Genomic DNA, 55,914 nt, shown 5'->3' on the forward strand with positions numbered 1-55,914 from the left:
GCTCCGGTGGCGATGCGGACCGCCTCGCCGTCGGTGAGGGGTTCGGGCTGCGCGTGCCCGGCGAGCACGCCCTCCTCGCGCACCTGCCAGGGGCCGGGCCCGGCGACCGCCCAGCCGTCCATGGCCGAGGTGTCGAAGGAGGGCAGGTCGGTGAGCGCGTCGAGGGGCGCGGCCAGGGTCAGTCCGAGGGCGTCGCCGAGAGGAACGGAGACGGGGGCCCGGCGGGCACGGGAACGCGCGGCGCGCGCGGCACGCGCGGCGGCCTCCCGGGCCTGGGGCCAGGGGGTGGCCCGGTGCGGTTCCGCGGACCGCGCGCCGGACGACCGGGCGGCCGGGGCGGACGCCTGGCCGGCGCCGTCGTCCGTGCTGCCGTCCCGGGGCTCCCTGTGGGCATCCCTCACGAGCGCCAGCGCCTCCTCGACGTCGAGGTCGTCGGTGTCTTCGGCGGACGCCTCGGCCCGGGTGCCGGGGGCGGTCATCCGGCGTCCGGGGCGCTGGGGCCCCCGCTCCTCGCGTCGGTGGTGCCCCCACCGTTCTCTTCCTCCCAGCGCAGCGCCAGCGCGGCGGCCTTGCGCGCGGCCTCGGCGACGGCCTCGGGGCCGCCCTTGCCCTGGGCGGCGGCGTAACCGACGAGGAAGGTGGTCAGCGGGGCGGCGGGCCGCGCCACGCCGTGCGCGGCGTCCCGGGCCAGATCGAGCAGGACGCCGGTGTCGACGTCCAGTTCGATGCCCAACTCGTCCTTGACTGCGGAGATCCATTCATCCAACACGGACCCATGCTCCCTGATGCGTGCCCTGGCCGTCGCGATGTCGTCCCAGGTGTCGCAGTCGAAGGAGGCGCGCGGGTCCGTGACGCGGGTGAGGCGCAGGGCACCGGTCAGCCGGCGCAGGGGCAGCCCCCCGAGGCCGCCGTGCGCGGCGGCGAGGGCGGTCAGCTCACGACGCAGGGCGGCGGTGCGGTAGGCGGCCACCAGCGGCTGGTCGCGGCCGTCGGCGTCGGTGAGCAGCGCGCCGTCGGCCCCGCTCTCCTGAAGGGAGTTCAGAAGCCGCCGCAGCACCGGCTTCTCGAGAAAGGGCAGGTCGGCGGAGAGGACGACGGTGTGCCCCGCGGTGGTGAGCCGCAGGCCGGCCTCCAGCGCGGCGACCGGTCCGCCGCCGGGCGGCTCCTCGCGTGCCCAGCGCACCGGGCGTGCGGTGGGCCGGGGCGCGGCCACGACGACGGTCGTACCGGCGTCCGCGCAGGCCGCGAGCACGCGGTCGAGCAGCGCGCGGCCACCGACCCGGAGCCCCGGCTTGTCGGCCCCGCCGAGCCGCCGGGCGGCACCGCCGGCCAGCACGACGGCGTCGTACGGCAGGGGGGTCCCGGGAGCGGGTGTCCCGGGAGCGGCGGGGGCGGTGTCGGTCACCCTCCGAGTATGTCCTGCCGGTTCCTCCTTCCGGACCCCCGTCTCACCGGAGGCCGTGGCTCACAGGGTGCGCAGCAGTACCGCCGGCTGTTCCACGCAGTCCGCCACGAACCGCAGGAAGCCGCCCGCCGTGCCGCCGTCGCAGACCCGGTGGTCGAAGGTGAGCGAGAGCTGGACGACCTGGCGCACGGCCAGTTCGCCCTCGTGCACCCACGGCTTGGGGACGATGCGGCCGACGCCGAGCATGGCCGCCTCGGGGTGGTTGATGATCGGGGTGGAGCCGTCGACGCCGAAGACGCCGTAGTTGTTCAGCGTGAACGTCCCGCCGGTGAGTTCCCCGGGGGTCAGCGTCCCGGTGCGGGCCGCCTCGGTGAGCCGGGCGAACTCGGCGGTCAGCGACTCGGCGTCGCGCGCGTGGGCGTCCCGGACGACCGGCACGACCAGGCCGCGCTCCGTCTGCGCGGCGAACCCGAGGTGGACCTGGTCGAGCCGGACGACCTCGCGGGCCTCGGTGTCGACGAAGGAGTTCAGCTCGGGGAACCGGGCGAGGCCGGCCGTGCAGATGCGGGCGAGCAGAGCGAGCAGGGAGATCTTCGGACCTCCGGCCGCGTTCATCGCGGTGCGGGCGCGCATGAGTTCCGTCGCGTCGGCGTCGACCCAGCAGGTCGCGTCCGGGATCTCCCGGCGGCTGCGGGAGAGCTTGTCGGCGACGGCGCCGCGCACGCCCTTGAGCGGGATGCGGGTCCCGCCGCCCTGCGCGAGGGGCGCCGCGGGGGCCCGCACGGCCGGCTCCTCGGCGGCAGGCTCCCCGGCCGTACGGACCGGTGCCGCCTCGGCGCGCAGCGCGTTCTCCACGTCCGCGCGCAGGATGAGCCCGTCCGGCCCCGACCCGTTCAGCCGCCGCAGGTCCACGCCGTTGTCGCGGGCGAGCTTGCGCACGAGGGGGGAGATCACGGGGACCGGGCCCTCGACTGGAGCGGCGGGGGTGGTGCTCGCGGAGGCGGGAGACGCCGGGGTGTCGGCCGTGAAGGCGTGTGCCTGCGCCACCGCCGGCGCGGCCACGCGCGCGGGAGCCTGGGCGTCCGCGCGGGCGGTCCCACGCCGGACGGCCCGCCCGTCCGCCGGGGCCCCGCTCGCCGTCGCCCGCCCGCCGCCGTCGGCCGCGCGCCGGACGCCCTGTCCGTCGACCGTGCCCGTGGTGGCCCGCACCCGGCGCCGGCGGGCCGCCGGGGCCTGGGTGCCGTAGCCCACCAGGACGTTGCCTGAGCCCTCCGGCTCCGGTTCCCGCTCGCCCACGGCCACCGTCAGCAGCGGGGCGCCGACGGGCAGCTCGGTGCCCTCCTCGCCGAACCGGGCGGTGACCACGCCGCCGTACGGGCAGGGCACCTCGACCATCGCCTTGGCCGTCTCGACCTCGACCACCGGCTGGTCCACGGCGACCACGTCACCGACCTGGACCAGCCAGCGGACGATCTCCGCCTCGGTGAGCCCTTCACCGAGGTCGGGCAGCTTGAACTCCAGCACCTGAGCCATCAGCCCTCGGCCTCCCACTGCAGCCGGGCCACGGCGTCCAGGATGCGGTCGACGCCGGGCAGGTGGTGCCGCTCCAGCATGGGCGGCGGATAGGGGAGGTCGAACCCGGCCACGCGCAGCACCGGCGCCTCCAGGTGGTGGAAGCAGCGCTCGGTGACGCGGGCCGCGATCTCGCCGCCCGGCCCGCCGAACCCGGTGGATTCGTGGACGACGACGGCGCGGCCGGTGCGCCGGACGGACGCGCAGACCGTGTCGTCGTCGAACGGCACCAGGGAGCGCAGGTCGACGACCTCCAGGTCCCAGCCCTCGGCCTGGGCGGCCTCGGCGGCCTCCAGGCAGACCGGCAGCGAGGGGCCGTAGGTGATGAGCGTGGCGCTGCGGCCGGTCCGGCGGACCACGGCGCGGCTGATGGGCTCGACCTGCGTCGGCTGCTCGGGGTTCCAGCTGTCCTTCGACCAGTACAGCCGCTTGGGCTCCAGGAAGACGACCGGGTCGTCGGAGGCGATGGCCTGGCGCAGCAGCCCGTAGGCGTCGGCGACGGTGGCGGGGGTGACGACGTGGAGCCCCGGGGTCGCCATGTAGTAGGCCTCGGAGGAGTCGCTGTGGTGCTCGACACCGCCGATGCCGCCGCCGTAGGGGATGCGGACGGTGATGGGCAGGGGCATCCTGCCACGCGTGCGGTTGCGCATCCGGGAGACGTGGCTGACCAGCTGCTCGAACGCCGGGTAGGCGAAGGCGTCGAACTGCATCTCCACCACGGGCCGGAGGCCGTACATGGCCATGCCGACGGCGGTGCCGAGGATGCCGGCCTCGGCGAGGGGAGTGTCGGTGCAGCGGTCCTCGCCGAACTCCTTGGCGAGCCCGTCGGTGACCCGGAAGACCCCGCCGAGGGTGCCGACGTCCTCGCCCATGACGTGCACGGTGGGGTCGGCGGCCATCGCGTCGCGCATCGCGCGCGTGAGGGCCTGCGCCATGGTGGCGGGCTTGACGGCGACGGTGGTCATCGGGCGCCGCCTTCCGGGCCGCCGGGCTCGCCGTACTGCTCCTGCTCGGCCTCCAGCTCGGCCCGCAGCAGGGCGCGCTGCTCGCGCAGCTGGGAGGTGGTCTCGGCGTAGACGTGGTCGAAGAGGTCCATGGGGTTCAGCTCGGGGTCCCGGTTCATGCGTTCCCGCAGGGCCGCGGCCATGGTCTCGGCGTCCTGACGGGCCGCCTCGACGCCGGCGTCGTCCAGCAGCCCGCGCGCGGTCAGTTCGCGTTCCAGCAGCTCGATCGGGTCGTGTGCGCGCCAGGCGGCGATCTCGTCCTCGCCGCGGTAGCGGGTGGCGTCGTCGGCGTTGGTGTGGGCGTCGACGCGGTACGTCACGGCTTCCACCAGGGTCGGGCCGCCGCCCGCGCGCGCGTGCCGCACGGCGTCGCTGAGCACCTCGTGCACGGCCGCGGCGTCGTTGCCGTCGACCAGCCGGCCCGGCATGCCGTACCCGACGGCCTTGTGGGCCAGGGAGGGCGCGGCGGTCTGCTTGGCGAGCGGCACGGAGATGGCGAAGCCGTTGTTCTGCACCAGGAAGACGACCGGTGCCTGCCAGACGGCGGCGAAGTTCAGCGCCTCGTGGAAGTCGCCCTCGCTGGTGCCGCCGTCGCCGACCATGGCCAGCGCGACCACGTCGTCGCCCTTGAGCCGGGCGGCGTGGGCGAGGCCGACGGCGTGCGGCAGTTGGGTGGCGAGCGGGGTGCTCAGCGGGGCCACCCGGTGGGCGTAGGGGTCGTAGCCGCTGTGCCAGTCGCCGCGCAGCAGGGTGAGCGCCTCGGCGGGGTCCACGCCCCGGGCGACGACGGCGAGCGTGTCGCGGTAGCTGGGGAAGAGCCAGTCGCGCTCCTCCAGCGCCAGGGCGGCGGCGATCTCGCAGGCCTCCTGGCCGGTGCTGGACGGGTAGACGGCGAGCCTGCCCTGCTTGGTGAGGGCGGTGGCCTGCGTGTTGTACCGGCGCCCGCGGACCAGCTCGGCGTACAGCCGCCGCAGCAGTCCGGGGTCGGCCTTGCCGGCCGCCTCGGTGCCGAGGACGCGGTAGGGCTCGGCGTCGGGCAGCAGCGGCGCGGCGTCCATACGGGGCTGCCAGGCGGGCGGCGGCGATGGCCGGTACGCGCCCCGCTGCTCCAGAACCGTCATGACGGCACCTCCTCGTGGGAGTGGCTACGGGAGGCGCGTCGCCTGTGACCCGCCTCACCAACCGATTGTTCGGTCGCCGACACATTTTGGCTACAGGTGCCCCCAGGCTGTGGACAAACGGTTCTCCACAACCTGGAATGACCGCAGGACGTCCACGGCGAGGAAGCGGGGGGACATGCGAGCTGAACAAATGGCCGCCGGGCCGCAGGACGGCGCGGCGCCGCCGCCGCGCCCGCTGGACGCCATCGACCAGGACATCCTGAAGATCCTCCAGGCGGACGGCCGGGCCTCGATACGGTCGGTCGCCGAGCGCGTCCACGTCTCGCGCGCCAACGCCTACGCGCGCATCAACCGGCTCGTCGAGGACGGGGTGATCCGGGGCTTCAGCGCCCGCGTGGACCACGAACGCGCGGGCCACGGCACCTCGGCGTACATCACGCTGAAGATCGTCCAGAACAGCTGGCGCACGGTCCGCGAGCAGCTCAGGCAGCTGCCCGGCGCCTCCCACATCGCTCTGGTGGGCGGCGACTTCGACGTGCTGCTGCTGGTGCACACGCCCGACAACCGGGCGCTGCGCGAGCTGGTGCTGACCCGGCTCCAGGCGATCCCCGAGGTGCTCAGCACCCGCACCCTGCTGGTGTTCGAGGAGGAGGACCTGGAGCCGGAGGACTGAGGTCAGTCCTGGCGCAGCCCCGAGAAGACCAGCCTGACGACGGCGTCGGCCACCTCCTGGCCGCTCGCGCCCCGCGCGTCCGGCCGGTACCACTCCACGATGGAGTTGATCATCCCGAAGACCAGCCGGGTGGCCAGGCGGACCTCCACGTCGCCGCGCACGTCCCCCTCGGCCGCCGCCGCCTTCAGCAGCTCGGCGACCCGGTGGTCGAAGTCGCGGCGCCGCTCCAGCGCCCAGCGCTCGGTCTCGGTGTTGCCGCGCACGCGCAGCAGCAGCGTCACATAGGGCAGCTCGGCTATGAGCACCTCGACCATGCGGCGCACGACGTGCTCCAGCCGTGCGGCCGGGGGGCCCACGCGCGCGTGCTCCTCGTCCAGGATGGCGAACAGACCGTCCAGGGCCCGGCTGACGGCCCGGCGCAGCAGCTCCTCCTTGCCGCTGACGTGGTGGTATATCGACGACTTGGAGATGCCGGCCGCCTGGGACAGGTGCTCCATGGAGGTGCCGTCGTAGCCGCGCTCGTTGAAGACGCGGACGGCGACGGTAAGCAGCGTCTCGGGGGTGTAGGTGTCGCGCCTGGCCGTGGTCATGAGGTGCCCTCCCGTTTGTCCTGGGCGTACGAGTGGCGGTACAGCGCCAGGGAAGGCGCGTAGCGGCCGGAGGGCTCGCGTTCGTGCAGCTCGTCCAGCAGTTCGTGGGCCCAGGCACGGGGCAGGCCGCGGCTCCACTCGAAGGGGCCGAGCGGGTAGTTGACGCCGAGGCGCATCGCGGTGTCGATGTCCTCCTCGGTGGCGACGCCCTTGGCGACGGCGTCGTGCGCGAGGTCGATGATGCGGGCGACCGTGCGGGCGACGATCATGCCGGGGACGTCGCCGATGACGCTGACGTCCTTGCCGAGCGCTTGGAAGAGGCCGGTGGCCTCGGCGAGGGTCTGCGGCAGGGTGTCCTGGGCGGTGGACAGGGCGATGCGGGTGGCCTCGCGGTAGTCCAGGGCGAGGTCGAAGAAGACGACGTCGCGGAACTCCACGGAGGTCTGGCCGTCGGCGAGGGCCAGCTGGCCGCCGCTGGGCAGCACCAGGCGGGTGCCGTTGTCCTCGTCCTCCTCGCGGACCGGGATGCCGGCCTCGCGGATCATCGCCAGCAGGCCGGCGGCCGGGCCCAGGTCGCCCTCCGCGACGACGTAGGCGGGCGGCTGTTCCTTGTCGGCGGTGTGCGGCTCGGGCCGCTCGGCGCCGTCCGCGTAGTCGTACCAGCCGCGCCCGCTCTTGCGGCCGAGCCGTCCGGACTCCACCAGCCGGCGCTGCGCGAGCGAGGGCGTGAAGCGCGCGTCCTGGAAGAAGGACTGCCACACCGAGTGGGTGACGGACTCGTTGACGTCCTGGCCGATCAGGTCGGTCAGCTCGAACGCGCCCATCTTGAAGCCGCCGCACTCCCGCAGCACCGCGTCGATGGTGGCGGGGTCGGCGGCCTGGGCCTCCAGGACGGCGAACGCCTCCGCGTAGAACGGCCGGGCGATGCGGTTGACGATGAAGCCGGGGGTGTCCGCACAGGCCACCGGGGTCTTGCCCCAGGCGCGGGCGGTCTCGTACGCGCGCGTGGCCGACGTGACGTCGGTGGCGAACCCGGAGACCACCTCGACCAGCGGCAGCAGCGGCGCCGGATTGAAGAAGTGCAGGCCGACGAAGCGGCCGGGGTGGCGCAGGACGCCGCCGACGGCCGTCACCGACAGCGAGGAGGTGTTGGTGGCGAGCAGGCAGTCCTCGGCGACTATCTCCTCCAGCTCGCCGAAGATCCGCTGCTTGACGTCCAGCCGTTCCAGGACGGCCTCCACGACCAGCCCGCAGTCGGCCAGCTCCTCGAGGCTGTCCACGGGCTCCAGGCGGGCGAGGGCGGCGTCGCGGCCGGCTGCGGTGAGCCGGTCCTTGGCCACGAGCCGGTCGAGCCGGGCGCCGATCGCTTCGGCCGCCTCCCGGGCCCGCCCGGGTGCGGCGTCGTAGAGCCGCACGGGGTGCCCGGCGACCAGCGCGACCTGGGCGATGCCCTGGCCCATGGTGCCGGTGCCGACGACGGCCACGGGGCTGCTGAGGTCGAGTCCTGTCATGTGCGCGATCCTCCCGCACGGGGTTTTCCACAGATGCGGCGGACCCCCTTGTACCGACCGATCGTTCGGTTACTCTAGCTCTGACCGTCCCATCCCGCTGCTCTTTCTGCCAGGTCCGAACTCGACGACGAGTTCTCCAGACGAGGAGTTGGTCCCGCATGGCCGCCGAACTGACCGCGCCCGAGCTGATCGAGAAACACCGGCCGACGCTCGACCAGGCCCTGGAGGCCATCCGCACCCGCGCCTACTGGTCCCCGCACCCCGAGCACCCCAAGGCCTACGGCGAGGGCGGAAGCCTGGACGCCGCCGCGGGCAAGGCCGCCTTCGACGCCGTGCTGGGCACCCGCCTCGACCTGGGCCAGCCCGGCACGGACGACTGGGTGGGCGGCGAGGTCTCGCCGTACGGCGTCGAGCTGGGCGTGACGTACCCGCACGCGGACCTCGACGTGCTGCTCCCGGCCATGCGGGCCGGGCAGCGGGCCTGGCGGGACGCGGGCCCGGAGGTCCGGGCGGTGGTCTGTCTGGAGATCCTCAAGCGGATCAGCGACCGGACGCACGAGTTCGCGCACGCCGTCATGCACACCAGCGGGCAGGCGTTCATGATGGCGTTCCAGGCGGGCGGCCCGCACGCCCAGGACCGCGGCCTCGAGGCCGTGGCGTACGCGTACGCGGAGCAGGTCCGCACCCCGCGGACGGCGGAGTGGACCAAGCCGCAGGGCAAGCGCGACCCGCTGGTCCTCACCAAGCGGTTCACCGCGGTCCCGCGCGGCATCGGCCTGGTCATCGGGTGCAACACCTTCCCGACCTGGAACGGCTACCCGGGCCTGTTCGCCTCGCTGGCCACCGGCAACGCGGTCCTGGTCAAGCCGCACCCGCGCGCGATGCTGCCGCTGGCGCTGACCGTCCAGGCCGCCCGGGAGGTGCTGGCCGCAGCGGGCTTCGACCCGAACCTGGTGGCGCTGGCCGCCGAGCGCCCCGGCGAGGGCATCGCGAAGACACTCGCCACCCGCCCCGAGATCAAGATCATCGACTACACCGGGTCGACGTCCTTCGGCGACTGGCTGGAGGCCAACGCCCGCCAGGCGCAGGTCTACACGGAGAAGGCCGGCGTCAACACGGTGCTCGTGCACTCGACGGACGACTACAAGGGCATGCTGTCCAACCTGGCGTTCTCGCTGTCCCTGTACAGCGGCCAGATGTGCACTACCCCGCAGAACCTGCTCATCCCCCGCGACGGCATCACCACCGACCAGGGCCCCAAGTCGTTCGACGAGGTCACCGCCGACCTCGCCCGCGCGGTCGACGGTCTGCTCGGTGACGACGCGCGGGCCAACGCGCTGCTGGGCGCGATCGTCAACCCGGACGTCAAGGCCCGTCTGGAGGCCGCGGCCGGTCTCGGCGAGGTCGCCCTCGCCTCCCGCGAGGTCACCAACCCGGAGTTCCCGGGCGCGGTGGTCCGCACCCCGGTCATCGTGAAGCTGGACGGCGCCAAGCCGGACGACGAGGCCGCGTACATGAGCGAGTGCTTCGGCCCGGTCTCCTTCGCCGTCGCCGTCGACTCGGTGACGGACGCGGTCGAGCTGCTGCGCCGCACGGTCCGCGAGAAGGGTGCGATGACGGTCGGCGCCTACACCACGGACGCCGGGACCGAACGCGCCGTCGAGGAGGTCTGCCTGGAGGAGGCGGCCCAGCTCTCCCTCAACCTGACGGGCGGGGTCTACGTCAACCAGACGGCCGCGTTCTCCGACTTCCACGGCTCGGGCGGCAACCCGGCGGCCAACGCGGCCCTCACCGACGGCGCGTTCGTCGCCAACCGCTTCCGCGTGGTGGAGGTGCGCCGGGAGGCCTAGGTCTTCCGTTGGGATCAGGCCGGATCGGGGAGCGGGGCCCGGTGCCGTGCGTCGCACGGCGCAGGAGGACGCCATCGCGGCGCCAAGGCGACCGACGACAACGCGGCGAGGCGCGGTGCCAGACCCCGCCGGCCCGGCATGATCCGGACGAGAGACCCCTAGGCGCCGCGCACGGTGCCGGTCGCGCTCCAGTGGTACAGCGTCATCGCCACGCTGGTGGCCAGGTTGTAGCTGGAGACCTGGGGGCGCATCGGGAGGCGCAGCAGATGGTCGGCCCGGGAGCGCAGTTCCGGTGACAGTCCGGAGCGTTCCGAGCCGAAGGCCAGCACGGCGTCGTCGGGCAGCCTCGTGCCGCGGATGTCCTCGCCCTCCGGGTCGAGGGCGAACAGCGGCCCGGCGGGCAGTTCGTCCGTGCCGAGGCGCTCGACGGCGGTGGCGAAGTGCAGGCCCGCGCCGCCGCGCACCACGGTGGGGTGCCAGGGGTCGAGCGTGCCCGTGGTGACCACACCGGTCGCCCCGAAACCGGCGGCCAGCCGGATCACGGCACCGGCGTTGCCCAGGTTGCGGGGGTTGTCCAGGACGACGACGGGCGCGGTGCGGGGCGTGCGCGCGAGCGCGCGCAGGTTGGCCTCGCGGGACGGCCGTACCGCGAGGGCGGCCACACCGGTCGGATGGGGGCGCGGGACGAGCGAGGCGTACTCCTGGCCGGACACCTCCACGAGGAGGGCGTCCAGGGTGTCGCGCACGTCCCCGGCCAGCTCCTCGGCGAGGGCCAGGGCGGCGCGCCGGTCCGTGGTGACCGCGACCGGCACCTCGGCCCCGAAGCGCAGCGCGTGCTTCAGGGCGTGGAAGCCGTCGAGCAGCACGGCGGTGTCCGCGTGCGCGCGCCAGCGGCTCAGCGGGTCGCTCATGCGGTGAACCCTACGTGGTCCGCCGCGCTCTCCTCCGAGGAGCGCGGAGCGGGCACCGTACGGCCTCCGTGCCGGGCGAACCGCCCCCGCGCGCGGGCCGCCAGATCGCCCAGCCGGCGCAGGAAGGACGTCGGCAGGAAGACCGCGTCGGCGGTGATCATCGCCAGTGAGAAGAACGGCAGTCCGAGGACGACCGCGATCACGGCGTGCTCGGTCATCATCAGCACCAGCAGGACGTTCTTGACCCGTCGGTTGAACAGGGTGAACGGGAAGGCGACCTGCACCATGACGGTCCCGTAGGCCACGATCATCATGATCGTGCCGCTGGACGACATCAGGTCGGCGAGGCCGGGCCAGGGCGAGAAGTAGTCCAGGTGGAGCGGGTAGTACACGGCGGTGCCGTCCTGCCAGCGCGAGCCCTGGATCTTGTACCAGCCGGCCGTGGCGTAGATCAGACAGGCCTCGGCCATGATCACGACGAGGGCACCGTTGTGCAGGACGTTCGCGATGACGTCCAGCAGCATCCGTGGCTGCCGCCATGCCTCCCGGCGCCCGGTGACCCACCACAGGCCGAGCCCGGCCCAGGCCGTCCACAGCAGCGCCTGGATCAGCCACCCGTTGTCGAACCGGCCGGTCACCGTCGCCGTGCCCAGCGCCAGTCCGAGCACCGCCCACAGCACCGGCCCCACCCGGTCGGCGGGCGACCGCTCGCCCCCCGCGCGCGCCGCCGCGGCGTCGGCCGCGCGCCGCGCGTCGAGGGACCAGACCTGGCCGCAGCGCGTGAACACCAGGTAGATGGCCATCAGGTGCAGGACGTTGTCGCCGCCGTCGCCGACGAACACGCTGCGGTTCTGCAGCGACAGCACGCCCACCATGAACAGCACGGACGCGGTCCGGGTGCGCCAGCCGAGCAGGAGGGCCGCGCTGGCGAGGACGGCCAGCGCGTAGCAGCACTCGAACCAGAGCCGCCCGTCGGACCAGAGCAGCGCCGTGAAGGCGTGGTTGTCGGCGGTCAGCTGCCTGGCGAGGTTGAAGCCCCACGGCCCGGAGGGGCCGTACAGCTCCTGGCGGTGGGGGAACTCACGCAGCAGGAACAGCAGCCAGGTCCCGGCGAAGCCGATCCGGATCACGGCGCTCTGGTAGGGCCCGAGGGCCGCCCCGGTGACCCGGGCGATGCCGCGCGACAGCGTCAGGGAGGGACGGTTCACCGCACACCTCCGGCGGCCTCGTCGGCGGTCACGGACCACCAGGGCAGCAGGCGCAGGACGGGCTTGTCGGAGACCCGCTCACGGCTCCACGACGGCGGCTGCACATTGGTGGTGCTGGAACGGATCTGCACGCGCTGTATCACGCCTTCCCGGCTCGTCGGATCGTCCCGGTACAGGCGCATCACCGCGATCCGGCGCAGGTACTGCTCGGACAGCGACCCGCGCAGGCCGACGGGACGGTTGTCGGCGGCGTGGGTGGCGGTGAAGAAGTCCCAGGCCCGGCGCAGCTCGTTCTGCTGGGTGTGGCTGGGCGCCAGGTTGCCGTCGATGGCGGCGCCGTCCTGGGCGGACAGGTCGGTCCACCCGGTGGTGCGCAGGTCCCCGTCCCGCATCCGCACCTCGGCGCGGACCTGGACGGCGATGTTCTGCTGCAGCGGGTTCGGGGCGAACAGCTTCCAGTTCTGCTCGAACTCCGGGTAGACCCACTCCTCTATCGCCTTGCCGTGCTGTTTGGTCACGGTGTTCGCGGGCGCGAGGCTGAGGAAGACCATCAGCAGGTGCACACAGGCGGCCACGGCGACGACGGCGAGCGCCAGCGCGGCACCGGCCTGGTAGCCGGGGGAGAGCGCGGCGAGGCCGGTGCGGGGTCCGGGCACGTCGGTGGGCGGCGCGGGCGGCGGCTGCGCGGGTCCGTCCGGGAGACGCGTCCCGGGCGGCCCGTCCGGGCCCTGCGGACCCCGCGAGTCCTCGTCGTACGCGTCCATCGCGTCCCGTCCCCCGTTTCGGCTCGTGTGGCTGGTCGGTCGTGCGGCCCGGCGGCCCGGCCCAGTCGGTCGGCTGAGCGGGGTGCGCGGGAGCGCGACGCGGTCTCAGGCGTCGCACGGTGCACGAGCGCCACGTCTGGGCGCTCGCACGGAACGGTACTCAGCCCCGGGCCCCGGGCGCAGCCCCGGGTACGGGCCGACCGTGGTGGTCCTCGCCACGGACACGGCCCCGGCCCGGGGCCGCGGGTACGGCCTGCCGCACCACGCCCGCCTCGTCCACAGGCTGTGGGCGGGGTTTTCCACAGCGGTTGACACCCACAGCGGCCCGGCACACCATGGACTACGCACGAACCGAACGATCGGTCGGGACTTCGGCCGGGACGTACGGACCGGACAGAGTTCACCGCAGAGCCCGAGGTCAGGGGGACCGCATGGCCACAGCAGCCGCGCAGCGCACGGCCGGCACCGAGGCGGACGGCACGCCGGACACCGCCGGCACGACGGACCACCAGCGCGCCTTCGACGCGGCCGTGGCCGCCGACGAACGCATCGAACCACGCGACTGGATGCCCGATGCCTACCGCGCCACCCTGGTCAGGCAGATCGCCCAGCACGCGCACTCCGAGATCATCGGCATGCAGCCGGAGGCCAACTGGATCACCCGCGCGCCCTCCCTGCGCCGCAAGGCGATCCTGATGGCCAAGGTCCAGGACGAGGCCGGCCACGGCCTGTACCTGTACAGCGCGGCCGAGACCCTCGGCACCAGCCGCGACGAGCTGCTCGACAAGCTGCACAGCGGCCGCCAGAAGTACTCCTCGATCTTCAACTACCCCACCCTGACCTGGGCCGACGTCGGTGCGATCGGCTGGCTGGTGGACGGCGCCGCGATCACCAACCAGGTCCCCCTGTGCCGCTGCTCCTACGGGCCGTACGCCCGCGCGATGGTGCGGATCTGCAAGGAGGAGTCCTTCCACCAGCGCCAGGGCTACGAGCTGCTGCTGGCGCTCGGCAAGGGCACCCCCGAGCAGCACGCCATGGCGCAGGACGCCGTGAACCGCTGGTGGTGGCCGTCGCTGATGATGTTCGGCCCGCCCGACGACGAGTCCCAGCACTCCGCGCAGTCGATGGAGTGGAAGATCAAGCGCCACTCCAACGACGAGCTGCGCCAGCGCTTCGTGGACATCTGCGTCCCGCAGGCCGAGTCCCTGGGCCTCACCCTCCCCGACCCGGAGCTGCGGTGGAACGAGGAGCGGGGGCACTACGACTTCGGTCCGATCGACTGGACGGAGTTCTGGGAGGTCCTCAAGGGCAACGGACCCTGCAACGAACAGCGGATCACCCAGCGCAGGCGCGCCCACGACGAGGGCGCGTGGGTACGGGAAGCGGCCGCGGCCCACGCGGCCAAGCACACCGGCGGTGCCGGTGGGACGGGAGCGACGCGAGCATGAGCACCACCGACTGGCCCCTGTGGGAGGTCTTCGTGCGCTCCCGGCGCGGCCTCTCCCACACCCACGCCGGCAGCCTGCACGCGCCCGACGCCGAAATGGCCCTGCGCAACGCCCGCGACCTGTACACCCGGCGCGGCGAGGGCGTCTCGATCTGGGTCGTCCCGGCCGCATCGATCACCGCGTCCTCGCCGGACGAGAAGGACCCGTTCTTCGAGCCGGCCGCCGACAAGCCCTACCGGCACCCGACCTTCTACGAGATCCCGGAAGGGGTGAAGCACCTGTGACCGCCACCGGCCCCGCGGCCCGCCCCGCCACCGGCCCCGCCCCCGTCCCGGTGACCGCCGCGCTCGCCCTCGGCGACGACGCCCTGGTGCTCTCCCACCGCCTGGGGGAGTGGGCCGGGCACGCCCCCGTGCTGGAGGAGGAGGTCGCCCTCGCCAACATCGCGCTGGACCTGCTCGGCCAGGCCCGGGTGCTGCTGTCCCTGGCCGGCGACGAGGACGAGCTGGCCTATCTGCGCGAGGAACGCGCCTTCCGCAACCTTCAGCTGGTCGAGCAGCCGAACGGCGACTTCGCGCACACCATCGCCCGCCAGCTGTACTTCTCCACCTACCAGCAGCTGCTCTACGCCGAACTGGCCACGGGCGACGGCGCCTTCGCGCCGCTGGCCGCGAAGGCGGTGAAGGAGGTCGCCTACCACCGCGACCACGCCGAGCAGTGGACGCTGCGGCTCGGCGACGGCACCGACACCAGCCATGAGCGGATGCGCCGGGCCTGTGACGCGCTGTGGCGGTTCACCGGCGAGATGTTCCAGCCGGTGGAGGGCCTGACCGCCGACTGGGCCCGCCTGGAGGAGAGCTGGCTGGAGTCCGTCACCGACGTGCTCGGCCGGGCCACCCTTCCGGTCCCGCAGGGGCCGCGCACCGGAGCATGGTCGGCGGGCGCCGGCCGGCAGGGCGTGCACACCGAGCCGTTCGGCCGGATGCTCGCCGAGATGCAGCACCTGCACCGCAGCCATCCGGGGGCGTCATGGTGACCGCCACCGCCCTGGAGGAACGGCTGCTGGAGCTGGCCGGCGCGGTGCCCGACCCCGAGCTGCCCGTCCTCACCCTGCGCGAACTGGGCGTGCTCCGCGCGGTGCGTGTCCACGGCGGCGACGGCGACACGGTGGAGGTCGACCTGACCCCCACCTACACCGGCTGCCCGGCCATCGAGGCGATGAGCCTCGACATCGAACGGGTGCTGCGCGCCCACGGCATGCGCGAGGTCACCGTCCGCACGGTGCTCAGCCCCGCCTGGTCCACCGACGACATCACTGCCGAAGGGCGCGAGAAGCTGAGGGAGTTCGGCATCGCGCCCCCGCGCGTACGCCACGGCGACGGCCCGGTGCCGCTGGCCCTCGGCCCGACCCGCACGCGCGCCCCGCACACCGCACACGCCCTATCGGCCGCCCAGGACGCACACGCCACGGACACCGCGGCCGAACCCCTGCGCTGCCCGCACTGCGGATCGGCCGACACCGAGCTGCTGAGCCGGTTCTCCTCCACCGCGTGCAAGGCGCTGCGTCGCTGCCTGGCCTGCCGGGAACCGTTCGACCACTTCAAGGAGCTGTGAATGGCCCGCTTTCACCTGCTCCCGGTGGCCGCGGTCGACCGGATCACCGACGACTCCGTCGCCCTCACCTTCTCCGTCCCGCCCGGGCTGCGCGAGGAGTACCGCCACGCGCCCGGCCAGCATCTCGCGCTGCGCCGCCGGGTCGACGGCACGGACATCCGCCGCACCTACTCGATCTGCTCCCCCGCCCCCGGCCCGGACGGCGAGGGCCCGGACAGCCTGCGGGTGGGGGTACGGCTGGTCGAGGGCGGGGCCTTCTCCGCGTACGCGCTGAAGGAGATCAACGTCGGGGACGAGCTGGAGGTGATGACCCCGGCGGGCCGCTTCACGCTGGAGCCGGCGCCGGGCCTGTACGCGGCGGTCGTCGGCGGCAGCGGCATCACCCCGGTGCTGTCCATCGTCGCCACACTGCTGGCGCGCGAGCCGGCGGCCCGGTTCTGCCTGGTACGCAGCGACCGTACGGCCGCCTCGACGATGTTCCTTGAGGAGGTCGCCGACCTCAAGGACCGCTACCCGGAGCGGTTCCAGCTGGTGACCGTGCTCTCCCGGGAGGAACAGCAGGCGGGACTGCCGTCCGGCCGGCTCGACCGGGAGCGGCTCACCGGGCTGCTGCCCGCGCTGCTGCCGGTGGACGAGGTGGCGGGCTGGTTCCTGTGCGGGCCGTACGGGCTGGTGCGGGGCGCGGAGCAGGCGCTGCGCGAGCTGGGCGTGGCCCGGGACCGGATCCACCAGGAGATCTTCCACGTGGACGCGGGTTCGGCCCCGGCGGCCGCGGCTCCGGCGCCCGCGCACAGCACCGTCACCGCGCGGCTCGACGGCCGCGGCGGCACCTGGCCGGTGCGGGAGGGCGAGTCGCTGCTGGAGACGGTGCTGCGCAACCGGCCGGACGCGCCCTACGCCTGCAAGGGCGGGGTGTGCGGTACCTGCCGGGCCTTCCTGGTCACGGGCGAGGTGCGCATGGACCGCAACTTCGCGCTGGAGACGGAGGAGACGGAGGCCGGGTACGTGCTGGCCTGCCAGTCGCATCCGCTGACGGAGAGGGTGGAGCTGGACTTCGACCGCTGAGGTCCGCGGGACCGTTCCCCGGTTCCTGGAGCCGGACGCCGTCGCTCGGCCCGGCGGCGTGCGCGGAGGGGCCGAGCGGCGCCCTAGAGGACGAAGCCCGGCTTGCCGTCGTCCGTGACGACCGGGCGGCCGGCGGCCTGCCAGTGCTGCATGCCGCCGTCGACGTTCACCGCGTCGACGCCCTGCTGGACCAGGTACATGGTGACCTGGGCGGAGCGACCGCCCGAGCGGCAGATGACGTGGACGCGGCCGTCCTGCGGAGCGGCCTCGGTCAGCTCGCCGTAGCGGGCCACGAACTCGCTGAGGGGGATGTGCAGCGCTCCCCCGGCATGGCCCGCCTGCCACTCGTCGTCCTCGCGGACGTCCAGCAGGAAGTCGCCGTCCTTGAGGTCCGTGACCTGGACCGTGGGCACACCAGCTCCGAAGTTCATGGCTCCGACGCTACCCGAAGCCGGGGGCGGGTCAGTCCTCGGCCAGCAGGGCGGCCAGTTCCGCCTCCCGCCGGGCGATGTCGCCGCGCAGCCGGTCGGCGATCTCTTCGAGCAGCCCGTCGGGGTCGTCCGGTGCGAGGCGGAGCATGCCGGCGATCGCGCCTTCCTCCAGTTCCCGGGCGACGAGCGTGAGCAGCTCCTTGCGCTGGGTGAGCCATTCGAGGCGGGCGTACAGCTCCTCGGCGGGGCTCGGGCGGCGCTCGGGCGGTACCGGCCCGGCGGCCCACTCCTCGGCCAGCTCCCTCAGCAGGCCCTCGTCGCCACGGGCGTAGGCGGCGTTGACCCGGCTGAGGAACTCCTCGCGCCGCTTCTGCTCCGCCTCCTCCTGGGCCAGGTCGGGGTGGGCCTTGCGGGCCAGCTCGCGGTACAGCTTGCGGGCCTCCTCGCTGGGCCGCACCCGCTGCGGGGGCCGTACCGGCTGGTCGGTGAGCATGGCGACGGCCTCCGGGAACAGGCCGTCACCGTCCATCCAGCCGTGCAGCAGCTCCTCCACGCCCGGGATCGGCATCACCTGGGCGCGGGCCTCCGCGGCGCGGCGGATGTCCTCGGGGTCGCCGGTGCGGGCGGCCTTCGCCTCGGCGATCTCCGCGTCCAGCTCCTCGATGCGGCTGTAGAGCGGACCGAGCCGCTGTTCGTGCAGGCGGGCGAAGTTCTCGACCTCGACGCGGAAGGTCTCCACGGCGATCTCGTACTCGATCAACGCCTGCTCGGCGGCCCGTACGGCCTGTTCCAGCCGTTCCTCGGGGCGGGGGGCCTGGGACTGGCCGGCTTCCGGGGTTGTCACCCGCCCAGCCTAGCCGTTGCCCGCAACCGCCCTCAGCCCCCCAGCTCCGCCTCGATCCGGCCCGCCTTGATCCCCGCGACCAGTTCGCCGTGGTCCGCCTCCGTGCGGTCGGCGTAGGCGACGGCGAACGCGGCGATCGCCTCGTCCAGCTCCTCGTTCTTGCCGCAGTAGCCGGCGATCAGCCGCGGGTCGGCGCTGTGGGAGTGGGCGCGGGCCAGCAGGGCGCCGGTCATGCGGCCGTAGTCGTCGATCTGGTCGGCGGCGAGCGCGGCCGGGTCGACGCTGCCCTTGCGGTTGCGGAACTGCCGCACCTGGTACGGGCGCCCCTCGACGGTGGTCCAGCCCAGCAGGATGTCGCTGACGATCTGCATCCGCTTCTGCCCGAGGACCACCCGGCGTCCCTCGTGCGGCACCGCGGGCGCCTCGAAACCGGCCGCGGCCAGGTGCGGGACGAGCGCGGAGGGGCGGGCCTCCTTCACCTGGAGGACCAGGGGCTCGCCGCGGTGGTCGAGGAGCAGGACGACGTAGGACCGGGTGCCGACACTGCCGGTGCCGACCACCCGGAAGGCGACGTCGTGCACGGCGTGCCGGGCGAGCAGCGGGTGGCGGTCCTCGCCGAGGGTGCCGACGTACGACTCCAGGGACGCGGCGACCGCGGCGGCCTCCGCGTCCGGTACGCGGCGCAGCACGGGCGGCGCGGGCACGAACCGGCGTCCGCCGTCCGGTGCCGGCTCGGTGGACTTCGCGGCGAACCGGCCGCTGGTGTTGGCCCGGGCCTTCTCCGAGACCCGCTGGAGGGTGCCGAGCAGGTCGTGGGCGTCGGTGTGGGAGACCAGCTCCTCGTCCGCGATGGCGTTCCAGGCGTCGAGCACGGGCAGCCTGGCGAGCAGCCGCATGGTGCGGCGGTAGGCGCCGGCCGCGTCCCGGGCCGCGGCGCGGCAGGTGTCCTCGTCGGCGCCCGCCTCGCGTCCGGCCAGCACCAGGGAGGCCGCGAGCCGCTTGAGATCCCACTCCCAGGGCCCGTGCACGGTCTCGTCGAAGTCGTTGAGGTCGATCACGAGGCCGCCGCGGGCGTCGCCGTACAGCCCGAAGTTCGCCGCGTGGGCGTCGCCGCAGATCTGGGTGCCGATCCCGGTGGTGGGGGTGCGGGCGAGGTCGTACGCCATGAGTCCGGCGGAGCCGCGCAGGAAGGCGAAGGGGGTGGCCGCCATCCGGCCCACGCGCAGCGGGGTCAGCGCGGCGATGCGCCCGGCGTTGGACCCGGCCACCGCGCTCACCGCGTCGGGACGGGCGGCGTCCACCTCCAGCGTGCGGTGGGCGGAGCGCGGCACGCCCTCCCGGAGCGCCTTGCCCTCCTGCTTCGGCGAGCCCTGCGGCGGCCAGGCGGCGAACCCGCGCACCCTCGGCAGGCGGCGCGCGCCCCGGTCCACCACGTCCGTCACTCCCCCATCGGTTCCGGTCACCGCGACCGCCTCCCCCGCACGACCCGCCCGCCTTCGCACAGGCGACGGTACGAACATCGACTCGGCAGACCGTACCGCCGGTGGCCGGAACACGTCAGACCCTGGGTCCGCTTCGAGGCGGGGGCCGCCGCGCGGACGGGGCCGGTGGTCAGGGCGCCGCGACCGGCCAGCGGTCCAGGGCCGTGCGCAGCGCGGCGCCGGTGGGGTCGTCGGCCGCCCAGGCGATGTGCGCGTCCGGGCGCACCAGCAGGGTGGTGCGCAACGAACCGGCGGGCGCGGCCAGCCGCAGCCACGGCGTCTCCGGGACCGGACGGCCGTGGGTGACCAGCACGAACGTGCCGCCGCGCAGCACCTCGTACAGCCGCCGGCCGCCGGCGAGCCGCAGGTCGGGCACGCGGCGGCCGGTGAGCGGGTGGCTGCCGCGCGGGGCCGGGTAGGCGATGCCGATGCCGGAGAGCAGGCGCTCGCCCAGCGCGGTGACCGAGCTGAAACGGGAGACCACGGGCAGCGCGGTGTCGCGCAGCCGGCGTGCCGGACCGCTGCGGGGAGCGTTCAGCACCCCCCGCGTGATCGCCCCGGAGACCCGCAGGGCCTGCCTGCCGACCGGGTGACGCTCCCGCTCGTAGGAGTCGAGCAACGGCTGCCCGGCCCGTCCCCGCACCACGGCGGCCAGCTTCCAGCCCAGGTTGGCGGCGTCCTGGAGGCCCGTGTTCATGCCCATGCCGCCGGCCGGCGAGTGCACGTGGGCGGCGTCGCCCGCCAGCAGCACGCGTCCCTGGCGGTAGCGCACGGCCTGGCGTTCGTCGCTGTGGAAGCGTGAGATCCAGCGAGGGTCGTGCATGCCGTAGTCGGAGCCGAGCACCCGGCGCAGCAGGACGGCCAGCTCCTCGGCCGCCACGGGCGCGTCGTCGGGCCGCTCGTCCCCGGCGATCCGGCCGATCGCCCGGTACCAGCCGTCGCCGAAGGGCACCAGGGAGGCGAAGCCGTACGCGTTGGAGTTGGTGGTCACCGCGTCGGCCGGCACTTCCTTGAGCCGGACGTCGGCCAGCATCACCGAACGCACCACCGACCGGCCGGGAAAGCCGATCCCGGTCAGCCGCCGCACCGTACTGCGCACCCCGTCGCAGCCGACCGCGTACGCGGCCTCGTGGACGCCGGCGCCGGCCGTCTCCACCTCGACGCGGTCCGGCCGCTGCCGCAGCGCCACGACGTCCGCGCCGCGCACGATGCGCACTCCCGCGGCCAGCGCGCGCCGCTCCAGCAGCGCCTCGACGTGGTACTGCGGGGTGATCAGCACGAAGGGGTAGCGGGTGCGCAGCCGGTGCAGGTGCAGTTCGAGCTTGCCGAACACGCCGACCACCGGAGCCGTCCGGCCGAGGCCGACCAGTTCGTCGGCGAGGCCGCGGGCGTCCAGCACCTCCAGGGTCCGGGCGTGCACCGCGAAGGAGCGGGTCATGTGGGCGTCGGCGTCCGCGCGCCGTTCCAGCAGGGTGACCCGTACCCCGGCCGTGGCCAGGTCCCCGGCCAGCAGCAGGCCCGTCGGCCCGGCTCCCACCACCACGACGTCGGCGGCCACTGTCATGGCCGGGTTCCCTGCGCTCACCGCGCCGGCCGCGCGGGCGTCGTGGCCACGATCATGTGCTGGTACGAGTCGACCGGCCGCACGTCCGTGACGACGAGGCCCGCGCGCTCCACGAGGGAGAGCAGCCCCCGCCGGGTGTGCTTGCGGCCGCCCACGGTGAGCAGCATCCGCAGGTCCATGGCGGTGCTGAACCTCTGGCCCGGACCGTCGTCGACGAGGTTCTCGACGATGATCACCCGGGCGCCGCCGCGGGCCGTCGCGACCACGTTGCGGAGCACGACGACGGCGTCCTCGTCGTTCATTCCCAGGACGTTCTTGAAGACGTAGGCGTCGGCGTCGGCCGGGACCGTCTCCCGGCAGTCGCCGGCCACCAGGCGCGCCCGCTCGGCGAGCGCCCCGCCCTCGCGCAGCCGGGCGTCGGCTCCGGCCACCACGTCGGGCCGGTCGAACAGGATGCCCCGCACGCCGGGGTGGCGCTCCAGCAGGGAAGCCAGCAGGAAGCCCTGCCCGCCGCCGATGTCGGCCACCGTCCGGGCCCCGGACAGCGGCAGCACACCGGCGACCGCGGCGGCGGACTGCCTGCTCGCCTGGGTCATCGCCAGGTCGAACACCTCCGCCGACTGCGGCCAGGCGGCGTGCAGCTGGTCGAAGAACTCCCGGCCGTGCAGATCGACGAAGACGTCCTTGCCGGTGCGTACGGCCTCGTCGAGACGGCCCCACAGCTCCCAGGACCACGGCTCGGTCAGCCACAGCACGAGGTGGTGCACGCTGTCCGGGGTGCCGGTGCGCAGCAGCAGGGAGAGCCCGGTGTGGACGAACCGGCCGTCGGGGTCCTCGGCGAACACCTCGTGGCAGGTCAGCGAGCGCAGCAGGCGCCGCAGGGCGTCCGGGTCGGCGCCGATCGCGACGGCGAGCTCCTCCGCCGTGGCCGGGGTGTCGCCGAGGGCGTCGGCGACACCGAGTTTCGCGGCCGCGCGCACGGAGGCCGCGCAACCGGCGCTCAGCGCGCGCTCCAGCATGCCCAGCAGCTGCGGTTCGGTGGACGTGTCACTGGTCATGGGTCGGGACCTCTCTGTCGGGGCCGGCCTGCACGCTGCCGGGGAAGTGGGCTTCCAGGGCCCGGCGGACCCCTTCGCGCCAGGGCGTCCGGCAGTCGCCGGCGAGGCGCTCGCGCAGGGTGGGGTCGAAGGCGACGACCGCGCGGGTGACGTCGCTCTCCACGAAGTCCACCGGGACTCGGGTCAGGCGCGAGACGTGGGTCATCAGGTCGGTCACGCCGACGACCTCGTCGCCTCCCCAGTTCACGACGGTCGCGGGGGACTTCGCCGCGGCCCACAGCCGTGGCACGTGCCGGGCGATGTCGTCGGTGTGGATGGGCGAGCAGTGGTGCTGTCCCGCGCGGGGGACGGCGATCGGCTGCCCGGCGAGCATCTGCCGGAAGAAGATGACCGGCAGCCCGCCGTGTCCGTGGGGCCCGTAGGCCACGTTGAGCCGGGCGATGGTGGTGGGCAGGCCGAGTGTCACGGCGAGCGCGCGCACGGCGCCCTCGGTGGCCAGCTTGCCCACCGGATACGTCGGCAGCCACGCCGACTCGGCCCTCAGCGGATCGGACTCGGTGTACCGGTGGTCCAGGGAGACGGGCGCGTAGAGGGCGCTGGTGGAGACGAACAGGAAGGCGTCGGCGGCCCGGCAGTGGGTCATCAGGCGGCCGGTGGCGACGGAGTTGACCGCCACCACCTCCTCGAAGTCGCCGTCGCCGCGCTCGACGGCGGCGTGCAGCACATGCGTGAAGTCGTCCGGTACTCCGTCGAGCGCGTCCGTGGCCATGTCCCAGCGCCGGGTGCGTATCCCCCGCTCCCGCAGCCGCGCGTGCGCCTGCCGGTCCTGGAAACGGCCCAGGCACCACACCTCGTTGTCCGCGGCGAGCTTCTCGGCGGCGGTACGGGCCACCAGGCCGGTGGCCCCGGTGATCAGGATCTTCTTGCCGGTCAGCATGCGGACCGCTCCGCCGCTCCCCGCTCGTCACCCGGCGCGGGCGGCGGCCCGGACAGGGCCCGGTCCAGCTCGGCGCGCAGGACCGACTGGAAGACGGCCACGTGCCTCGGGCCCATGAGCGTGTAGTGCTCGCCGGGCACCTCCAGGTACCGGGGCGCCTCCCGGGTGAAGTCCGCCCAGCGGCTCAGCTCGTTGTCCAGCCAGTCCTGCTTGGTGCCGCGCAGCGGGACGGCGTAGAAGACGCTCATCCGGGCGACGCTGCCGCCGGGCCGGTAGCTGCGACCGAGGCCGGTCAGGCCGTCGGCGAGCCGTGCCCACGCGGTGAACCGCTCCAGGTCCAGGTCGAGTTCGGCGAGCCGGTCCGGGGGCGCGAGGGCCAGCAGCCGCCCGAGCTGCTCGGGCCGGCCGAGCGGGCGCAGCTCGCCGGGCAGGGTCCGCGCCTGCTGCGGTGTGATCAGCTCCAGGAACATCGCCAGGTTGACCGCCGTCTCGACGAAGTCGAGTTCGTCCATGCGGTACTTGATGTGCGGGGGCAGGTTGAAACTGCCGAGGAAGTCCACCCGCTCGCCGTCCGCCTCCAGCAGCTTGGCCACCTCGAAGGCCACCGCGGCACCGAAGGAGTACCCGGCGATCGCGTACGGGCCGTGCGGCTGCCGGGCGCGGATCGCGTCCGCGTAGGTGCGCGCCATCTCCTCGAAGCTCTCGAACGGCTCCTCGCCCGGGTTGAACCCGCGGGCCCGCAGGGCGTAGAAGGGCCGCTCGTGGACGAAGTACTTGGCCAGGTTGACGAAGACCAGCACCTCGCCGACCCCGGGGTGGACGCAGAAGAGCGGTGTTCCCTCACCGCTGGTCTGCAACGGGACGACCGGGTCGTACGGGACCGGCCGGGCGTCGTGAGCGGACTCGATCCGTGCGGCGAGTCCGCGGACGCTGGGTGAGGTGAGGATCGCCAGCACCGGCAGGTCGGCGCCGGGGAACCGCCGGGCGATCAGGCTGCGCAGGCGCAGGATGTCCAGCGAGGTCCCGCCGAGGTCGAAGAAGCCGGCCGTGGCGCTGATCGCGGACGGATCCGTCTCGAAGAGTTCGGCGTACAGCTCCGCGAGCGCCTCCTCCACCGGCCCGGCGGGGGCGACGTGACCACCGAGCTGCCGGGTCACCACCTCTTCGACCCGCGCCACGTGCCCGGCGAAGTCCCCGGCCTCCAGGCGGCGCCGCATCAGCGCGCGGGGTATCTTCCCCAGGCTCGTCTTCGGGAAGGCGTCCTTGGGCAGCGGCAGCAGCAGCGCCGGGCGGAACCCCCAGTGCAGGACGACGCTGTTCCTGATGGCGACGATCAGGCGGTGCAGGGCCGCCTCGTCCCCGGCCACCCGGTCGGTGACCGCGAACGCGACCGCGAGCTGCTCGGTGTCGCCGCCCCGGGGACGGGTCGGGAACGCGGCGACGAACGACCGCTCCACCCCCTCGAGTTCCTCGAGGACGGATTCGAGATCGTGGCTGTAGTAGTTGACGCCGTTGACGATGATGCTGTCCTTGCTCCGGCCCACCAGGGTCAGGCGCCCGTCGGCCAGCCGGCCGAGGTCGCCGGTCCGGAACCAGCCGTCGTCCGTGAACGCGGCCTGGGTCGCCTCCTTGTTGTTGTGGTAGCCGGTCGTGATCATCGGTCCGGCCAGCTGCACCTCCCCGACCTCGCCCTCGGCGAGCGGGGTGGTGCCGTCCTCGGCCGTGATCCTGATCCGCAGGCCGCTGACCGGCCGCCCGACCGCGGCGAACTCGGCTTCGAGGTCGGCGTCGGGGAAGTCGCGGTTGTAGATGCTGCCGGCGCAGGTCTCGGTCATGCCGAAGGCGGGCCACAGCGCCCCTCGGCGCAGGCCGTACGGGGCGAGCCGTTCGAGGAATCCGGTGCCCGTGGCCACCGGGTTCGCCTCCCCGCCGGAGACGATGTGCCGTACGCAGCCCAGATCGACCGGCAGGGGCGTCGGCAGCCGGTCGACGGCCTTGTTGATCAGGCCCAGCAGGAAGTTGGGGGTGAACGTCATCGTCACCCGGTGGGCGTCGATCAGCCGGAGGAAGTGCAGCGGGTCCGCCAGCACCGGCTCCGGGGACACGTGCACCTGGACGGCACCCACCGACAGCGGCAGCAGGTGGGCCTCGAGCAGCGCGGCGACGTGGTCGTACGAGATCCAGTTCAGGGTGACGTCGGCGGCGGTCAGCGACTGCGCCCGGGCCTTGGCGGCCATCGAGGCCAGCAGGTTGCCGTGGGTGAGCCGGACCGCCTTGGCGGCGCCGGTGGAGCCGGAGGTGAGCACCAGCAGTGCGACGTCGTCCGGCCCGGGGGTGGCGGGCGCGACGGTGTCCGGGTCGGTGCCGGCCGCGACCGCGGCCAGGTCCTCCAGCGTCGCCACGGCGAGGCCGTCGACCGCGGGGAGCTCTTCGCGCGTGCGCCGGTCCGTCACCACGAGCGGCCCCTCGAGCAGGGTGCCGGCGTGCGTCAGCTGGGCCGCCCAGCGCTGCGGGTCGTCACGGACCGGGACCAGCGGGCAGACGGTGAACCCGCCGAGCAGACACGCCCAGAAGGCGGGAAGGAAGTCCTCCGGCCGCTCCAGCAGCAGTGCCACGGTCCGCCCCGGGCGGGCTCCCGCCTGCCGCAGGGCGCCGGCCAGGCGCAGCGCGTCGTCGAGGAGTCGCGGGTAGGTGTGCAGCGCGGGGCGCGGCGACTGCTCCGCCAGGCCGTAGCGCAGGCCGTGCCCGGGGAACTCGGCCGCCGCGCGCACCAGCAGTCCGCCCAGGCCGGGGCTGTCTCCGCCGCGGGATGCGGCGGGGTGTCCCATCGATGTGCGGCCCTTCGTCATGAGCCTTTCTCCCCCTGTGAAGTCGCGTGGGATCGCGAGACGTCGCGTGGAAACCGCGTCGGGCGCGCCGTGAGGCGCGTGAGTGGCGAGTCCCGCGTGAGTGGTGAGTCGCTTGTGAGTGAACGAGTCGCGCGTGAAGGTGAGTCGCGCGTGAAGATGAGTCGCGTGAGTGGTGGGTAGCGTCGTGGACGGGGGACGCGTCGGGTCGCTCCGGGACGTGCCGGAGCCGTTCGGTGTGAGAGAGCCGGCGTCAGGACGGCCGGACGTGGGTGAGCACCCAGTCGGTGACCTCGCGGGTGGGCGTACCGGGCGTGAAGAGCGCGGCCACCCCCATCTCCCGCAGCGCGCCGGTGTCGGCGGCGGGGATGATGCCGCCGCCGAACACGGTGATGTCGGTGGCGTCAGCCTGCCGGAGCAGTGCGATGACCTCGGCGAAGAGGGTCATGTGGGCTCCGGAGAGGATGGACAGCCCGATGCCGTCGGCGTCCTCCTGGAGCGCGGTGTCGACGATCTGCCGGGGCGTCTGGTGCAGGCCCGTGTAGACGACCTCGACCCCGGCGTCGCGCAGGGCGCGGGCGATGACCTTGGCGCCACGGTCGTGGCCGTCGAGGCCGGGCTTGGCGATGACGACGCGCAAGGGCGCGGACATGAGGGTCTCCGTCTTCCTGTTCGGGTGGCTCACCACGTCTCGCCGGGGCTGTAGGTGCCCCAGACCTCGCGCAGGGCGTCGCAGACCTCCCCGATGGTCGCGCGGGCCTTGAGGGCGTCCTTGAGCGGGTAGAGCAGGTTGCCGTCGCCCCGGGCCGCCTCGCGCACCCCGGCCAGGGCCGCGTCCACGGCCCGCCGGTCGCGTTCGGCGCGGAGCACGGCCAGGCGTTCGGCCTGCCGGGCCTCGATCGCGGGGTCGACGCGGAGCGGCTCGTAGGGTTCCTCCTCCGCGAGCTGGAAGCGGTTGACGCCGACCACGACCCGTTCGCCGCTGTCGGTCTCCTGGGCGATGCGGTAGGCGTTGCGTTCGATCTCGGTCTTCTGGAAGCCGCGCTCGATCGCGCCGACCGCGCCGCCGAGGTCCTCGACCTTGCCCATCAGCTCCAGCGCGGCCGCCTCGACCTCGTCGGTCATCCGCTCGACGACGTACGAGCCGGCGAACGGGTCGACCGTCGCCGTGACGTCCGTCTCGTGGGCGAGGACCTGCTGCGTCCGCAGGGCCAGGCGCGCGCTCTTGTCCGTGGGCAGCGCGATCGCCTCGTCGAACGAGTTCGTGTGCAGCGACTGCGTGCCGCCGAGGACCGCCGCCAGCCCCTGCACCGCCACCCGGACCAGGTTCACCTCCGGCTGCTGCGCGGTCAGCTGCACCCCGGCCGTCTGGGTGTGGAAGCGCAGCATCAGCGACTTGGGGTTGCGCGCGCCGAACTCCTCCCTCATCACCCGCGCCCAGATCCGGCGCGCGGCACGGAACTTGGCGACCTCCTCCAGGATCGTCGTCCGCGCGACGAAGAAGAACGACAGCCGGGGCGCGAAGTCGTCCACGTCCATCCCCGCCGCCACGGCCGTGCGCACGTACTCGATGCCGTCGGCGAGGGTGAACGCGATCTCCTGGGCGGGGGAGGCGCCGGCCTCCGCCATGTGGTAGCCGGAGATCGAGATCGTGTTCCACCTGGGGATCTCGGCGATGCAGTACCGGAAGATGTCCGCCGTCAGCCGCAGGGAGGGCTTGGGCGGGAAGATGTACGTGCCCCGGGCGATGTACTCCTTGAGCACGTCGTTCTGGATCGTGCCCGTCAGCCTGTGCGCCGGGACGCCCTGCTCCTCCGCGACCAGTTGGTACAGCAGGAGCAGCAGGGCCGCCGGGGCGTTGATCGTCATCGAGGTGGAGACCTGGTCCAGCGGGATGCCGTCGAACAGCACCCGCATGTCCTCGATCGAGTCGACGGCCACGCCCACCTTGCCGACCTCGCCGTGCGCGAGGGGCGCGTCGGAGTCGTGGCCCATCTGGGTGGGCAGGTCGAAGGCGACCGACAGGCCCGTGGTGCCGTGGGCGATGAGCTGCCGGTAGCGGGCGTTGGACTCCACGGCCGTGCCGAAACCGGCGTACTGGCGCATCGTCCACGGCCGGCCGGTGTACATGGTCGGGTACACGCCCCGCGTGAAGGGGTACGCCCCCGGCTCACCCAGCTTGACCGCCGGGTCCCAGCCCGCCAGGGCCTCGGGCCCGTACACCGGCTCCACGGGCAGTCCCGACTCCGACTCGCGCATGCCTCCCCCTCGTTCGAATCCGGCGCCCGGTGCTCAGGCGCGGACGTCCAGCACGTACTTGCCGGTCGAGGCCCGCGTCTCCAGCAGCTCGTGGGCGTGGGCGACGTCCTTGAGCGGCAGCACGCGGACGTCCACGCGGACCGTTTTGGCGGCGACCTCCGCGAGCGCCCGCTCCAGGTGGGAGCGGAGCAGCCCCGGGGCGCGGCCGGCGACGCCGCCCAGGTTGTAGCCGACGAGCGAACTGTTGGTGTACCAGGGGTGGTTGCCCTCGAAGGTGACGTCCTCGGCCGCCGCGTTGCCGAAGATGACGTGCCGCCCGAACGCCGCGAGCAGGCCGGTCACGGACGACCGGAAGGCGCCGCCGACCGAGTCCAGGACCAGGTCGGCGCCCGCGCCGCCGGTCCGCTCGGCCACCTCGCGCTCGAGGTCCTCGTAGGAGACCACGCTGTCGTAGCCGAAGCCGCGCGCGTACTCGGCCTTGGCCGGGCTGCTGGTCACGCCGATGACCGTGCCCGCGCCCAGGGTCCGGGCCAGCTGGGCCGCGGCCGTGCCGACGCCGCCCGCCGCGGCGAGGACGACCACGCTCTCGCCCTCGGCGAGGTGGCCGGCGGAGGTGAGCACTCCGAGGGCGGTCGTGACGTTGCACAGGGCGCCCGCGGCCAAGGCGCCGTCCAGGCCGGCGAGCGGGCCGTCCAGCCGTACGGCGTGCTCCGCGCCGACGGCGACCACCTCGGCGTTGCCGCCACCGCCCAGGGTCAGGGCGGCCACGCGCTCGCCGGCCCGGAAGCCGGTGACGCCGTCGCCGACGGCACGGACCGTGCCGACCGCCTCCAGGCCCGGGTGGTGCGGCAGGCCGACCGGGAACTGGCCGCGCCGGAACATGACCTCGGCGAAGTTGACGCCCGCGTGCGTGACGTCGACGGTGATCTGTCCGGCTTCCGGCTCGGGCACCGGGACGTCGGCGACGGTCAGGACGGACGGGCCGCCGAAGGACTCGAAGCGTACGGCGCGCATGAGGCTCCCTGGGGTCTGCTGGGTGTTCGTCATCGGATTCCTGTCTGGCTGAGCGTGCCGGCGGGGCCGTGCCCGGTGAGCAGGCGCGTGCCGCCCGGACAGGTGGCGGCGACCGTGCGCAGCGAGGCCTCCAGGCTCGCCGGGCTGGCGCCGGGGGCGTCCGCGCGGCCCCTGCCGCCGGCCAGCAGGGTGTCGCCGGTGGCCAGGAGCGGGGCGTCGGTGTCGGCGTCGCCGAAGCGGAACATGACGGACCCACCGGTGTGGCCGGGTGTGTGCAGCACGGTGACCCGTGTGGCCGCGAAGTCCAGTTCGCCGCCGTCGGCCGGGAGCTCGGCGACCTGCTCCGGCTCCTGGTCGGGGTGGCCGACGAGCAGTTCGCGCGGGAAGGTGTCCGGCAGGCCCTTGGCGGGAGCGCCGAACTGGTAGCGGTCGGCGGGATGGATCCACGCCGGGATGCCGTAGCGCCGGGCGAGCGGCACGGCGTCCCAGGTGTGGTCCATGTGGCCGTGGGTGATCAGGATCGCTTCCGGTTCGAGCCGGTGGGCCCGTACGGTCTCGGCGACCGCGTCGGCGGCGTCGTGCCCCGGGTCGACGATGAGGCACGGAGCGCCGCGCCCGGGGGCGACGATGTGGACGTTGGTGCCGAACTTGCCGGTGGCGGCGGACAGAACGAGCATGCCGCGACTCTGTCTTAGCCTTCGGCCATATGTCAATTGGCGTTTGTGAAGCAGAACCCTGGCTCATCGCTGACCTATAGTGCGTGTCGGCACCGGTGCGCCCAGGCCCGGTGCGCGGTCGCGTCGTCAGGGGGTTCGTGGGATGAAGGCCATTGCCGTCCAGCGCTACGGAGGACCGGAGGTCCTCGAGCTGATGGACCTGCCGGAGCCGCGGCTCGGCCCGGACGTGGTGCTGGTCCGGGTGCGCTACGCCGGGGTCAACCCGGCCGACTGGAAGATCCGCGAGGGGTACATCGACGACTGGTTCGAGGCCCACTTCCCCATGGTCATGGGCTGCGACCTGTCCGGTGTGGTCGAGCGCGTCGGCCTGGGCGTCACCGAGTTCGCGCCCGGGGACGAGGTCGTGGGCTACGTACGCGCCGACCACATGCAGCGCGGTACCTACGGCGAACTCGTGGCCGCGCCGGTGCGCACCCTGGCGCGCCGTCCGCGCGCCCTGGACTGGCGGCAGTCCGCCGGTCTGCCGGCCGCCGGCCTCACCGCCTACCAGGCGCTGCGCCGCCATCTGCGGGTCGGCCCGGGGGACGTGCTGCTCGTCCACGCGGCGGCCGGCGGGGTCGGCTCCCTCGCGGTGCAGATCGGGCGGGCCCTCGGCGCGCGCGTCATCGGCACGGCGAGCGAGCGCAACCACGACTTCCTGCGCTCGCTCGGCGCCGAGCCGGTGACCTACGGCCCCGGTCTGGCGGACCGGGTGCGGGCGCTGGCCCCGCGGGGCGTGGACGCGGTGTTCGACCTGATGGGCGGTGACACCCTCCTCGGCTCCCCCGCGCTGCTGCGGCCCGGGGGCCGGCTCGCCTCGATCTCCGGCGACGTCACGGGACTCGGCGGGCGCTACGTCTTCGTCCGCCCCGACCCGGCCGACCTCGCCGCCCTGGTGGACCTCGCGGACCGCGGTGAGCTGACGGTGCACGTCAGCGCGGAGTTCCCGCTGGCGGAAGCGGCCCGGGCACACGAGCTGGTGGCGGGCGGCCACGTACGCGGAAAGGTCGTACTGGCGGTGACGCCGTAGTTCCGCGGGGCCGCAGGGCCGCGGGGCCGTAGTTCCGCAGGAAGGTGGCGTGGGGCCGTCGGGAGGGACCGGCGGCCGGGCGCGTCGGTGTGTCCGGAAAGGGCCGCCCCCCAGGGGGCGGCCCTTTTCGCGTGCCCGGACCTGCCCGCCACCCGTTCTCCAGTGATCCTCCAGCGACCGTCGAGCCGTCCCCCACGGAGTCGTCGGCCGGGCTCCCCGGCGCTCTCGGGCGGGCTTCCCGGCGCTCTCGGGCGGGCTTCCCGGCGCTCTCGGCCGAGCCCTCAGAGGCGGCTGCCAGGCTCTTTCCGTGCCCCCCACGGTGGGCCGCCGAAACAAGACCACGGACGAATGGACTGGGCATGACCCTTGCTGAGCAGGAGCGGACGGCAGCCGTCCCGGCCGCCGCCGAACTCGCCTACCAGCGTTCGATGGACCGTGTGCTGGTGCACCGCCGCGCCGTCATGGAGGTCTTCGTCACGGACGCGGCACGGCTCGGTGAGGACCGCTTCGCCGTGGCCGTCCAGGCGCCCCGCGCGCACGCCTACTACAACGACCACACCCAGCGGCCCGCCCTGCTCGACCCGTTGTTCCTCCTGGAGGCCGCCCGGCAGGCGGTCACCGTCGTCGCGCACCAGTGGCTGGGCGTCTCGTACGACACGTCCTTCCTGATCAGCGACTGGAACACCGAGTTCACCGACCTGCCGGCGCTGCGCTCCCGCGGTGACGCGCCGGACGAACTGGTGATCGAGATCGGCACCCGCGACCTGCGGCGGCGCGGCACCCGGCTGCTGGCCGCCACGCTGGACTGCGCGTTCGTGGCCGGCGGCCGGCGGGCCGGTACGAGCGTGATCGTGGCCGGGTACCTCAGCCGCGACGGCTACCAGGCCCATCGCGCCAAGAGCCGGGGGACCGTGCCGCCGCTCTCCTCCGAGCGGCCGGACACCCGCGCCGGCACCCCCGTGCAACCGGCGCTCGTCGGCCGGGAGCGCCCCGGCAACGTGGTGCTCGTCGACGTCGAACGCCCGGGCGGACCGCTCGCCCTGCGCGCCCTCCTGGACGTCCCGGCGCGGCACCCGGCCATGTACGACCACCCGCTGGACCACGTGCCCGCGATGGCCCTGATGGAGGCCGCCCGGCAGGCGGCCGTACTCGCCGCCGGGGCGCCCGCCGACGAGCGGTACGCGCACGCCTTCCGCGCCACCTTCGGGCGGTTCGTGGAGCTGGACAGTCCGGTCACCGTCACCGTGACGCCCGTCGACGGCGGGCGCCACGCGGTCGACTTCCGGCAGGACGGCGTGTCCGTGTGCACCGCCGAGGTCGGCGTCACCCGGCTCCCGGCGGCGCCGGCCGCGCACCCGGACGGACGGTGACCCGGCGTGCGGCTCAACTCACCCCTCGGACTGGTCGCCGCGGCCTGGTACCCGGAGCGGCGGCAGACCGTCGAACAGGCCCTGGCGGCCGGTGACATCGACGCCCGCACGGCGCGTGAACTCGGCTACACCTCCCTGCCGGTGAGCGAGGACACCGCGCCGCCGGACATGGCCGTCGAGGCCGCCGGCCAGGTGCTGGCGCTGTCCGGCGTCCAGGCCGACGACCTGTCGATGGTGCTCCACGCGAGCGTCCACCACCAGGGCCACGACGCCTGGTCCGCCCCGCACTACGTCGCCCACCGGCTGGGCGCCCGGCACGCCATGCCGATCGGACTGCTCCAGCAGTGCAACGGCGGTGCCGCCGGCATCGAGCTGGCCGCCGGCCGGCTGCAGGGCGACCCGGCGGCCGGGCCGGTGCTGGTGACCACCGCCGACCGCTTCCTGATGCCGAGCTGGCACCGCTGGCTCAGCGACTACGGCATGGCGGCCGGTGACGCCGCCACCGCCGTCATCGTCCACCGCCTCAGCGGGGCGGCGCCGGCGCCGGACCTGCTGCTGCGCGCCCTGGTGTCGAAGGCCGCCCCGGAGCTCGAGGTGATGCACCGCGGCGACGACGAGCTCAACGCGACCCCCATGGGCCACAGCCCGATGATCGACGTGCGGCGCACCAAGCGCGCCTTCATCAAGGCCCACGGCGTGGACTTCTTCCTGAAGACCGCCGCGGACCGCATCCGTGCCGTCGTCGAGGAGTGCCTGGCCGACGCCGGGCTCGCCGCCGACGATCCACGGCTGCGCTACGCGGTGATACCGCGCCTGGGCAGCAAGGCGATGGCGGAGGCGTACCTGCCGCCGCTGACGGAGGTCACCAGCGCCGAGGTGCTCGACCTCGGCCGGGCGACCGGGCACGTGGGGGCCGGCGACCTGAACGCCTCCCTCGCCGACCTGGCCCGCACGGACCTGCTGGCACCCGGGCAGTACGCGCTGGTGCTCAACGGCGGCGGCGGGTTCACGTTCACCGCGATGGCGGTCACCAGGGCCTGACCCACCGATCCACACCGGTCCCCACCGATCCACACCCATCCGGACCGACTCACACCACTCAAGGAGACATCCATGTCCGCACAGCAGGACCGCCTCTTCACCCTCGTCGTCGACAAGCTGGGCGTCGACCCCGAGCAGCTGTCCCCCACCGCCACCCTCGACGCCCTCGAACTCGACTCGCTGCTGCTGATCGAGCTGAGCGTCCTCGTGGAGAAGGAGTTCGGCGTCCAGCTCGACGAGACGGCGCTGACCCCCGAGTCCACCCTCGGCGACATCCTCGCCGCCATCGACGCCAAGGTCTCGGTGGCCTGATGGCGGGCACGCAAGCGCAAGGGCGGCGCACACGGCGCTTCGACGTCGCCGTCACCGGGGTGGGTCTGGTCACCCCGGCCGGTGTGGGCGTGCGGGCCAACGTCGAGCGGGTCTGGTCGGGCGAGCCGACCGCGGCCGCCGACCCGGACCTCGCCGGGCTGCCCGTCGACTTCGCCTGCCGGGTACCGGACTTCGACGCCGGCGCCCTGCTCGGCCGGCGCACGGCGATCCGCATGGACCCCGTCAGCCACTTCGGCGTGGTGGCGGCCCGGCAGGCGGTCGAGGACGCCGGTCTCGACCCGGCGTCCTGGGACGGCGCCCGGGTGGGCGTGGTCGTCGGCACCTCGCTGGGCGGCTGGTCCACGGTGGAGCGGGAGCACGGCAAGCACCTGGCCGACGGGGCGAAATTCGTCTCGCCGCTGCTGATGGTGATGGGCCCGGTCAACATGACGGCCGGCTACATCGCCATGGACCTGAAGGCACTGGGCCCCAACCAGGTCGTCTCCACGGCCTGCGCCTCCGGCAACACGGCGATCGGGTACGCCCGCGCCCTGCTGGAGTCCGGGGCCTGCGACATCGTCCTGGCCGGCGGCGCGGAGGCGGCGATGTCCCCGACCGCGATGGCGAGCCTCGCCACGGCCGGGGCGCTCTCCACCCGCACCGACGACCCCGCGTCCGCCTCCCGCCCGTTCGACGCCGACCGCGACGGGTTCGTCGCGGGGGAGGGCGCGGCCATGCTGGTGCTGGAGCGGGTCGAGGACGCGCGGGCACGCGGCGCCCGGGTCCGGGCCCGGGTCTCCGGGTTCGGCGCGTCCGCCGACGGGCACCACGCCTCGGCGCCCGACCCGACGGGCGGCGGTGCCGAGCGGGCCGTCCGGGCGGCGCTCGCCGACGCGGGTCTGGAGCCCGGCGACGTCGACCACGTCAACGCGCACGGCACGTCCACCCCGCTCAACGACATCACCGAGGCCGGAGTGATCCGCCGGGTCTTCGGCGAGAAGCCCGCCGTCACCTCCACCAAGGGCGTGGTCGGCCATCTGCTGGGCGCGGCCGGCGCGGCCGAGGCCGTCTACACGGTGCTCGCCGTCGAGCAGCGGCTCGTCCCGCCGACCGCCAACCTGACCAGCCTCGACCCGGGTATCGGGGTCGACGTCGTCGCCAAGGACGCCCGGGCGATGGAGATCGGTGCCGCGGTGAACAACTCCTTCGGCTTCGGCGGCCAGAACGCGGTGATCGTGGTGACTCCCGCATGACGGACGCCACCGTGGCCACGGCCGCCGGCGACGCCGCTGCCTCCGCGCCGACGGGCCGTTCCGTGCTCGTCACCGGCGGAAACCGCGGTATCGGACTGGCCGTCGCCCGTTCGCTCGCCGCGCGGGGCGACCGGGTGGCGGTCACCTACCGCACCGGTGAACCCCCGGCGGGGTTCCTCGCGGTGCGCTGCGACGTCACCGACGAGGAGCAGGTGGAGCGCGCCTTCAAGGAGGTCGCGGCCGCCCAGGGCCCGGTCGAGGTGCTGGTCGCCAACGCCGGGATCGCCCGGGACGGACTGCTGCCGGCCCTCGCCGACGACGCCGTCGACGCGGTGCTCGACACCAATCTGCGGGCGGTCATGCGGGTCGCCCGGCACGCCTCCCGGGCCATGATCGGCGGCCGCTGGGGCCGGATGGTGCTGATCTCCTCGGCCGTCGCGTTCACCGGCTCGCCGGGCCAGACCGCCTACACCGCCGCGAAGGCGGGCCTGGTCGGCCTCGCCCGCTCCCTGGCCTGGGAGCTCGGCAGGCGCGGCATCACCGTCAACGTCGTCGCCCCCGGCCTCGTCGAGACGGACATGCTGCGCGAGGTGCGCCCGGCCCGGCTGGAGCAGTACCTGGCGATGACGCCGCTCGGCCGCGCCGCGACCCCCGAGGAGGTGGCCGCGGCCGTGCGGTTCCTCACCAGCGAGCAGGCCACGTACATCACCGGCGCCGTGCTGCCGGTCAGCGGTGGGCTGGGCATGGGCCACTGACGTCCCGTGCCACCGGAACCCACCACCACGCGCGAGCACAGGAAAGGGAAACCATGCCAGTCGGTGTCCTGTCGATCGGTTCCCACACCCCGGACAGGGTGGTCGACAACAAGCAGATCAGTTCCTGGACGGGAATGCCCGAGTCCTGGGTGACCGAACGCACCGGGGTGCTCCAGCGGCGCTACGCCGGGCCGGGCACGACCACGTCCGACCTCGCCGTGCCGGCCGCGGGCGAGGCGCTCGGGGCGCTCGGGCTCGATGCGCGCCGGCGGCTCGGCGCCCTGATCGTGGCGACGAGCACGCCGGACGTGCCGCAGCCGTCGACGGCCGCGATCCTCCAGCACAAGCTGGGCCTGTCCACCCTGCCGGCCTTCGACATCAACGCCGTCTGCAGTGGTTTCCTCTACGGCCTCGCGGTCGCCGAGGGGCTCGTCACCGCCGGCCGGCACGGCGACCACGTCCTGCTCGTCGGCGCCGACATGTTCTCCACGATCATGGACCGGACGGACCGGCGCACGGTGAGCCTGTTCGGTGACGGCGCGGGCGCCGTCGTCCTCGGCGAGGTGCCCGAGGGGTACGGCCTGCAGTCCGTGCACCTGGTGACGGACGGGGAGTTCCACCACTACGTCGGCGTGGAGGCCGGCGGGACGCGGACGCCGTTGGACGCCGAGGCCCGTGCGGCCGGGAAGCACTACTTCCGCATGGACGGCCGCGCGGTGCGCGACTACGCGCTGTCGGTCCTGGCCAAGCTGACCGCCCAGACGCTCGACGACACGGGGCTCGCCCTGGAGGACGTCGACCGGTTCGTCTTCCACCAGGCGAACACCAGGCTGCTGGAGACCTTCGTGGCCGATGCGGGCATCGACCCCGCCCGCGTCGCCTACACGGCACCGCACCTGGGCAACACGGTCGCCGCCTCCGTACCGCTCACGCTGCACGCCACGCACCGCGAGCGGCCGCTGCGGCGCGGCGAGCGGGTGCTGCTGGCCTCGGTGGGCGGCGGCATGACCGCGGGCGCGGCCCTGCTCACCTGGTACTGACCGCCCCCACCGCACGACAACGACACCCACGCAGCGAAGGAGAAGCCATGAGGCTGGAGGGACGGACCGCCGTCATCACCGGCGGCACGCGGGGCCTGGGCCGGGCGATCGCCGAGGCGTTCCTCGCGGAGGGCGCCTCGGTGGTGGCCGCCGCACGCAACCCCTACGACATCAAGGAACTCGCGGACGACCACGAGGGCCGGCTGCTGTACCAGTACACCGACGTCACCGACGAGCGGTCGGTGGAGGAGCTGATGACCGCCGCCTGCGAGGCGTACGGAGGCGTCGACATCCTGGTCAACAACGCCGGCGTCAGCCGGGACGGCAAGATCGCCCGGCTGTCGGTGGCCGACTGGAACACCACGCTGGCCACCAATCTCACCGGTGTGTTCCTGTGCACCCGGGCGGTGATCGGCCCGATGACCACCCCGGGCAAGCCGGCGGGACCGGGCGGACGCATCATCAACGTGTCCTCGTGCGTGGCCGGGCGGGCCGCCGTCGGGGCCGGCGCGTACAGCGCGAGCAAGGCGGCCGTGGAGATGTTCACCCGTACCTCGGCGGTCGAGCTGGCGCCCAAGAACATCCGCGTCAACTGCCTCTCGCCCGGCTACATCGACGAGGGCATGGGCAAGGAGCTGGCCGCCAACGAGCGCGCCTGGGAGAGCTACCGCGGCCGGCTGCTGTCGGACCGGCTGGGCCGTCCGGAGGAGGTGGGGGCCGCTGCCGTCTTCCTGGCCGGCGGCGAGAGCTCCTACGTCAACGGCACGGTGGTCGAGGTCAACGGGGGCCTGCTGTGGGCGGCGTGACGGACCGCCGGGCCGGGGAGCCGGTACTCGTCGTCGGCGCGGGCCCGGTCGGCCTGATCCTGGCGTGCGAGCTGCTCCAGCAGGGCGTGGCCGTACGGGTCGTGGACGCCGGCCGGCGCGGCGACCCGCGGCACTCCCGGGCCAATGTCATCTGGCCCCGCAACCTCGAACTGCTGGACCGCGTCGGGGTGACCGGCGACCTGCTGGACATCGGCCACCGGCTGGCGGGGACGGCGTTCTACTCGCGCGGCCGGCGGCTGGCGACGGCCTGGATGAGCAGACTGCCCGACTCCCCGTACCCGTTCGCGCTCACCCTCTCGCAGAACGACACCGAGTCCGTGCTGCGGGCCAGGGTGGCCGCGCTGGGCGGCGTCGTCGAGGACGGGGTGCGGCTGACCGCCCTCGACCAGGCGGACGGGGTGCCGTCGGTGAAGCTGGAGCACGACAGCGGCCGGGTCGAGGAACTCCGGCCGGGCTGGCTCGTCGGCGCGGACGGGGCGCACAGCACCGTCCGCAAGGAACTGGGCATCGCCTACGACGGACCGCCGGTCGACGTGTCGTTCGCCATCACCGACGCCCGGCTGACCACCAGCCTGTCCGAGGACCTGTCCCACTACTGCTACGCCCCGAGCGGCGCCATCGTGCTGGGCCCGATGGGCGGCGGGGTGCACCGCATCGCGCTGAACGTGCCGCACGACGCGTACGACGAGGACAACCCGCCGCCGCGCGCGCTGTTCCAGGAGGTCGTCGACGACCGGGCGGCCGGCCGGAGCCGGGTCGAGGAGCTGTTGTGGAGCGGCTCGTTCCGGGTGCGGGTGCGGATCGCGGCCGCGTTCCGCAGCGGCCGCTGCTTCCTGGCCGGCGACGCCGCCCACGTGATCAGCCCGGCCGGCGGCCAGGGCATGAACACCGGCATGCAGGACGCGTTCAACCTGGCGTGGAAGCTGTCCGGGGTGCTCCGCGGCGAGTTCGGGGAAGGCATCCTCGACTCCTACGACAGCGAGCGGCGTGCCGTCTCCCACCAGGTGGCCCGGTCCACCCAGTGGCTGACCAAGGCCGGCCTGGTCAGCACGCCCGCGAAGGTGGCGCTGCGCGACGCGGCGTTCCGCGCGGCGGACCGCACGGGCGTGTTCCAGCGCCGGATCGCCCCCCAGCTCGGCCAGACGGCCGTCAGCTACGGCGACGACGGCCGGCATCCGCGGCTGCCGGTGAAGGTCGCGGGCCCGGCCGGCGCGGGCGCGAACGCCCCGGCGCTGTCGGCCGAGGGCTGGCCGGTGATCGACCCGGACCGGCACACCGTCCTGCTGTGGCCCGGCACGCGGACCCCGCCGGCCGGCTGGCCGGGCGCCCGCGACCGGGTGCGCGGCGCGCTGCCCGAGGGCACGCCCGTGCTGGACCTCACGCGCGCGGTCCCGGCGGGCCTCGCCCGGGCGCTGGGGCCGCGGCCGGCCGTGGCCGTGGTCCGCCCCGACGGCCACCTCCTGGCCCGGCTGGATCCCTCGAGGCCGCAGGAGACCACGCGGCTGCTCGCCCGAGCGGCCCACGCAAGGAGTCAGCCATGACGAACCGTCCCGACCCCCACCCCCTCGCCGCGGACCACGACCGCCCCGTCGTGGCGTTCTTCGACGCCGATGAGACGCTCATCGCGATGAAGACGCCGTTCTCCCTGCTGCGCTGGCGGTTGCGCCGCCAGGGGGACATCACGGGCGCCGCCTACGAGCGGGCCGTGGAGCCGCTGCGCCGGCTGGCGTCGATGGGCGTCACACCGGTCGAGGTGGTGTCCAAGTTCTACGAGCTGCACGCGGGCATCCCCTGGGACGACGTGGTCGCCGAGGCCCGGGCCTGGTACGCCGACCTGCGCGAGCACGGCGCGCCGTTCATCGAGCCGACGGTCGCCCGGCTGCGCCGCCACCAGCAGGCGGGCCACCGCACGGTGGTGATCTCCGGTTCCTGGCCGGCGACACTGCACCCCATCACCGACGACCTGGGCATCGACCTGGTCCTGTGCACCGAGCCCGACCTGGACGCGGACGGCCGGATGACCGGCGCGATCAGGCACGCGATGTTCGGTCCGGCCAAGGCCGACGCGGTCCGCGAGGCGCTGGCGAAGTTCGGCGCGGACCCGGCGGACTGCTACGCCTACGGCGACGACCCGGGCGACCTGACCATGCTCGGCATGGTCGGCCACCCCACGGTGGTCGGCGCGAACCCCCGCATGACCGAACACGCGGCGCAGCACGGCTGGCCCACCCTGCCGGCCACCCTGGCCGCGGGGACCCGCCGCCAGCACGTGTAGCACGGCTCGCCGCGGCCGCCCGGGTGGGCGGCGTCCCCGCGGGGGGAGCCGCCCACGGGGGTCTTCAGCGCGGGCCGGCCGGCTCCGGGAGGGCGGCCAGCTCCGCCAGGGCGTCCGGCGGCAGGGTCAGGGAGCCGGCCGCGACGTTGTCCTCCAGGTAGCGGCGGGTCTTCGTGCCCGGGATGACCCCGACGTGCTCGCCCTGGGCCAGCACCCACGCGATGGCCACCTGCGCCACGGTCGCGCCCAGCCGGTCGGCGACGGCCCGTACCCGGTCCACGATGGCCTGGTTCGCGGTGATGGCCTCGGGCTGGAACCGGGGCAGGCGGTGCCGTCCGTCCACCTTCGGCAGGTCGCCGGGGCCGCTGATCAGACCGGAGAGGAAGCCGCGGCCCAGGGGCGCGAACGCGATGAAGGCGATGCCCTCACGCGCGCAGTGGTCGACCACCCCGTTCGTCAGGGCGTCGCGGCTCCACAGGGACAGTTCGCTCTGCACGGAGGCGACCGGGTGCACCGCGTGGGCGCGGGCGATCTCGTCCGGTGACGCCTCGGACAGCCCGAGCGCGCCGACCTTGCCCTCCTTGACCAGCTCCGCGAGCGCGCCCCAGCTCTCCTCGACCGGCACCCGCGGGTCGATGCGGTGCAGCTGGTAGAGGTCCACGTGGTCCACGCCCAGCCGCCGCAGGCTCGCCTCGAACGCGCCGCGCAGGTACTCCGGCCGGCCGTCCCGGTGGCTGCGGTAGGTGGCCGGGTCGTCGACCACCAGTCCGCCCTTGGTGGCGAGCAGCACCTCCTCACGGTGGCCCCGCAGGGCCTTCCCCACCAGAACCTCGTTGGTGAAGGGGCCGTACTGGTCGGCCGTGTCGATCATGTCCACGCCGAGTTCCACGGCGCGGCGGATGACCGCGATGGACTCGTTCTCGTCCCGCCCCTCCTCGTCGTACCCCCAGGACATCCCCATGCAGCCGAGTCCCACGGCCCCGAACGACCGTCCCGTGTCGCCCAATCGGATCCTGCGCATCGCCGTACGCACCACCTTTCCCCGCGTCGCTGTGAAGCGTCGGTCACCGTCACCCGCCGTCGAGTGGCAGGCCAACGTCTTTATACAGAACTCTGGCATACGTCGTTGACAGCGGGTCTGCTGAGTACCCTACTCTGTGCCAGAGTTCTGCTACATAGCTGATGACTACCCGACAACAGACAACAGACAGAGGTGATTCACCGTGTCCACCGGCAGCCCGCGGGCCACCCTCGCCGCGGCGTGCGTGGTCGGCCCGCTCATGACCCTGGTGGTGACCGGCCCGTCCGTGGCCGTCCCCGACATCGGCGCCGACCTGCACAGTTCCCTTGCCGCCGCCCAGTGGGTGGTCGACGGTTACATGCTGACCGCGTCCAGCAGCCTCGCGGCGATGGGCTCGCTGGCCGACCGCGTCGGCCATCGCCGCATGTTCACCTGGGGCATGGCGTTCTTCGCCTTCTGGATGACCGTCTCCGGCCTGGCGAACAGCATCCTGCTGCTCGACCTGGCCCGTGCGATCGCCGGTTTCGGCAGCGGCGCCGCGCTCGCCTCCATCACCGCGATCCTCGCCCAGGCCTTCGACGGCACGGCACGCGCCAAGGCCTTCGGCCTCTTCGGCACGTTCCTCGGAGCGGGTCTCGCCTTCGGCCCGGCCTTCGGCGGCGCCCTGGTCAACCTGTGGGGCTGGCGCTCGGTCTTCCTCGTCCTGGCCGCCGTCTCCGCGCTCGTCCTGCTGAGCACCCCGCTGCTGCCCCGTTCCGCCCCCAACAAGGGCCCGCGCTTCGACTGGGCCGGCAGCCTGCTCTTCGGCGCCGGTGTCGCCCTGTTCGTGCTCGCGCTGGTCGAGGGCCCCGGCCGGGGCTGGAGCGACCCGATGGTGCTCGCCGCCGCCGTCGGCTGCCTGGTGCTGATCACGGCGTTCGTGACGGTGGAGCGCCGCACGGAGAACCCGATGTTCGACCTCGGCCTGTTCGCCCGGCCGCAGTTCCTCGCCGTCTGCCTGGTGCCGCTGGTGCTGGCCTTCAGCTTCGTCGCCCTCGTCATCGTGCTCCCGCCGTACCTCACCTCCACGAGCGGGATGTCGGCGCTGCGCATCGGCATGGTCCTGCTGCTGCTCACCGGGCCGTCGCTCGTGATGCCCGCGCTCACCGGTCTGGTGGCGCAGAAGTTCTCCCAGCGGACCCTGTTCGTCGTGCTGCTGGCCTGCTCCGCGGCGGGTGCCGCCTGGCTGACGCTGGTCGACCCGGGCGCCTCCGCCCCGGCCCTGGCCGGACCGCTGCTGCTGCTCGGCATCGGCTACGGCATCTCGCTCGGCATTCTCGACGGCGCCGCGGTCTCGGCCGTCGAGCCGGAGCGGATGGGCATGGCGGCGGGCATGTTCAACACCGTCAGGCTCGCCTCCGACGCGGTCTCCATGGCCGGTCTGGGCACCCTCGTCACCGCGCTGACCAAGGCCGCCCTCGACAGCGACAAGGTCTCCGCCTACCCGGGCGGGGCCGGCGAGCTGACGTCCCGGGCGCTCCAGGGCGGTCTGACCAAGGCCGTCGGAACCCTGCCGGACGGGGCCGTGCGCGACAGGGTCGCGACCGCGATGTCCGACGCGTACGCCAGCGGCCTGCACACCACGATGTGGTTCGTCGCGGCGGCGTGCGCGGTCAGCGCGGTCGTGGTCGGCGCCCTGCTCTCGGGCCGGCGGCAGGCGCAGGAGGCGGCCGGTGACACCGCCGAGGCGGCCTCCCCGGCACCCGAGCCCGCTTCCACCCACTGACAGGGGACCGTCACATGACCCAGACCGCCCTCGGACCCGTCGAGGTCCTGCCCCCCTACGTCGAACAGCAGTTGGTGGAGCGGCTCGGCATCGAGGTCACCGTCTGCGAGCCCGACCTGGTGGTCGGCACCATGCCGGTGGACGGCAACCGGCAGCCCATCGGGCTCCTGCACGGCGGCGCCAACGCCGTCCTCGCCGAAACGCTCGGGTCGCTCGCGGCCTGGGTGCACGCGGGCGCCGACCGGATCATCGTGGGCCAGGAGCTGTCCTGCACCCACCACGCCGGCGCCCGCACGGGGAAGGTCACCGGTGTCTGCCGTCCGCTGCACGTGGGCACGCACACCGCCACCTACGAGATCGTCATCTCCGACGAGCAGGGCCGGCGCACCTGCACGGCCCGGCTCACCTGCGCGATCCCGCCGGCCCGGCGGCGGAGGGCCCGGTGAGGGCCTCCTCCCCGGCACGGCGGCCCACCCGTGGTCAGCCTGCGGTCACTCCTTCGTTCTCTGTCGTATGCGAGACTGTTGACATGGCGAACACGACGGAGACGGTCGCCGCAGGCCGGCTCGGGCACACGATCAAGAGGGCTGAGCAGGCCCTCATCGCACGCAAGTCGCACGTGCTGCGGGAATACGACCTGACGGTGCCGCAGTATTCGGTCCTGCTGCTGCTGTCGGTCTCCGACGGCATGTCCGCGGCACAGCTGGCGCGGGAGTGCATGGTGACCCCGCAGACGATGGCCACGGTGCTGACCAACCTGGAGAAGGCCGGACTGGTCGTCCGCGAGCCCTCCGAGCTGCACCAGAAGGTGGTGGTCAACCGGGCGACCCGGGCGGGCCGCGCCGTGGCGAAGAAGGCGGACAAGGCGGCCTTGCGGGTCGAGGGTTCGCTCAGCGCGGAGTTCACGCCGGAGGAACGGGCCCGCTTCGAGGAATACCTGGAGCGGGCAATTGCCGTACTGAATTCACTGGACTGAATTCTCGGCACCGCGTCCCGGAGGCAAGGGAAAGGCGGCGGTGGTTGTGCTTGTACAGCGCAACCACCGCCGCCTTTCCGTTGCCTCCGAATGGTGTGATGTGCGCAACATCGCAAGTTGCCGACTGATTAACTCTGGTTTCACACTCAAATAGGTGGGATGGTTTTCAGCCGGGTCCTGATATACTCGATTCGTCACTCAGGGTCACCGGCACGGCCGGCGTGCCCCCGAGTGGTGAATGAATCCGTCATACCGGTAACCGACGGGATGACGTGTGCCAACAAGGGGGAATGGTGCAGATTCATGTCCTGGGCCCGATGGTCGTCTTCGACGAAGAGTCGGAGCCGGTCGTCCTGGCTCCGAAACCACGGCGGATTCTCGCGATGCTGGCGGTCAACGCCGACCGGGCGATATCCGTCAGCGCACTCGTACAGGAGCTGTGGGGAAATAATCCGCCCCGCACCGCAACTGCCACGATTCAGACATACGTGGGACATGTCCGGCGCACACTCGCGGAAGCGCTCCGGGTCAGCGTCGCGGAAGTCGCCGACGAAATCCTGGTCACCGAGGGCAGCAGTTACGTGCTGTCCTCGTCGCGAGTGGCGCTCGATATCACCGAGTACGAAATGCTGGCCGAGGAGGGAAATGCCGCGGTCGAACGCGGCGAATTCGCCCGCGGTGCGGATGTGCTGCGCCGGGCGCTGTCCCTGTGGCGCGGGCCGGCCCTCGTCAACGTCGAGGCCGGTGAGTTACTGAGCGCGCGCATCGTCTGCCTGGAGGAGTCCATGCTCTGCGCCGCGGAGCACCGGGTCTACGCGGATCTCCAGCGGGGCGCCCACCGCACGCTGGTACCGGAGCTCTCGGAACTCACGGCCCGGCACCCGCTGCACGAGAACTTCCACCGCCATCTGATGCTCGCCCTGTACCGGTGCGGGCGCAGGGCGGAGGCGCTGGCGGTCATGCGACGGCTGCGCACCCGGCTGGTGGAGGAGCTGGGCCTGGAGCCCTCGCCGTTCCTGGTCCAGATGGAGCAGGACATCCTGCGGGGCGAACCGTCGCTGGACCTGAGCCAGGCCGCGGCGCCCTGCCAGGGCACCCCGAGGTCAGCGGTCCGCCCGTCGGGTCACCTGCGGCTGCACCCGACGTCGGCGGCGGTCATGCAACCCACCGGCTGACGGACACCCGGCAGACCGGGGGCCGCGGGGCGAACCACCCCGCGGCCCTCGCCGTTTCCACGCCCCGGCCGGGCCGACATCCGAACGGACCCGGGCGCCCCGGAGCCGGCAGCTCCGCGCCCCCGGCGCTCCCTCGGCCCGGCCGCCACCCCCGCGTCACCGCCACCCCGGCGAAACCGAGCCGGGCGCCGGCCACCCACCCGGCCGCCGAACCGGCACGGCGCACGCGTCACGGCGTGGTCAGGCCGCGCTCACCAGCAGGCACGACCAGGTGAAGCCGGCGCCGGCGCTGACCACCAGGGCGTACTCACCGGGCTCCAGCAGCCGGCGCGCGTGCAGTTCCGCCAGGCTCGCGGCCGCGTCTCCGGCGCCGAGGTGGCCGGTGTCGGTGCCGGGGCGCAGGAGTTCCGCGCCGGTCAGCTTCGTCAGCAGCGGCGCGTAGGCCAGGTCCACGGTCTTGCGGCCGAGCCGTGGCGCGACGACGTAGCGCGGTGGCTGGTCACCGGTCGCCGCCAGGCCCGCCGCCTCCAGGCAGGACTCCACGGCCGACCGCAGGGCGCGGGCGCTGGCCTCCGTGAACGCCTCCAGGCCCTCCGCCGCCAGGAACGCCTTCTTGGTGCGGCGGATGTCCACCCGGGGCCCGAGCGTGCGGGCGGCGGGGCTGAACGGATCGTCACCCCGGTGCATCCGCTCCAGCCGCGGCGCGGCCACCGTGGAGATCGAGTGCAGCACGAGGTCGGCGGGCCGTCCGCCCTCGGTGTCCGCCAGGTGGTGCAGCACCAGCGCGGTGGCCCCGTCGCCGTATCCGATGCCGTAGTCCCCGCTCCACCGGTCGAAGCCCGGTTCGAGGAACGCGTCGGCCGTGGTGACGAGCGCGCTGCCCAGCCCCGGCTCGACGAACAGCCGCGCGGCGGCCAGCTCCACCGCCGCCGCGCCGCCGTTGCACACCTGCTGCACGCCGACGGGCACCGCGGCCCCGGCGCCCAGCCGGTCGGCGATGAAGTGGGCCGGGGACCACAGGTCATGGCCCTGGTAGTGGATCCACGCGTGCAGGACGGCACCGACCTCCGCGGCCGGCACGCCCGCCGCGGCCAGCGCGCGCCGGCCCGCCTCGCAGGCCATCTCCGGCGGGGCCAGATCGGCCACCGGCAGCCGGTCGTACCCCAGTTCGTCGGCGGTCTCCGCGTCGAGCAGGCCCAGGTCGACGGCTTCCCGCGCGCTCTGCCGCCGCTCGGGAAGCCACACCTCGGGACCGGAGATGCCCAGCGGGCGGGGCAGCCGCATCACCGGCTCCGGCCGCCGGCCGGGGACGCCGTGCCGCAGCCCGGGTCGGCGACCGGCACGGAGGGGGCCGTGGCGTCCGTGGGGAGGATGTCGACGACGTACAGCTCGACCGGTGTGGTGCCGCGGTTGATGCCCATGTGCACGGTGTGCGGGCCCACCGGCTCCACGAGCGAGTCCCCCGGGCCGTACTCCTTCTCGGAGCAGTCCGAGCCGTCGATCCGCGTGAAGGTGCCGGAGTTGATGACGGCGATCTCCTCGCCCACGTGGTAGTGCCAGCCCGTGGAGGCGCCCGGCTGTACGACGGCCTTGCGGTACAGGACCTTGCGGTTGCCGTCCGCCTTGATCTTGAACGGGGCCGAGGTGAGGCCCTGGCTCAGGGTCACCGAGCTGACGGGCGGCTCTTCCGCCACGGCCGCGGACCGGGTGGCGAAACCGATGCCCAGGGCCACCACCACGACGGCACCGGCTGTTGCGACCTTGCTTCTGTGGATCACGGACGTGCTCCTCCGCTCGCTGGAAGACGGCAGGCGGGCCGCGCCACCGCGCCCCCGCCTGCTCCTGTGTAGCAGAGCATTGGCACTCGGAGTACGTCTGTGATGATGATGAAGGCTGTCTTCTGCCGGGCCTTGGGTGGTTCTTCAGCGGACCTCGACCGGACCGCCGACCGGGCCTTGCGACCGGACCGCCGCCGGCCCCTTCGGCCCGTCTCGTCACCCCGCCTCGACCAGCGAGATCCGTCCCTTGCGCGCGTCGCGGTCCAGCAGCTCCCGCACCCTCTCGGCGGTGTCCGTCCCGGCCTGCGCCGTGTGCAGCATCAGCCGGACACCGGGGCGGTCCGGGACCTCCAGGACCGAGTGGTCGAAGATCAGGCACCCCGCCCGCGGATGGTCGATCGCCTTCACTCCCTGGTTCGTCGACCGGATCTCGTAACGCGACCACAACTCGGCGAACTCCGGGCTGCATCCGGCAAGATGCTCGGAGATCCGGGTGAACTCCGGGTCGTCGGGATAGCGGGCGGCGTCCCTGCGGAACTCGGAGACCAGTCCCGGCGCGATGTCCGCCCAGTACCGGTGCCGTGCCCGGAACGCCGGGTTGGTGAAGAAGGCCATCAGGCAGTTGGTGTCGCCCTCCCGGAACCCGAAGACCAGTTCGGCGGCCCGGTTGGTACCCACGATGTTCCAGCAGCGGTCGATGGCGTAGGCCGGGGACGGCATCCAGCCCTCCAGCAGCGACGTGAGCCGGGAGATGTCGCCGGGGTCGCCCGCGGTGTGCCGCGGCGGGTTCAGCCCGACCAGCCGGTAGAGGTGGTCACGTTCGGCCGCGTCCAGCCGCAGCGTCCGGCTGATGGCGTCCAGCACCTGTTCCGACACCTTGATGTCCCGGCCCTGCTCCAGCCACGTGTACCAGGACGCCCCGATGCCGGCCAGCATCGCCACCTCCTCCCGGCGCAGGCCCGGGGTGCGCCGGCGCGCCCCCGGGGGCAGACCCACGTCCTGCGGGGCGAGACGCTCCCGGCGCGTGCGCAGGAAGAGCCTCAGCTCCTCCCGTCGGCGCGCGTCCCCTACCGGTTTCAGGCTGGTGGTCATAAACCCAGGATAAGTACGGGCTACCCGGCGTGTGTTGACGACGGAGAACCTCGCCTCATGACTTCCGACACCGTCAGTCCGCCCGCCAAGGCGCGTTTCACCACGCGCCAGTGGCTCATCATCGCCCTTCTGTGCGGCGCCCAGTTCATGCTCGCGCTGGACTTCTCCATCCTCAGCGTCGCCCTCCCGGTCCTCGGCAAGGACCTCGGCTTCGCCCTGAGCGACCTGCAGTGGGTCGTCACCGCGTTCGCCCTGCCCTCCGGCGGCCTGCTGCTGCTCTTCGGCCGCGCCGCCGACCTCTACGGCCGCCGCAACTGGTTCATCGTCGGCATGGCCCTGTTCACCGTCGCCTCCCTGGCTGGCGGCCTGGCCACCACCCCCGGCTTCCTGCTCGCCGCACGGGCCGTCCAGGGCGTCGCCGCGGCCATGCTGACCCCGGCGGCCATGTCCCTGCTGACCACCAACTTCGCCGAGGGCGCCCAGCGCGACCGCGCACTCGGCATCAACGGCGCCCTGCTCTCCCTCGGTTTCCTGTCCGGCGTCGTCCTCGGCGGCGTCATCACCGAGCTGACCAGCTGGCGCGTGACGCTCTTCATCAGCGTCCCGGTCGGTGTCGCCGCCGTCATCGCCGCGCCGATCCTGATCAAGGAGAGCCGCAACGAGGAGACGCCCCGCCTGGACATCCTCGGCGCCCTGACGGTCACCGGCGGTCTGCTGTCGGTCATCTACGGCGTCACCTCCGCCGAGCGCAACGGCTGGGGAGCCGCCACCACCCTGATCTCCTTCGCGGCCGGCGCGGTGCTGCTGGCCGCGTTCTTCGCCGTCGAGTCCCGCGTCGCCGCCCCGCTGGTCGACCTCGGCGTGCTGCGCCGCCGCACCGTGAGCTGGGGCAACACCACCGGCCTGATCACCTTCGCGATGATGACCGGCATGGTCTTCCTGCTCACCCTGTACATGCAGAAGGTGCGCGGGATGACCCCGCTCGACGCCGGCTTCTCCTTCGCCGCGCTGGGTGTCGCGGCCGTCCTCGGCGGCGCCTTCGCGGCGCGGATCATCGGCCGGATCGGTGTCCACCGCGCCCTCGTGTACGGCCTGGTCCTCCAGGCGGCCAGCACGGCGGTGCTGTACCTCCTCGACACCGACGGCGGCATGCCCCTGCTGCTCGTGGCCACCGCGGCCGGCGGCTTCGGCCACCTCCTCGCCGTCGTCGGCTACATGATCACCGCCACGTCCGGGCTGCCGGACCACGAGCAGGGCCTTGCGACCGGCCTCGCCTACACCGGACAGCAGCTCGGTGTGACGGTGGGCACCCCGATCCTCGCCACGGTCGCCGCGTCCGGCATCGAGTCCGCCGGCGGCAGCGGTCCCGCCGCGGTCCTCCACGGCGTGCAGGGCGGCCTGCTGACCGCCGCGGCCGCCCTGGCCGTCGCCGCCGTCATCGCCGTCGCCTTCCTGCGCCCGGCCCGCACCACGGCCGCCCCGGTCGCCGGCACCGCCGCCGCCGAGACGGTCCCCGCCGACGCGCACTGACGGCGCGCACCACGACCACGAGAGGACCACGAACCGCATGCGCACGCGCTACCTGGGCCGCACCGGCCTGCAGGTGTCCGAGATCTGCCTGGGCACCATGACCTTCGGCGGCCGGCACGGCTTCCAGCACATGGGCCAGCTCACCACCATCGAGGCGCGCCGCCTGGTCCACCGGTGTCTGGACGAGGGCGTGAACTTCTTCGACACCGCCGACATGTACTCCGCCGGACAGGCGGAGGAGGTGCTCGGCGCGGCACTGTCCGGCCGGCGCGACGACGCGATCATCGCGACGAAGGTGCGCTGGCAGATGCCCGACGGCAGCGGCGGACCCAACGACCGCGGGCTGTCCCGGCACCACATCGTGCGGTCCGTCGAGGCCAGCCTGCGCCGTCTGGGCGTCGACCACATCGACCTCTACCAGACGCACGGCTGGGACGGCCGCACCCCGTGGGAGGAGACGCTGCGGGCCCTGGACGACCTCGTGCGGGCCGGCAAGGTCCGCTACGTCGGCGCCTCCAACCTGACCAGCTGGCAGCTCACCCGGGCGCTGGCCACCAGCGAGCAGCGGGGTCTGGAACGGTTCGCGTCCCACCAGATCCAGTACAGCCTGGCCGCCCGGGAGGTCGAGTGGGAACTGCTCCCCATGGCCGAGGCGGAGGACGTGGGCGTCATGGTGTGGAGCCCGCTGGCGGGCGGTCTGCTCAGCGGCCGTCAGGAGCGGGGCGCCACACCGCCGCCCGGCACCCGGCGCGCCGTGGGCTGGTTCGAACCGGTCGACCCGGAACGCACCTTCGACACCATCGACGTCCTGCGCAAGATCGCCGCCGGACGGGGGGTGTCCGCGGCCCAGGTCGCGCTGCGGTGGGTGCTCGAGCGGCGCGGCGTCACCTCGGTCGTCATCGGCGCCCGCAACGAGGCCCAGCTCACCGACAACCTCGCCGCGACGCGCTGGTCCCTCACGCCCGAGGAGCGCGCGGCCCTGGACGAGGTCAGCGCGCCACCGCTGCCGTACCCGTACTGGCACCAGGAGTACTGCGACGCGGACCGGGTCCGGGAGGGGGAGCCGGCCTGAGCGGGCAGGGCCGTGCGTGGGCCCCTCCCCGGAGCGGGGACGCCGCTGCCGACCGGTGGCGGCGCCCCGTGCGCGACGTCCGAGGGCGAGGAGCGGGACGCCACACCAGACGCCGCACCACCCGACCGCCCTCACCCGGTGCGGCCGTTGACACCCTGAGAGCTTCCTCACACCCCGGTCGGACGGCGCCCGTGAACGACGCCACATACGACCGAGGGCCCACCGTTTTCACGATGGGCCCTCGGCCTACTGTGCGCGAGGGGGGAGTTGAACCCCCACGCCCTTGCGGGCACTGGAACCTGAATCCAGCGCGTCTGCCTATTCCGCCACCCGCGCATTGGGTGTGTCTTCCGGCTCCGGCCCTTTCGGCCCGGCCCCTTCCGACACCCAGAACATTAGCACGTCGTACGGGGTGGATTCACATCGCTTCCCGCCGGGCCCGCCCCCGGTCACCAGCCCCGCCGCGCGCGGCGCGCACCCCAACGGCGCACCCACCGAACGCCGCAGGTATCAGGGAGGCGCGCTTCTCGTATCAACCTCGTACCGGTCCCGGCCATCTGCCGGGAGGCGGACCGGGTCCACAGCCGGGTGCGGGACACTGGACTTCGCCCGCCTCTACGATCCATGGCAGCAGGACACGCACCCGGGAGTTCGAAGGGGAGCCGCTGGGGGAACCGGCTGATTGGCGGGCGCGTAGATACGATCAGTGAGCAGTACCCGCAGTACCCGGCAAGGCAGCGGCACAGAGCAGGCAAGACGACGGCAGGGACGGAGGAGGTGCCCCATGGGAGTCCTGAAGAAGTTCGAGCAGCGTCTCGAAGGTCTGGTGAACGGCACCTTCGCCAAGGTCTTCAAGTCCGAGGTCCAGCCCGTGGAGATCGCCGGAGCGCTCCAGCGGGAGTGCGACAACAACGCCACCATCTGGAACCGTGACCGGACCGTCGTGCCCAACGACTTCATCGTGGAGCTGAGCGCGCCGGACTACGAGCGCCTCAGCCCCTACTCCGGGCAGCTCGGCGACGAGCTGGCCGGCATGGTGCGCGACTACGCCAAGCAGCAGCGCTACACCTTCATGGGCCCGATCAAGGTCAACCTGGAGAAGGCCGACGACCTGGACACCGGCCTGTACCGGGTGCGCTCGCGCACCCTCGCCTCCTCCAGCGACCAGCAAGGCGCCCCGCAGGCCCCCGGCGCCCCGGCGGCCGGCCGGCCCGCGGCGGGCGCCCCCGGCGGCTACGGCTACCCGCCGGCCGCCCCGCCCGCCGGCGCGCCCCCGATGCCGTCCGCACCGCCGCCCGGCACCCGCCCCGGCGGGTACGGTTACCCCCAGCCCGCCACGCAGAGGCCGGCCGCGGCCCCGATGAGCGGCGCGCGCACCCGCTACTGGATCGAGATCAACGGCACCCGCCACCAGATCTCCCGCCCGACGCTGGTGCTGGGCCGCAGCACCGACGCCGACGTGCGGATCGACGACCCCGGCGTGTCCCGCCGGCACTGCGAGATCCGGACCGGAACGCCCTCGACGATCCAGGATCTCGGTTCCACCAACGGCATCGTGGTGGACGGGCAGCACACCACCCGCGCTACGCTCCGCGACGGCTCGCGGATCGTCGTGGGCAGCACCACCGTTATCTATAGGCAAGCCGAAGGGTGAAGCGGGGGCAATGTCAGAGCTGACCCTCACGGTCATGCGGCTGGGTTTCCTGGCCGTACTGTGGCTGTTCGTGATCGTGGCCGTGCAGGTCATCCGGAGCGACCTGTTCGGTACGCGCGTCACCCAGCGCGGATCGCGTAGGGAGGCGGCCCGGCCGCAGCAGCCGGGCCGGCAGCAGACCCGGCAGCAGGCCGCGCCCCCGCCGCAGCGCGGCCAGCAGGGCGGCGGCGGCCGGCGCGGCCGCAACGCCCCCACCAAGCTGGTCGTGACCGAGGGCACCCTCACCGGCACCACCGTCGCGCTGCAGGGCCAGACGATCACCCTGGGCCGGGCGCACGACTCGACGATCGTGCTGGACGACGACTACGCCTCCAGCCGCCATGCGAGGATCTACCCGGACCGTGACGGCCAGTGGATCATCGAGGACCTCGGTTCCACCAACGGCACCTACCTGGACCGGTCCCGGCTGACGACCCCCACACCGATCCCGCTGGGCGCGCCGATCCGCATCGGCAAGACCGCGATCGAGCTGCGGAAGTAGTGCTACGTCATGAATGAGCGCGAGCGGAGCGAGCACGCAGCGGCAGGCCGCAACCCGGTCGCCGGCGCGCTCCCGACCGGAGGGTGGGCAGTGTGGCTCGACACGACCGGCTGCATTCGGAGCCGACGGGCGAGGTGCGCATGAGTCTGTCACTGCGCTTCGCCGCCGGATCGCACAAGGGCATGATCCGGGAGGGCAACGAGGACTCCGGTTACGCCGGCCCGCGCCTGCTCGCCATCGCCGACGGCATGGGCGGCCAGGCGGCGGGCGAGGTCGCCTCCTCCGAGGTGATCTCCACCCTGGTCACGCTCGACGACGACGTGCCCGGCTCCGACATCCTCACCTCCCTCGGCGTGGCCGTGCAGCGCGCCAACGACCAGCTGCGCGCCATGGTGGAGGAGGACCCCCAGCTCGAAGGCATGGGGACGACCCTCACCGCGCTGCTGTGGACCGGCCAGCGGCTCGGTCTCGTGCACGTCGGCGACTCCCGCGCGTACCTGCTCCGTGACGGTGTGCTGACGCAGATCACCCAGGACCACACCTGGGTGCAGCGGCTCGTGGACGAGGGCCGGATCACCGAGGAAGAGGCCACGACCCACCCGCAGCGCTCGCTGCTGATGCGCGCCCTCGGCAGCGGCGACCACGTCGAGCCCGACCTGTCGATCCGCGAGGTCCGGGCCGGCGACCGCTACCTGATCTGCTCCGACGGCCTGTCCGGCGTGGTCTCCCACCAGACGATGGAGGAGACCCTCGCCAGCTACCAGGGCCCGCAGGAGACCGTGCAGGAGCTGATCCAGCTCGCGCTGCGCGGCGGCGGCCCCGACAACATCACGGTGATCGTCGCCGACGTGCTCGACCTGGACACCGGCGACACCCTCGCCGGGCAGCTGTCCGACCAGCCCGTCGTGGTCGGCGCCGTCGCAGAGAACCAGCACCACCTGCACGACAACGGCATCATGCAGACCCCGGCGGGCCGGGCCTCCCACCTGGGCCGCCAGGGCCAGGGACACGGCGGCGGCGAGTTCGGCCCGCCCGGCTCCGGCGACACCACCGGCTACATCCCGGCCGACGGCTTCGGCGACTACGCCGACGACGACTTCACCAAGCCGCGCAAGCGGCGCAGATGGCTGAAGACCTCGTTCTACGGCGTCCTCGCCCTCGCCGTCGTCGGCGGCGGCCTGTACGGCGGCTACCGCTGGACGCAGACGCAGTACTACGTCGGCGCCAAGGACGAGCACATCGCGCTGTACCGCGGGATCAGCCAGGACCTGGCCTGGGTGTCGCTGTCGAAGGTGGAGAAGGACCACCCGGAGATCGAACTCAAGTACCTGCCGCCGTACCAGCAGAAGCAGGTGAAGGCGACGATCGCGGAGGGCGGCCTGGAAGCGGCCCGGGCGAAGGTCCAGGAGCTGGCCGTACAGGCCTCCGCCTGCCACAAGCAGGCCGAGCGCCAGGCGGCCGAGCGCGCGCGGAACGACGCGAAGAACGGCAGGGACAAGACCGGCCGGGACAAGACCGGTGCCGCCGGCACCGGCACGTCCACGGGCTCCGGCACGTCCACGGGCACCGCCACGCAGACCGCCTTCGTCAAGGCCTCCCCGACGCCGAACACGACCCCGAACCCGTCGGCCTCGAAGACGTCCCCGACGTCCCCTTCGAAGGCTCCGTCCACGACCCCGTCCGCGACCCCCAGCCCCGGCCCCACTCTCTCGGAGGACGAGCAGAAGGTCGTCTCGCTGTGCGGTAAGCAGTAGGCAAGCCGTGAGAGGCCCTGTCACACGATGAGCAGTACTACGAACTCGCCGACGCACCACACGTCCACGATCGGCGCGATCGGCGCGCCGAGCCGCCGCAACACCGAGCTGGCCCTGCTGGTCTTCGCCGTCGCCATCCCCGTGTTCGCCTACGCGAACGTAGGCCTGGCCATCGACGGCCAGGTCCCCGCGGGCCTGCTGAGCTACGGCCTCGGGCTCGGCCTGCTGGCCGCCGTCGCCCATCTCGTCGTACGGAAGTTCGCCCCGTACGCCGACCCGCTGCTGCTGCCGCTCGCCACCCTGCTCAACGGGCTCGGGCTGGTGTGCATCTGGCGGCTGGACCAGTCCAAGCTGCTCCAGCAGATCCACGTCGCGGGCGGCAAGGCGACCAACCAGCTGATCTACACGGCGATGGGCATCGCGCTGTTCGTGGCGGTGCTGATCTTCCTCAAGGACCACCGCACGCTGCAGCGCTACACCTACATCTCCATGGTGGCCGCGCTGTTCCTGCTGCTCCTGCCGCTGGTCCCGGGCCTCGGCGCGGACGTGTACGGCGCCAAGATCTGGATCGCGATCGGCAGCTTCACCATCCAGCCCGGTGAGTTCGCCAAGATCGTGCTGGCGGTGTTCTTCGCCGGCTACCTGATGGTCAAGCGCGACGCGCTCGCGCTCGCCAGCCGCCGCTTCATGGGCCTGTACCTGCCGCGCGGCCGCGACCTCGGCCCGATCCTCGTCGTCTGGGCGATCTCGATCCTCATCCTCGTCTTCGAGACCGACCTCGGTACGTCGCTGCTGTTCTTCGGCATGTTCGTGATCATGCTGTACGTCGCCACCGAGCGGACCAGCTGGATCGTCTTCGGTCTGCTGATGTCCGCCGCCGGCGCCATCGGCGTGGCCAGCTTCGAGCCGCACATCAAGGTCCGTGTGCAGGCCTGGCTCGACCCGATGCGCGAGTACACGCTCAGCCGCACCCCCGGCGTCCCCGGCGTCCACTCCGACCAGCTCCAGCAGGCCCTGTGGGCGTTCGGCTCCGGCGGCACCCTCGGCACCGGCTGGGGCCAGGGCCACTCCGAGCTGATCCGGTTCGCCGCCAACTCCGACTTCATCCTGGCCACCTTCGGCGAGGAGCTGGGCCTGGCGGGCATCATGGCGATCCTGCTGATCTACGGCCTGATCGTGGAGCGCGGCGTGCGCACCGCCCTCGCCGCCCGCGACCCGTTCGGCAAGCTGCTGGCCATCGGCCTGTCCGGCGCCTTCGCGCTCCAGGTCTTCGTCGTGTCCGGCGGTGTGATGGGCCTCATCCCGCTGACCGGTATGACGATGCCGTTCCTCGCCTACGGTGGTTCGTCGGTCATCGCCAACTGGGCGCTGATCGGCGTGCTGATCCGCATCAGCGACACCGCCCGCCGCCCGGCGCCCGCCCCCGCCGCCAACCCCGACGCCGAGATGACCCAGGTGGTCCGCCCGTCATGAACAAGCCCCTGCGCCGGATCGCGATCTTCTGTGGCCTCCTCGTCCTCACCCTGCTGCTGCGGGACAACTACCTGCAGTACGTCCGGGCCGACAAGCTCAAGGACGACCCGAACAACCGCCGTGTCACCATCGCCCGCTACGCCACCCCGCGCGGCGACATCATCGTGTCCGGCGGCGACCCGATCACCGGGTCCACGCTGACCAGCAAGACCGGTCTGAACGACCTGAAGTACAAGCGCACCTACAAGAACGGCCCCATGTGGGCGCCGGTCACCGGCTACGCCTCGCAGGCCT

The 55,914-nt window shown here is 73.3% G+C and carries 53 protein-coding genes and 1 tRNA gene (2 of these 54 only partly in view); 28 read left to right on the forward strand and 26 right to left on the reverse strand.

Going from position 1 to position 55,914, the window contains the following annotated elements; genetic code table 11:
- The 5 genes in view from LG395_RS05430 to pdhA are tightly spaced (at most 60 nt apart) and all read right to left on the reverse strand, a layout consistent with a single transcriptional unit that may run on beyond the window.
- Positions 1-479, reverse strand: partial view of a molybdopterin molybdotransferase MoeA gene (locus tag LG395_RS05430; RefSeq protein WP_225808629.1) — the beginning only. It extends 916 nt beyond the left edge of the window; the window shows 479 of its 1,395 coding nt (coding positions 1-479); its start codon is at positions 477-479; its stop codon lies off the left edge, out of view.
- On the reverse strand, positions 476-1,405 hold the full coding sequence (locus tag LG395_RS05435) for an NTP transferase domain-containing protein (RefSeq protein ID WP_225808630.1): 930 nt from the start codon (positions 1,403-1,405) through the stop codon (positions 476-478). Before LG395_RS05435 ends, LG395_RS05430 begins: the two co-directional genes overlap by 4 nt.
- A gap of 60 nt (positions 1,406-1,465) precedes the next feature.
- The gene (locus tag LG395_RS05440) at positions 1,466-2,938 is read right to left on the reverse strand and encodes a dihydrolipoamide acetyltransferase family protein (RefSeq protein ID WP_225808631.1); all 1,473 of its coding nucleotides are present in this window, start codon (positions 2,936-2,938) and stop codon (positions 1,466-1,468) included.
- A complete protein-coding gene (locus LG395_RS05445; protein ID WP_225808632.1) occupies positions 2,938-3,942 on the reverse strand; it encodes an alpha-ketoacid dehydrogenase subunit beta in 1,005 nt (334 codons plus the stop codon). Before LG395_RS05445 ends, LG395_RS05440 begins: the two co-directional genes overlap by 1 nt.
- A complete protein-coding gene (gene pdhA / locus LG395_RS05450; RefSeq protein WP_225808633.1) occupies positions 3,939-5,102 on the reverse strand; it encodes a pyruvate dehydrogenase (acetyl-transferring) E1 component subunit alpha in 1,164 nt (387 codons plus the stop codon). Before pdhA ends, LG395_RS05445 begins: the two co-directional genes overlap by 4 nt.
- Before the next feature lie 190 nt (positions 5,103-5,292).
- On the opposite strand from pdhA, the gene LG395_RS05455 reads away from it, so the two are divergent.
- A complete protein-coding gene (locus LG395_RS05455) occupies positions 5,293-5,775 on the forward strand; it encodes an Lrp/AsnC family transcriptional regulator (RefSeq protein WP_171159880.1) in 483 nt (160 codons plus the stop codon).
- Positions 5,776-5,777: 2 nt separating this feature from the next.
- Here LG395_RS05455 and LG395_RS05460 read toward each other — a convergent pair whose 3' ends face one another.
- Positions 5,778-6,365: a TetR/AcrR family transcriptional regulator gene (locus LG395_RS05460; RefSeq protein ID WP_171154575.1), complete on the reverse strand. Its 588-nt coding sequence runs from the start codon at positions 6,363-6,365 to the stop codon at positions 5,778-5,780.
- Complete coding sequence (locus LG395_RS05465; protein WP_225808634.1) at positions 6,362-7,876, reverse strand: 3-hydroxyacyl-CoA dehydrogenase; 1,515 nt, start codon at positions 7,874-7,876, stop codon at positions 6,362-6,364. Before LG395_RS05465 ends, LG395_RS05460 begins: the two co-directional genes overlap by 4 nt.
- A 158-nt stretch (positions 7,877-8,034) precedes the next feature.
- On the opposite strand from LG395_RS05465, the gene paaN reads away from it, so the two are divergent.
- Positions 8,035-9,726, forward strand: coding sequence for a phenylacetic acid degradation protein PaaN (paaN, locus tag LG395_RS05470; protein WP_225808635.1), 1,692 nt, complete (start codon positions 8,035-8,037; stop codon positions 9,724-9,726).
- A 158-nt stretch (positions 9,727-9,884) separates the two neighbouring features.
- Here paaN and LG395_RS05475 read toward each other — a convergent pair whose 3' ends face one another.
- The 3 genes from LG395_RS05475 to LG395_RS05485 are packed head-to-tail and all read right to left on the reverse strand — an operon-like array spanning position 9,885 to position 12,609.
- Positions 9,885-10,637 carry a TrmH family RNA methyltransferase gene (locus LG395_RS05475; protein ID WP_225808636.1) on the reverse strand — a complete coding sequence of 251 codons (753 nt, stop codon included), beginning with the start codon at positions 10,635-10,637 and terminating at the stop codon, positions 9,885-9,887.
- Complete coding sequence (locus tag LG395_RS05480; protein ID WP_225808637.1) at positions 10,634-11,845, reverse strand: HTTM domain-containing protein; 1,212 nt, start codon at positions 11,843-11,845, stop codon at positions 10,634-10,636. Before LG395_RS05480 ends, LG395_RS05475 begins: the two co-directional genes overlap by 4 nt.
- Positions 11,842-12,609, reverse strand: a complete 768-nt coding sequence (locus tag LG395_RS05485) for a DUF5819 family protein (protein ID WP_225808638.1) — start codon at positions 12,607-12,609, stop codon at positions 11,842-11,844. Before LG395_RS05485 ends, LG395_RS05480 begins: the two co-directional genes overlap by 4 nt.
- Positions 12,610-13,040: 431 nt before the next feature.
- On the opposite strand from LG395_RS05485, the gene paaA reads away from it, so the two are divergent.
- Genes paaA through LG395_RS05510 form a run of 5 tightly spaced genes read left to right on the forward strand, consistent with a single transcriptional unit; the run spans position 13,041 to position 16,736 of the window.
- The gene (paaA, locus tag LG395_RS05490) at positions 13,041-14,057 is read left to right on the forward strand and encodes a 1,2-phenylacetyl-CoA epoxidase subunit PaaA (protein ID WP_225808639.1); all 1,017 of its coding nucleotides are present in this window, start codon (positions 13,041-13,043) and stop codon (positions 14,055-14,057) included.
- Positions 14,054-14,341, forward strand: a complete 288-nt coding sequence (paaB, locus tag LG395_RS05495) for a 1,2-phenylacetyl-CoA epoxidase subunit PaaB (protein WP_171154589.1) — start codon at positions 14,054-14,056, stop codon at positions 14,339-14,341. Before paaA ends, paaB begins: the two co-directional genes overlap by 4 nt.
- Entirely contained in the window at positions 14,338-15,093 is a 756-nt protein-coding gene (gene paaC, locus LG395_RS05500; protein WP_225808640.1) for a 1,2-phenylacetyl-CoA epoxidase subunit PaaC, read from the forward strand. The genes paaB and paaC overlap by 4 nt, the downstream gene beginning before the upstream one ends.
- Positions 15,087-15,671, forward strand: a complete 585-nt coding sequence (paaD, locus tag LG395_RS05505; RefSeq protein ID WP_225808641.1) for a 1,2-phenylacetyl-CoA epoxidase subunit PaaD — start codon at positions 15,087-15,089, stop codon at positions 15,669-15,671. The genes paaC and paaD overlap by 7 nt, the downstream gene beginning before the upstream one ends.
- A complete protein-coding gene (locus LG395_RS05510) occupies positions 15,672-16,736 on the forward strand; it encodes a 2Fe-2S iron-sulfur cluster-binding protein (RefSeq protein ID WP_225808642.1) in 1,065 nt (354 codons plus the stop codon).
- An 83-nt stretch (positions 16,737-16,819) separates the two neighbouring features.
- Here LG395_RS05510 and LG395_RS05515 read toward each other — a convergent pair whose 3' ends face one another.
- The 11 genes from LG395_RS05515 to LG395_RS05565 form a co-directional block, all read right to left on the reverse strand.
- On the reverse strand, positions 16,820-17,149 hold the full coding sequence (locus tag LG395_RS05515; protein ID WP_171159882.1) for a rhodanese-like domain-containing protein: 330 nt from the start codon (positions 17,147-17,149) through the stop codon (positions 16,820-16,822).
- A 49-nt stretch (positions 17,150-17,198) separates the two neighbouring features.
- On the reverse strand, positions 17,199-18,011 hold the full coding sequence (locus tag LG395_RS05520) for a hypothetical protein (RefSeq protein WP_171154596.1): 813 nt from the start codon (positions 18,009-18,011) through the stop codon (positions 17,199-17,201).
- Positions 18,012-18,043: 32 nt separating this feature from the next.
- On the reverse strand, positions 18,044-19,531 hold the full coding sequence (locus LG395_RS05525) for a DUF2252 domain-containing protein (protein ID WP_263982135.1): 1,488 nt from the start codon (positions 19,529-19,531) through the stop codon (positions 18,044-18,046).
- 91 nt (positions 19,532-19,622) lie between these two features.
- Positions 19,623-21,056 (reverse strand): FAD-dependent monooxygenase, encoded by a 1,434-nt coding sequence (locus LG395_RS05530; protein ID WP_225808644.1) that lies wholly within the window; start codon positions 21,054-21,056, stop codon positions 19,623-19,625.
- A gap of 17 nt (positions 21,057-21,073) precedes the next feature.
- A complete protein-coding gene (locus tag LG395_RS05535; RefSeq protein ID WP_225808645.1) occupies positions 21,074-22,114 on the reverse strand; it encodes a methyltransferase in 1,041 nt (346 codons plus the stop codon).
- A complete protein-coding gene (locus tag LG395_RS05540; RefSeq protein WP_171154604.1) occupies positions 22,104-23,051 on the reverse strand; it encodes an NAD-dependent epimerase/dehydratase family protein in 948 nt (315 codons plus the stop codon). Before LG395_RS05540 ends, LG395_RS05535 begins: the two co-directional genes overlap by 11 nt.
- A complete protein-coding gene (locus tag LG395_RS05545) occupies positions 23,045-25,900 on the reverse strand; it encodes an AMP-binding protein (protein ID WP_372463206.1) in 2,856 nt (951 codons plus the stop codon). The genes LG395_RS05540 and LG395_RS05545 overlap by 7 nt, the downstream gene beginning before the upstream one ends.
- 250 nt (positions 25,901-26,150) lie before the next feature.
- Entirely contained in the window at positions 26,151-26,549 is a 399-nt protein-coding gene (gene icmB / locus LG395_RS05550; RefSeq protein ID WP_171154607.1) for a coenzyme B12-dependent isobutyryl CoA mutase small subunit, read from the reverse strand.
- Positions 26,550-26,578: 29 nt separating this feature from the next.
- Positions 26,579-28,156 (reverse strand): acyl-CoA mutase large subunit family protein, encoded by a 1,578-nt coding sequence (locus LG395_RS05555; protein ID WP_225808646.1) that lies wholly within the window; start codon positions 28,154-28,156, stop codon positions 26,579-26,581.
- 33 nt (positions 28,157-28,189) lie between these two features.
- Positions 28,190-29,203, reverse strand: coding sequence for a quinone oxidoreductase family protein (locus tag LG395_RS05560; protein ID WP_171154611.1), 1,014 nt, complete (start codon positions 29,201-29,203; stop codon positions 28,190-28,192).
- The gene (locus tag LG395_RS05565) at positions 29,200-29,847 is read right to left on the reverse strand and encodes an MBL fold metallo-hydrolase (RefSeq protein WP_225808647.1); all 648 of its coding nucleotides are present in this window, start codon (positions 29,845-29,847) and stop codon (positions 29,200-29,202) included. Before LG395_RS05565 ends, LG395_RS05560 begins: the two co-directional genes overlap by 4 nt.
- A 142-nt stretch (positions 29,848-29,989) precedes the next feature.
- Here LG395_RS05565 and LG395_RS05570 point away from each other — a divergent pair, with 142 nt between their 5' ends.
- The 10 genes from LG395_RS05570 (at position 29,990) to LG395_RS05615 (ending at position 39,789) form a co-directional block, all read left to right on the forward strand.
- Positions 29,990-30,916, forward strand: coding sequence for an NADP-dependent oxidoreductase (locus LG395_RS05570; RefSeq protein WP_225808648.1), 927 nt, complete (start codon positions 29,990-29,992; stop codon positions 30,914-30,916).
- Positions 30,917-31,275: 359 nt separating this feature from the next.
- Positions 31,276-32,286: a ScbA/BarX family gamma-butyrolactone biosynthesis protein gene (locus LG395_RS05575; protein WP_225808649.1), complete on the forward strand. Its 1,011-nt coding sequence runs from the start codon at positions 31,276-31,278 to the stop codon at positions 32,284-32,286.
- Between the two features lie 6 nt (positions 32,287-32,292).
- The gene (locus LG395_RS05580; RefSeq protein ID WP_225808650.1) at positions 32,293-33,327 is read left to right on the forward strand and encodes a ketoacyl-ACP synthase III family protein; all 1,035 of its coding nucleotides are present in this window, start codon (positions 32,293-32,295) and stop codon (positions 33,325-33,327) included.
- A 72-nt stretch (positions 33,328-33,399) separates the two neighbouring features.
- Entirely contained in the window at positions 33,400-33,639 is a 240-nt protein-coding gene (locus tag LG395_RS05585) for an acyl carrier protein (RefSeq protein ID WP_225808651.1), read from the forward strand.
- Positions 33,639-34,892 (forward strand): beta-ketoacyl-[acyl-carrier-protein] synthase family protein, encoded by a 1,254-nt coding sequence (locus LG395_RS05590; RefSeq protein ID WP_171154620.1) that lies wholly within the window; start codon positions 33,639-33,641, stop codon positions 34,890-34,892. Before LG395_RS05585 ends, LG395_RS05590 begins: the two co-directional genes overlap by 1 nt.
- The gene (fabG, locus tag LG395_RS05595) at positions 34,889-35,647 is read left to right on the forward strand and encodes a 3-oxoacyl-ACP reductase FabG (protein ID WP_225808652.1); all 759 of its coding nucleotides are present in this window, start codon (positions 34,889-34,891) and stop codon (positions 35,645-35,647) included. Before LG395_RS05590 ends, fabG begins: the two co-directional genes overlap by 4 nt.
- A 53-nt stretch (positions 35,648-35,700) precedes the next feature.
- A complete protein-coding gene (locus tag LG395_RS05600) occupies positions 35,701-36,687 on the forward strand; it encodes a 3-oxoacyl-ACP synthase III family protein (RefSeq protein WP_225808653.1) in 987 nt (328 codons plus the stop codon).
- A 47-nt stretch (positions 36,688-36,734) separates the two neighbouring features.
- On the forward strand, positions 36,735-37,493 hold the full coding sequence (locus LG395_RS05605; protein WP_171154625.1) for an SDR family NAD(P)-dependent oxidoreductase: 759 nt from the start codon (positions 36,735-36,737) through the stop codon (positions 37,491-37,493).
- A complete protein-coding gene (locus tag LG395_RS05610) occupies positions 37,490-39,055 on the forward strand; it encodes an FAD-dependent monooxygenase (protein WP_225808654.1) in 1,566 nt (521 codons plus the stop codon). Before LG395_RS05605 ends, LG395_RS05610 begins: the two co-directional genes overlap by 4 nt.
- The gene (locus LG395_RS05615) at positions 39,052-39,789 is read left to right on the forward strand and encodes an HAD family hydrolase (RefSeq protein ID WP_225808655.1); all 738 of its coding nucleotides are present in this window, start codon (positions 39,052-39,054) and stop codon (positions 39,787-39,789) included. Before LG395_RS05610 ends, LG395_RS05615 begins: the two co-directional genes overlap by 4 nt.
- Before the next feature lie 64 nt (positions 39,790-39,853).
- Here the strand turns inward: LG395_RS05615 and LG395_RS05620 are convergent, their stop codons facing one another.
- Complete coding sequence (locus LG395_RS05620; protein WP_225808656.1) at positions 39,854-40,810, reverse strand: aldo/keto reductase; 957 nt, start codon at positions 40,808-40,810, stop codon at positions 39,854-39,856.
- A gap of 202 nt (positions 40,811-41,012) precedes the next feature.
- On the opposite strand from LG395_RS05620, the gene LG395_RS05625 reads away from it, so the two are divergent.
- The 4 genes from LG395_RS05625 (at position 41,013) to LG395_RS05640 (ending at position 44,726) form a co-directional block, all read left to right on the forward strand.
- Complete coding sequence (locus LG395_RS05625) at positions 41,013-42,575, forward strand: MFS transporter (RefSeq protein ID WP_171154632.1); 1,563 nt, start codon at positions 41,013-41,015, stop codon at positions 42,573-42,575.
- A 14-nt stretch (positions 42,576-42,589) separates the two neighbouring features.
- A complete protein-coding gene (locus LG395_RS05630; RefSeq protein ID WP_225808657.1) occupies positions 42,590-43,021 on the forward strand; it encodes a hotdog fold thioesterase in 432 nt (143 codons plus the stop codon).
- Positions 43,022-43,104: 83 nt separating this feature from the next.
- A complete protein-coding gene (locus LG395_RS05635) occupies positions 43,105-43,551 on the forward strand; it encodes a MarR family winged helix-turn-helix transcriptional regulator (protein WP_171154636.1) in 447 nt (148 codons plus the stop codon).
- Positions 43,552-43,841: 290 nt separating this feature from the next.
- Positions 43,842-44,726 (forward strand): AfsR/SARP family transcriptional regulator, encoded by an 885-nt coding sequence (locus LG395_RS05640; RefSeq protein ID WP_171154638.1) that lies wholly within the window; start codon positions 43,842-43,844, stop codon positions 44,724-44,726.
- 240 nt (positions 44,727-44,966) lie between these two features.
- Here the strand turns inward: LG395_RS05640 and LG395_RS05645 are convergent, their stop codons facing one another.
- The 3 genes from LG395_RS05645 to LG395_RS05655 form a co-directional block, all read right to left on the reverse strand.
- Entirely contained in the window at positions 44,967-46,010 is a 1,044-nt protein-coding gene (locus LG395_RS05645) for a 3-oxoacyl-[acyl-carrier-protein] synthase III C-terminal domain-containing protein (protein WP_225808658.1), read from the reverse strand.
- Positions 46,010-46,504 (reverse strand): cupin domain-containing protein, encoded by a 495-nt coding sequence (locus LG395_RS41420; RefSeq protein WP_225808659.1) that lies wholly within the window; start codon positions 46,502-46,504, stop codon positions 46,010-46,012. The genes LG395_RS05645 and LG395_RS41420 overlap by 1 nt, the downstream gene beginning before the upstream one ends.
- Before the next feature lie 216 nt (positions 46,505-46,720).
- Positions 46,721-47,596, reverse strand: coding sequence for a helix-turn-helix transcriptional regulator (locus LG395_RS05655; RefSeq protein WP_225808660.1), 876 nt, complete (start codon positions 47,594-47,596; stop codon positions 46,721-46,723).
- 57 nt (positions 47,597-47,653) lie between these two features.
- On the opposite strand from LG395_RS05655, the gene LG395_RS05660 reads away from it, so the two are divergent.
- Together LG395_RS05660 and LG395_RS05665 are read left to right on the forward strand one after the other, a co-directional pair.
- Entirely contained in the window at positions 47,654-49,126 is a 1,473-nt protein-coding gene (locus LG395_RS05660; protein ID WP_171154646.1) for an MFS transporter, read from the forward strand.
- Positions 49,127-49,163: 37 nt separating this feature from the next.
- A complete protein-coding gene (locus LG395_RS05665) occupies positions 49,164-50,198 on the forward strand; it encodes an aldo/keto reductase (RefSeq protein WP_171154648.1) in 1,035 nt (344 codons plus the stop codon).
- Positions 50,199-50,450: 252 nt separating this feature from the next.
- Here the strand turns inward: LG395_RS05665 and LG395_RS05670 are convergent.
- Positions 50,451-50,534 (reverse strand) — tRNA-Leu (locus tag LG395_RS05670).
- Positions 50,535-50,982: 448 nt separating this feature from the next.
- Here LG395_RS05670 and LG395_RS05675 point away from each other — a divergent pair.
- From LG395_RS05675 to LG395_RS05695, 5 genes are all read left to right on the forward strand, one after another.
- Positions 50,983-51,852 (forward strand): FHA domain-containing protein, encoded by an 870-nt coding sequence (locus LG395_RS05675; protein ID WP_132784807.1) that lies wholly within the window; start codon positions 50,983-50,985, stop codon positions 51,850-51,852.
- 10 nt (positions 51,853-51,862) lie between these two features.
- Positions 51,863-52,393, forward strand: coding sequence for an FHA domain-containing protein FhaB/FipA (locus tag LG395_RS05680; protein ID WP_225808661.1), 531 nt, complete (start codon positions 51,863-51,865; stop codon positions 52,391-52,393).
- A 140-nt stretch (positions 52,394-52,533) separates the two neighbouring features.
- The gene (locus LG395_RS05685; protein WP_225808662.1) at positions 52,534-54,147 is read left to right on the forward strand and encodes a Stp1/IreP family PP2C-type Ser/Thr phosphatase; all 1,614 of its coding nucleotides are present in this window, start codon (positions 52,534-52,536) and stop codon (positions 54,145-54,147) included.
- A 27-nt stretch (positions 54,148-54,174) separates the two neighbouring features.
- On the forward strand, positions 54,175-55,620 hold the full coding sequence (locus tag LG395_RS05690) for an FtsW/RodA/SpoVE family cell cycle protein (protein WP_171154654.1): 1,446 nt from the start codon (positions 54,175-54,177) through the stop codon (positions 55,618-55,620).
- Positions 55,617-55,914, forward strand: the 5' end (the start) of a protein-coding gene (locus tag LG395_RS05695; RefSeq protein ID WP_171154655.1) for a peptidoglycan D,D-transpeptidase FtsI family protein. 1,190 nt of this gene lie beyond the right edge of the window; only the first 298 of its 1,488 coding nucleotides appear in the window; the start codon lies at positions 55,617-55,619; its stop codon lies off the right edge, out of view. Before LG395_RS05690 ends, LG395_RS05695 begins: the two co-directional genes overlap by 4 nt.

The organism is Streptomyces spinosus (assembly GCF_020400655.1).
In the GTDB taxonomy this organism is placed as follows: Bacteria; Actinomycetota; Actinomycetes; order Streptomycetales; family Streptomycetaceae; genus Streptomyces; species Streptomyces argyrophylli.

Excerpts from the sequence above, each read along its gene's own strand:
- LG395_RS05440 (WP_225808631.1), bottom strand. The coding sequence starts at position 2,938 with ATGGCTCAGGTGCTGGAGTTCAAGCTGCCCGACCTCGGTGAAGGGCTC.
- LG395_RS05445 (WP_225808632.1), bottom strand. The coding sequence starts at position 3,942 with ATGACCACCGTCGCCGTCAAGCCCGCCACCATGGCGCAGGCCCTCACG.
- pdhA (WP_225808633.1), bottom strand. The coding sequence starts at position 5,102 with ATGACGGTTCTGGAGCAGCGGGGCGCGTACCGGCCATCGCCGCCGCCC.
- LG395_RS05455 (WP_171159880.1), top strand. The coding sequence starts at position 5,293 with ATGGCCGCCGGGCCGCAGGACGGCGCGGCGCCGCCGCCGCGCCCGCTG.
- LG395_RS05460 (WP_171154575.1), bottom strand. The coding sequence starts at position 6,365 with ATGACCACGGCCAGGCGCGACACCTACACCCCCGAGACGCTGCTTACC.
- LG395_RS05465 (WP_225808634.1), bottom strand. The coding sequence starts at position 7,876 with ATGACAGGACTCGACCTCAGCAGCCCCGTGGCCGTCGTCGGCACCGGC.
- paaN (WP_225808635.1), top strand. The coding sequence starts at position 8,035 with ATGGCCGCCGAACTGACCGCGCCCGAGCTGATCGAGAAACACCGGCCG.
- LG395_RS05475 (WP_225808636.1), bottom strand. The coding sequence starts at position 10,637 with ATGAGCGACCCGCTGAGCCGCTGGCGCGCGCACGCGGACACCGCCGTG.
- LG395_RS05485 (WP_225808638.1), bottom strand. The coding sequence starts at position 12,609 with ATGGACGCGTACGACGAGGACTCGCGGGGTCCGCAGGGCCCGGACGGG.
- paaA (WP_225808639.1), top strand. The coding sequence starts at position 13,041 with ATGGCCACAGCAGCCGCGCAGCGCACGGCCGGCACCGAGGCGGACGGC.
- paaB (WP_171154589.1), top strand. The coding sequence starts at position 14,054 with ATGAGCACCACCGACTGGCCCCTGTGGGAGGTCTTCGTGCGCTCCCGG.
- paaD (WP_225808641.1), top strand. The coding sequence starts at position 15,087 with ATGGTGACCGCCACCGCCCTGGAGGAACGGCTGCTGGAGCTGGCCGGC.
- LG395_RS05510 (WP_225808642.1), top strand. The coding sequence starts at position 15,672 with ATGGCCCGCTTTCACCTGCTCCCGGTGGCCGCGGTCGACCGGATCACC.
- LG395_RS05525 (WP_263982135.1), bottom strand. The coding sequence starts at position 19,531 with ATGTTCGTACCGTCGCCTGTGCGAAGGCGGGCGGGTCGTGCGGGGGAG.
- LG395_RS05530 (WP_225808644.1), bottom strand. The coding sequence starts at position 21,056 with ATGACAGTGGCCGCCGACGTCGTGGTGGTGGGAGCCGGGCCGACGGGC.
- LG395_RS05535 (WP_225808645.1), bottom strand. The coding sequence starts at position 22,114 with ATGACCAGTGACACGTCCACCGAACCGCAGCTGCTGGGCATGCTGGAG.
- LG395_RS05540 (WP_171154604.1), bottom strand. The coding sequence starts at position 23,051 with ATGCTGACCGGCAAGAAGATCCTGATCACCGGGGCCACCGGCCTGGTG.
- LG395_RS05545 (WP_372463206.1), bottom strand. The coding sequence starts at position 25,900 with ATGACGAAGGGCCGCACATCGATGGGACACCCCGCCGCATCCCGCGGC.
- icmB (WP_171154607.1), bottom strand. The coding sequence starts at position 26,549 with ATGTCCGCGCCCTTGCGCGTCGTCATCGCCAAGCCCGGCCTCGACGGC.
- LG395_RS05555 (WP_225808646.1), bottom strand. The coding sequence starts at position 28,156 with ATGCGCGAGTCGGAGTCGGGACTGCCCGTGGAGCCGGTGTACGGGCCC.
- LG395_RS05560 (WP_171154611.1), bottom strand. The coding sequence starts at position 29,203 with ATGACGAACACCCAGCAGACCCCAGGGAGCCTCATGCGCGCCGTACGC.
- LG395_RS05565 (WP_225808647.1), bottom strand. The coding sequence starts at position 29,847 with ATGCTCGTTCTGTCCGCCGCCACCGGCAAGTTCGGCACCAACGTCCAC.
- LG395_RS05570 (WP_225808648.1), top strand. The coding sequence starts at position 29,990 with ATGAAGGCCATTGCCGTCCAGCGCTACGGAGGACCGGAGGTCCTCGAG.
- LG395_RS05575 (WP_225808649.1), top strand. The coding sequence starts at position 31,276 with ATGACCCTTGCTGAGCAGGAGCGGACGGCAGCCGTCCCGGCCGCCGCC.
- LG395_RS05585 (WP_225808651.1), top strand. The coding sequence starts at position 33,400 with ATGTCCGCACAGCAGGACCGCCTCTTCACCCTCGTCGTCGACAAGCTG.
- LG395_RS05590 (WP_171154620.1), top strand. The coding sequence starts at position 33,639 with ATGGCGGGCACGCAAGCGCAAGGGCGGCGCACACGGCGCTTCGACGTC.
- fabG (WP_225808652.1), top strand. The coding sequence starts at position 34,889 with ATGACGGACGCCACCGTGGCCACGGCCGCCGGCGACGCCGCTGCCTCC.
- LG395_RS05600 (WP_225808653.1), top strand. The coding sequence starts at position 35,701 with ATGCCAGTCGGTGTCCTGTCGATCGGTTCCCACACCCCGGACAGGGTG.
- LG395_RS05605 (WP_171154625.1), top strand. The coding sequence starts at position 36,735 with ATGAGGCTGGAGGGACGGACCGCCGTCATCACCGGCGGCACGCGGGGC.
- LG395_RS05615 (WP_225808655.1), top strand. The coding sequence starts at position 39,052 with ATGACGAACCGTCCCGACCCCCACCCCCTCGCCGCGGACCACGACCGC.
- LG395_RS05620 (WP_225808656.1), bottom strand. The coding sequence starts at position 40,810 with ATGCGCAGGATCCGATTGGGCGACACGGGACGGTCGTTCGGGGCCGTG.
- LG395_RS05630 (WP_225808657.1), top strand. The coding sequence starts at position 42,590 with ATGACCCAGACCGCCCTCGGACCCGTCGAGGTCCTGCCCCCCTACGTC.
- LG395_RS05635 (WP_171154636.1), top strand. The coding sequence starts at position 43,105 with ATGGCGAACACGACGGAGACGGTCGCCGCAGGCCGGCTCGGGCACACG.
- LG395_RS05640 (WP_171154638.1), top strand. The coding sequence starts at position 43,842 with ATGGTGCAGATTCATGTCCTGGGCCCGATGGTCGTCTTCGACGAAGAG.
- LG395_RS05645 (WP_225808658.1), bottom strand. The coding sequence starts at position 46,010 with ATGCGGCTGCCCCGCCCGCTGGGCATCTCCGGTCCCGAGGTGTGGCTT.
- LG395_RS05655 (WP_225808660.1), bottom strand. The coding sequence starts at position 47,596 with ATGACCACCAGCCTGAAACCGGTAGGGGACGCGCGCCGACGGGAGGAG.
- LG395_RS05660 (WP_171154646.1), top strand. The coding sequence starts at position 47,654 with ATGACTTCCGACACCGTCAGTCCGCCCGCCAAGGCGCGTTTCACCACG.
- LG395_RS05665 (WP_171154648.1), top strand. The coding sequence starts at position 49,164 with ATGCGCACGCGCTACCTGGGCCGCACCGGCCTGCAGGTGTCCGAGATC.
- LG395_RS05675 (WP_132784807.1), top strand. The coding sequence starts at position 50,983 with ATGGGAGTCCTGAAGAAGTTCGAGCAGCGTCTCGAAGGTCTGGTGAAC.
- LG395_RS05680 (WP_225808661.1), top strand. The coding sequence starts at position 51,863 with ATGTCAGAGCTGACCCTCACGGTCATGCGGCTGGGTTTCCTGGCCGTA.
- LG395_RS05685 (WP_225808662.1), top strand. The coding sequence starts at position 52,534 with ATGAGTCTGTCACTGCGCTTCGCCGCCGGATCGCACAAGGGCATGATC.
- LG395_RS05690 (WP_171154654.1), top strand. The coding sequence starts at position 54,175 with ATGAGCAGTACTACGAACTCGCCGACGCACCACACGTCCACGATCGGC.